We start from the raw sequence: 57,671 nt of genomic DNA, 5'->3' as shown, positions 1-57,671 counted from the left end.
AGAATTGGTGTCGCAGTGCCGAGGGGGATGCCGTTCGGCGGCACCGAAACTGCGCCAACGCTAAAACCGGGAAGGTCACCGACCGACGGGACAGCGCGGTTACTGGACAGCTCACCAAAGCCGCTGTCGCGGTTAGGTATACGGCACAGTCCGGCCGAGCAAATTAGTCGATGAGGAATGGTCACAGTGTGGCGGCGCGATATTTCCGCGGTCCCACAAAAGGCACGTGCTTTTCTCCGAACCGCGACGGCGCCGGACGGTGAGGTCTACAGACAACAAAAGAATTGTGCGGCGCAGCCGACCGAATAGCCGAGCATGGGTGAACCTTTTCCCGCTGTCCGCAGCCGGCTGATCCTCGGAGCTGCCCATGTTCGCCAATCCTTTTCGCGGACCGTCGTGCCCGGCACGGCGCACCGTACGCACTCTCTTCGGCGCGGTCGCCGTCGCCGCCGCGCTCATCCACTTTCCGGCCGCGCTGGCCGACAGCACCGGCTCGGCCGACAGCGCACTACCGGACATGCTGCGGGCCTTGGTCCCACCCGAGCCGGAACCCCTTCCCGCGCTACACGGTCCGGCGACCGCGATCGTGGTGCTCGGCTACGGCCTGCTGCCCGACGGGTCGATGCGCCCGGAGCTGATCGACCGCCTGCACGCCGGCTTCGTCCAGGCGCTGCTCGCGCCGGCGTCGCCGATCATCGTCACCGGCGGCAATCCACACAACGGCATCACCGAGGCGCGCGCGATGGCGGATTGGTTCGTCGCACACGGCATTGCCGCCGAGCGGATTCATCTGGAGCCGGAGGCGGCGTCGACCGTGCAGAACGCCGAACACTCCGCGCGGATCATGCGGACGATCGGTGCGCGGGACGCGGTGGTGGTCACCTCGGCCGACCATATCGACCGAGCCGTCGGCACCTTCACCGACGCGGGCGTAGCCGTGGTCGGCACGGTGACACCTGATCAGATACCGCCGCTGGCATGGCAATTCGGTCCCGGTTCATAAGGCAGGAGCAAATGATGCGCGACCTTTCCGTCACACCGTCCGACCAGGTCGGTGCCCTGGTGAACCACCGGTACCGGTCGGCGGCCGCCTACGCGATCGACCGGGCGACGATCCGCGAATTCGCCCGCGCGGTACAGGATTACCACCCGGCGCACTGGAGCGCGGACGCGGCCGCCGAGCTCGGTTTCGCCGGACTGCTCGCGCCGGCCACGCTGTCCTCGATGATCCTGAGCCGGGTGCAGCGGGAAATACTGGACACCTTGATCACGGGTTATCCGCCGACCCGGATTCTGCACGCGGACCAGGTTCTCGATCTCGGCAGGCCGCTGGTCGCGGGCGATCGGCTGAGCTGTGACATCTATTTCGAGTCGTTCCGGCATTTCGCCGACTACGACGTGCTGGCGATCAAGAGCGTGCTGATCGATCAGCACGGGGAGACCGTGCAGACCGGTTCGACCGCACTGCTCGCCAGGACCGGGCTCGCCGAGTCGGTGCAGGGCTACTCCCCTATCCGGCCTGGTCCGAAGCCCGGCAACCTCGTCCCGGTGGCCGCGGCCCGCGTAGCCCCGCCGTGTGCGCCACGGATACCCCGTACCGTCATCGATTTCGACACGCTCGCCGTCGGCACCGAACTTCCTTCGCACATTGTGCATCTCTCGCGCGGTGACGTGGTGAATTACGCGAAGGCGGTAGGTGACGCCGAGTCGGCCACCTACGACGAACGGACCGCGACCGGGCTGCCGTCGGTGGTCGCCCCCGGCATGCTGAAACTCGGTCTGGCAGCGGGCTTTCTGAGTTCCTGGCTCGGAGATCCGTCCGCTGTCAGCAGGTTTCGCGCGCAGTTCGCCCACTTCGCGCACTCGCTGCGGGTACCGACGCGCGCGACGAGCGCTATCGAGTTCCGCGGCCGAATCACATCCCTCGATCCGCGCCGTCGCCGGGCCACCATCGCGATCGACGCACGGTCCGACGGTCGCAAACTGTTCGGCTACGCCGCCGCGGAAGTCCGCTTCCCCCTAAATGAATGAGCCGTGGGCTACACCGCCGAGGTTGCGCGAGCGGCGCTCGCCGAGCCGAGCAATCCGGTGAGTCGCGCGAGCCGGCGATGCGACTCCAGCCGGGCCGACCGATCGTAAGTGCTTGTGTGCACCAGGATTTCGTCGGCGCCGGTACTGAGCACCAGCCGCTCCAACTGATCGGCGACCTCGTCCTCGGTGCCGTGCACCTGACCGCGCAGCGAGTCCTCGAAGATGCGCCGTTCCCGGTCCGTCATGGTCATCGCCTCGATCTCGGCGGGCGGGATCAGCGTCGGGAATTCGCCGCGGGTCCGCGAATACGCGTTCGACCACGCCTCGGGCAGCAGCAGCCGGTGCGCCTGCTCGGTGGTATCGGCGATGGCGACCGACCCCGACACCATGACGTACGGGCTCGTGCCCCAGGCGGTGGCGCGGAACTCGGCCCGGTAGCGCTCGATCGCCTCGACCATCCGGTCCTGTCCGCCCACCGCCGCGATCACCAGCGGCAGCCCGAACCGCGCGGCCCGCTCCGCCCCGGAGCCGGTGGCCAGCAGGAACGCCGGAATCCGCAAGCCCTCGGCGGGCCAGCCGTGCACGCCGTTGCGACCGTGGTCGAAGTAGTCGAGCAGCTCGGTCAGCTGGGCGTCGAAATCCTCGGCGTCGCGCTTGTCGTGGCCGAGCGCGCGGCGCACCCCGTCGGTGAAGCCGACCGAGCGGCCGAGGCCCATGTCGATCCGGCCCGGATACAGCGACTCCAGCACGCCGAACTGTTCGGCGACGATCAGCGGCTGATGGTTGGGCAACATCACCCCGCCGGTCCCGATCCGGATGCGTTCGGTCGCCGCCGCGGCCGCCGCGGCGAGCACCGTCGGCGCCGACCCGGCCACACCGGGCACGCTGTGGTGCTCGGACACCCAGAAGCGGTGATACCCCCACTCCTCGGCGAGCCTGGCGAACTCGACCGTGTCGCGCAATGCCGCAGGGTGCGGCTGACCGCGCCGAACGCGCGAGCGGTCCAGGATCGAGAACCGGACGGAGGGAAGTGCCGAGGTCATACCTTTGTCAACGCAACAACCGCCCGCTGATTCCATGCGTCCACAGCACAGCCGCACTCTCTCTCGGGGCCCGCACCGACTCTGAGCGCCCGTAAGCAGTGCGGGACCGAGAAGGCTCCCGGCAACAGCGTCAGTAGAGGGCGGGGGTCAGGAATTCCCATGCCTTCGGGAGTTGGGCTTCGAAGTCGGGCCAGGTGTGCATGCCCGCGGTGTCGTAGTGCACGGCGGCGGGGATGTTCAGCTCGGTCAGCCGTCCGGCGAACCGCTCGGTGCACGAGCGGGCGCCAGCTTCCAGCGCCGCGCCGCCGCCCGCCAGCCGCAACGCCTCGACGAGGGTGGACGACTCCGCGATGGCCACCAGATCGGCGCCGGTCGGCACGCCGGTGGCGGCCGAGAGGTAGATGGCGGTGCCGCGCAACGCTTCCGCGCCGAGCAGGCTGTCGTGTGCCGCCCACTCCGGTGATGTCGGTGGGCCCCAGAGGTTTTCGACATTGCCGCCGCGCGAGGCGACGGTGATCGTGGTGACGGCGCGCCCCAAGGGATCCGCCGTCGAATAGCACCCGCTCATGCCCGCCACGGCGTGGTAGCGCCCCGGATGCCGTTGTGCCAGCATCATGGCCGCCTGCGCGCCCATCGAGACCCCGGCGATGGCGCGGCGGCCGCTGGACCGTAGCAGCGACTCCACGATCGGCGGCAGTTCCTCGGTGAGGAAGGTTTCCCACCGGTTCAGGCCGAGGGCGGTGTCGTGCCGGACCCAGTCGCTGTACATGCTGCCGGTGCCGCCGCCGGTCAGCACCGCGTCCACCGGCTTGTCCGCGAAGAACTCCGCCGCGCCACCCTTGCTCAGCCAGCCCGAGGTGGCCTCGCCGTCGACGCCGTCGAGCAGGTACAACGTGGGGCGCGGTGCCGTGCCGGTGCCGCGCAGCACGTCGACCTCGATCACCCGCCGCATGGCCGCGGACGAAATCCGCAGCCGCTCGCGCTGCGGGCCAACGCTGTCGATCGAGAGCAGCCCGGTCCTGGTCATCGCCGGGTCGACGGCGGGCGGCGGCGCGCTCGCCACGCCCGGAGTGTCGGCCACCGCGGGCACAGCGACCGTCGCGGCGATGACTGCCATCGCCGCCGCGCTGATCGGGCCCCGGAGTCTCATGGTTTCGCGGCGGCTCGTTCTGCCTGTCTGGCCGCCACCCGGTCGCGCTGTTCTTCGAATCGTGTTGCCTTCTCGGCCAATTCGTCGAGGTAGGCGCCGAGCTCGTCGCGGGCTTGTTCACCGTCGCCGGATAGGTCGGTGCGCTCGAACACATCCCACGCCCGCAACACCGGCCGCACCACGACGTCGAGGTGCTGACGCAGGTCGTAGATGCCGTGTTTGGCGAGCACGACCGCGTTGCGGCGGAAGTTCGGCTGGGTGAGGCCGGGCATCTGGAAGCGCGTGACGACGTCGGTGATGGCACGCAGCGTCTCGTTCGGCATCAGGTCGAGAGCCGCGGCGCTGATGTTGCGATAAAAGATCATGTGCAGATTTTCGTCGGCGGCAATCCGTTGCAGCATACGCTCGGCGATGGGTTCATCGCATGCGGTTCCGGTGTTGCGATGGCTTATTCTGGTGGCCAATTCCTGCAGCGTGACATAGGCGACCGAACGCAGGAACTGCTGGCCCTTCACGGGTTTCGCGATACCCGTGGTCATATGCGCCATCCTGGCCTGCTCCAGCAGCACCGGATCGACCGCGCGGGTGACCACCAAATAGTCGCGCATGACTATGGCGTGGCGATTCTCCTCGGCGGTCCAGCGACCGACCCAGGTGCCCCAGGCGCCGTCCAGCGAGAAGGTTTCCGAGATCTCCCGGTGATAGGACGGCAGATTGTCCTCGGTGAGCAGGTTGGTCACCATGGCGGTCCTGGCCACCTCGGTCAGCCTCGATTGACCGGGCTCCCAGTCTATTCCGCCCATGGCGGCGAAATTACGGCCGTCGTCCCACGGCACGTAATCGTGTGGATTCCACGCCTTGGCTTTGCGAATGTGGTCATTGAGCAAACGTTCGGCGACGGGTTCCAGTTCACACAGAATATCGCGATCGGTCAACGCGGTGGTCACACGGACTCCTTATGCTCGGCGCGGCGGAATTCGACCCTAAAGGCGAGACATCAAGCGGAACGACCGATTTCATGATCGTTGGGCGAGGTGACGACGGGAATCGGGACCGGCTGGGCCGGGTCACAATCGGGCGATTCCTGCGGCTCGGCCACCCGGTAGAACCCGGGCGCCCGATCCGCGCCGCGGATACGGTCCAGCAGATCGTGGGTGCGCGCGGCGAGTTCGGGAATGCGCGCGGTGGCGCCGACGGCGACCACCGCGGTCAGCGGCACCTCGGCGGCGTCGCTCAGCATGGCGAGCACCTCGGCGGTCATCGCGGGCGAGCCGATGCGGGCGGGCCGGACATCGGTGGGCACGAGCACGGTGCCGCCCGCCGCGGACAGCAGCGACAAGGCCCGGGAGCCCAGCGGTTTGGCCAGCGCGGACTGCACCCGGCGCAATTTGCGCCGGGCCGCGGCGGCCCCGAGGCCGGGTCTTCGCTCCTCGGGATGGGCCGGAATACTCAGCGCCACCACCTGATACGCCGGTGCGATCGCGATCCCGGTCTGCATCGCCAGGTCGCCCATCGCATGGCCGCCGAGCAAGGCCGACACCAAAGTCTGTGCCGCGGTTTGGTGTTCCCTGGCCACCAGCCGATGTTCGTCGACATAGGCGGTCGACGCTTTGAGCGTCACCATTTCCAGCACGCGCAAGATCAGCTGGGCTCCCGCGACGACGTCGTCGCCCTCGGTGTCCGCCGCAACGAATTCCAGCCCGGCGCGAATTTCGTCGTGATACGCGGCCAGCACGGTTTCCAGTGCGACCCCTTCACGCGCCCAACGCGTTGCGGCACCCGCGATTTCGGGCGGCTCGGCCACCCGCAGCGGCGTCCGCGGCGCGAGCAGCTTCATCGCGGCGACCACACAATCTCGGGTGGTGGCCGTGACCTCGCCCGGCAGACCGGCGCCCGCGTGCCCGGCTAAGTAGTCGAGCAGTTTCGACGCCAAACTCGCGGAACTCGAACTCACCTGCATTGCCGTCATGACTCATGAAGGCTAGCGCCGGATCGTGATCAAATCGGGATACGAGCGCGAAATCGGGGATCTCATCAGTGATCTCGCCACTCATTGGGCGAATTCACAAGCCGCCGAGTGATTTTCGGCACAGCTCACCGACCACCCGGGCATGATTTCGGCGGCGACCGCGCGTTCGGCCCACCGGGGTTTTTCCACCGCAAGGCGGTTGCGCGCACCAAAGAATGTGTGACGCAGCGCCGACCGCGCATTCCGGCGCTGCGTCGGCGTCACCTTAACGTCACCCGGGGGTCTCCGAACAGACATCCGCGCGAACCTCGGGACCACTCATCGGCGGGGCCCGCGCAGACTGGTAACTTGCACAAACACCGTGCCCTCCGCAGGCAGAGCGGGGTGTCCCATACACCGCGAGCGGGCCGGCCAAACCTGTGAGCTGTCCCATCGGATGTGACGAACAACTGTGCAGTAGCTCTCACCACGGATAACATCGAGCGCTGCGCCCCCGTACGGCGACGCTGCAGAGTTTCGAAGGGCAAAACACTACCTATGACCGGTACGCGAGAGAAGCTGGAAGAGCTGCGGGGGATCCTGGAGCTCGCTGAGGAACCCGCCGGCGAAACCGGCATCGCGAAACGCAAGACCAAAGGCATCCCGAGCGCACGGGAGCGGGTGCGCGCGCTGCTCGACCCGGGCAGCTTCGTGGAGATCGGCGCGCTGATGCGCCAAACGGCGCAACCGGGCGCCATGTACGGCGACGGCGTGGTGACCGGCCGCGGCCGCATCGACGGCAGGCCCGTCGTGGTGATCGCGCACGATCAGACCGTGCACGGCGGTTCGGTCGGTGAGATGTTCGGCCGCAAGGTCGCCACCGCGATGGAGTTCGCCTACGAGAACGCCTGCCCGGTGGTGGCGATCAACGACTCCGGCGGCGCCCGTATCCAGGACGCGGTCACCTCACTGGCCTGGTACGCCCTGATGTGCCGGCGCCAGGGCGACATGTCCGGCTATGTGCCGCAGGTGGCCATCATGCTCGGCAAGTGCGCGGCCGGTTCGGTGTACGGCCCGGTCAATATGGACGTGCTGGTCGCCACCGAGAAGTCGTACATGTTCGTCACCGGCCCCGAGGTCACCAGGGAGGTGACCGGCGCCGACGTGAGCCGCGGACGAGCTGGGCGGCGCCGCGGCGCTGGCCCGCAACGGCACGGTGCACCATGTCGCGCCCGACGAGCAGGCCGCCTTCGACTGGGTGCGCAGCTACCTGAGCTTCCTGCCGTCGAGCTGCCTGGAGCTGCCGCCGGTGGTGAACCCCGGCCTGGAGCCGGAGGTGACCAGCCACGACCTGGAACTGAATTCGATCATCCCGGATTCGGACAAGGTCGGCTACGACATGCACGAGATCCTCGTGCGGATCTTCGACGACGGCGACTTCCACGAGATGGGCGCGGCCACCGCGCAGAACCTGATCACCGGTTTCGCCAGGGTCGACGGCCGCAGCGTCGGCGTCGTCGCCAATCAGCCGCAGGTGCTCGGCGGCGCGCTCGACGCGCAGTGCTCGGACAAGGCCACCCATTTCATCCGCCTGTGCGACGCCTACGGGCTGCCCCTCGTGTTCGTGGTCGACACCCCCGGCGTGCTGCCGGGCATCGAGGAGGAGCGCAGCGGGGTGATCAAGCGCGGCGGCCGCTTCTTCCGCGCGGTCATCGAGGCGACCGTGCCGATCGTGACGGTGGTGACCCGCAAGGCCTACGGCGGCGGCTACGCGGTGATGGGCTGCAAGCAGCTCGGCGCCGATATCAGCCTGGCCTGGCCGACCGCCCGGATCGCGGTGATGGGCGCCGAGAGCATGGTCGGCATCGTCGGCCGCAGGCAGCTCGAGGCCGCCCCGGTCGATCAGCGGGCGACGGTGCGCCAGCAGATGATCGACTTCTACAACGCCACCATGGCCACGCCGTGGATCGCCGCCGAACGCGGCTACATCGACGCGGTTATCGAACCGTCGCAGACGCGGCTGGAGATTCGTAAGGCCCTGCGGTTGCTGCGCGACAAGAACACCGCCAAGCCGAATCCGCGCAAGCACAGCCTCTTGCCGGTGTAGTCGAGCACGTCCGGTTGCGTTGTGTCACAACGCGACCGGACGCTGCCAGTGACGTATTCGAGTCAGCTGTGGCTACCCCAGCGCAGATCCGCTGTCGCCCACTCCATTTCCCACATCCGCAGCCGCCTGCGGTCGAGGCTGCTGCGCAGCGTGCAGTAGCAGCCGGCCGCCACGGCCATGGTGCCGAGCACCGCGCCGGTGGTGAACAGCACCGCCTTGCTGAGCGCCTGGCTCGGCGACGGCGGTTCGACGATCTTGCCCGCGCTGTTGCGCCAAATGGTCACGGCCTGACCGGGTTGCACGACGGTGGTCGATTGGTAGTCCTCGTTGTGCACCACGCCGTCGGCGTCGGTCCACCGGACCTTGGCGGGCATGATCGGCGCGTACAGCGGCGCCTTGCCGGTCTCGGTCACCGTCGCCTCGATCCGCTGCAGCTGTGCCGTTTTCGCCTGCACCACAGCGGTTTCAGTGTGATAGACCCGCGCGCCCACCGTCATCACCAGCACCGGAACGAGTATCAGGAACACCAGCGCCAGGGCTACCCCCACCATGGTCTGCACGCGGTCTTCTCTGCGCCGCATGGGATTTCGGTCCAGTCCGACGCGACGGCACGTCCTGCGATACATATTCACCGACCCTGTGGTCATGATGGTGACTCCTCGGTCCGGAATTCGGTGGTGAGTGCGACGAGTGTGTCGAAATATCCCTCGATGAGGTCGGGCAGGCCGCTCGGATCGTCGCCGGCGGCCCAGGTCTGCAAGGCCGAGATCAGCAGGCCCGCACCCGCGGCCACCGCGGTGGCCGGGCGCAGGTCCCGCTCCGGGTCGACGCCGAGCCGGGCGGCAATGATCCGCACCGATTCTCGCTGACCTTCGATGCGGATGCGCTGATATCCGGCGAAAAGTTCGGGTTCTTCCTCGAAGCGCTGGAACAGCGCCCAGCGCCTGGCCAGCAGCGCGGCGCGTTCGCCGCCGTATTCGGCGTCGAACCAGTCGTGCACCGCGTTGCGGTAGGCGACCAGCGGCGATTCGTCCGCCGGCCGGCGGCACAGCGCCTCGTTGAACAGGTGGACGTCTTGGTCGACATCGCCGAGGATCGCCTCCGCGATGGACGTGAAATGCCGACTGAAGGTGCGCCGGGTGACGCCGGCCCGCACCGCGATGTCCTCGACGGCCACCGCGCCGAGCCCCCGCTCGGTGAGCAGCTCGAAGGCCGCACGCGACAGCGCTTCCCGGCTGCGCCTGGTCCGCAGCCTGCGGCCATCGAGATCGACACCGGTGTCGCTCATAATGTCACTTTACCACCTTATTGTCCCAGTGGGACAATACTTCGCGCCCTGCGAGGACTCGGTTTCGGGGTCACTCGGACCGACCCCGGCCGAGCGCGCTACAGAGCGCGAACGTCCAGTCTTTTCGAGTATCGGGTGCCCAATTCGGCTCGGCCGAATCCACTTCGGCCGAGCGGAATCACGTGACGAAATGCCGTCAGACCCGGCGGGTACCGGCTGGCTGATCGAGGATCGGCGGCTGACGGCGGCGCAGCGCTTCCAGCAGCGAGACGGTGTACTCCGGCGGCGCGGCGTGCACCGAAAGTTGGTTGGCCACGGCGCGATACGCGTCCACGTCGGCCTGCTTGTCCAGGTACAGCGCACTGGTGAGCTGCTGGAGATAGACGATGTCGGGCAGGTCGGACTCGGCGAAGCGGAGCATGGTGAACGCGCCGTCGGCGAGCGCGGGTCCGCCGACATGGTCGGCCAGCACCTGGACGGTGATGTTGCGCTTCTCGACGACCTTCAGCAGATGATTGATCTGCGCGTTCCACACCGCGGAACCGCCGATGGGCCTGCGCAACGCCGCTTCCTCCACGATCACCCAGAGCTGCGGCGGCTGCGGCCGGTCCAGAATCTCTTGGCGGCGCATGCGCAGCGCGACCCGGCGCTCGATATCGGGCTGTAGCTCGCCCGAGTGGGCCAGCGACAGCAGCGCGCGGGCGTACTCCGGGGTCTGCAAGAGTTCGGGCACCGCGCGCGGTTCATAGGCGCGAACCAGCGTTGCCGCCTGTTCGAGACCCAGGTAGGTGTCGTACCACTTGGGTAGCCAGTCGTTGTCGCGGTGCCACCAGCCCGACTGATTGCCCTGCCGCGCCAGCTCCAGGAATTCCTCACGCTCGGTGGGGTCGGTGACCCCGTAGAGGTCGAGCAGATCGGTCAGATCCCGCACCCGGAAACCGGTGCGGCCGAGCTCCAACCTGCTGATCTTCGAGTGCGAGCCGCGAATGGCCTCGCCCGCGTCCTCGCGGGTCATCCCGCAGGCCTCACGGAGTTTGCGCAGCCTGCTGCCGAGCATCATGCGCAGCACCGTCGGCGCGCCCGTCGGAACTGCCCCACCGATCAGCGGGGATTCAGCCGACTGACGCACCTCCGAAGGACGCATAGATCGAGTCTGCCATGCGAAGCTTGTCTGTTTCTACTGACCAAAGACCCTGTGCCCGGCTCTGGGCCCTCGATACAGGGTCGGCTCGGAATGGATACAGCACCAGCTCAATGGATACAGGCACCGGCTCAGGACGCGGGATCAGCGCAGCGCGACCTCGGCCGTCGCGCGACCGAACAGCTTGCGGCCGTCGCAGGTGGCGGTGAGGGCAACGGTCGCGGTCCGCCGTTCCGGGTCGAGCGACTTGATCTTGCCCCGGAATTCGATGGCACTCGACTTGGTCGCCGCGACCGGCGCGAACCCGGCGAACCGCACGCCGTAGCTGGTGACCGCGGCGGGATCGCCGAGCCACGAGGTCAGATACCCCGCGCCGAGACCCATCGTCAGCAGCCCGTGCGACACCACGTCCGGCAGGCCCGCACTGCGCGCGACCGCGTCGCTGAAGTGGATCGGATTCGAATCACCGGACACGCCTGCGTAATTCACCAGGTCGCCGCGCGACAGCGGCATCGAGTGCACGGGCAGCTCCATGCCGACGGACAGTTCGTCGAAACTCGGCACGGTGCGCGGGGTCCGCTTGCGGTCGAGCGGGTCGGTGCGCACGGGTTCGTCGAAGCACTCGACCACACCCGCGTCCTCGCCGAGCGAGGTCCGCTGCGTGGCGGCGTCGTGCCGGTCGGCGGTCGACTGGCCGGTCATGATGACGCCGTCGACCGCGGACCGCAGCTCGGTGGCGATATCGACGCCGGTCTGCGCGACGGCGGTCGAGGTCGCGATCTGCAGCAGTTCCTTGTGCTGGTTGGTGAGCACGCTCTTGGTCACCATGAAGTCTTTGTCACCGAACTGCCGGAACGACTCGATGTAGGAGACGCAGTGCAACTGGTCGCCGGCCAGCACCGGACGGTGCACCTCGATGGACTGCTCGGTCTGCAGCACCTGGCCGATGTCGTAGGCGGTGAGCACCGACTCGAACATCTTGCGCTGCATCAACATCAGCACGATCGAGGTGAAGGTCAGCGGCGCGATCAGGGCGTCGTAGCCGAGCTCCGCGGCGGCCGCCTCGTGCCAGTGCGCCGGATGCCGCTCGTGTACGGCACGGGCGAATTCCCGGATCTTCTCGCGCCCTACCTCGTAGTGCTCGGTCATCCGGTAGTGCCGCCCCACCAAGGCCAGGGCCTGTTCGGACGCGGTGGTCGTGATGTCGTTCATCTGCCTCTTTCGAAAAGTCCCGGCGTCGAGCCCGCCCGGACCGGCCCACAATACCGAAACACGGCAGAGTCGAATCGCGCGGGCGGCAAGTCCGGACGTCGCCCAACCGACATCGTGAAAGGGTTGTGGTCGGTCATAGATCGCGACAAACGCGGCAAACGCTAACAGCAATAATTCAGTGGGCTTGACGACGCGCCGGGGTTCCGCAAATCGTCAGCACTCATTCGGTGCGGGTACTCCTTGCAGCCGATCATCGAGCCATAGCATCGCTTCCGGATAACCGAGCCCGCCGGCGATGATGTGCTCGCCGAGGACACTGCGATACACCGAAGGGACGCCGAGCCGGCATTGCTCGAGATAGAGATTGCGCGCACCTTCGGCCGGGATCCAGAATTCCTGCTCGCCGTTGTAGATATACAGCGGCGTGCCCGACTTCATCTCCGCCATCCTGGTCACTCGGTAGATCTCGGACGCGACCTCGGAGTGCAGCGGGTCGGGGATATTGGCGGCTATATCGATCGGCAGCATGAGCAGACCGATCGCGCCGAAGGTGCTGCCGCAGAGGTTCTTCACCGGCGAGGTCGCCACCCACTGCGCCAGATTGTTCATGCGTGCGAGGATCTCCGGGCGCTCCCGGCCGATGCCGAACACCGCGCCCATGAAGATCGCCGAGGCCAGGTTGCCGTTCATGCTGCGCGCCAGGATCTCGTAGTCCGCAGGCACGCCGCCCAGCACCGCGCCGACGATGACGTCCGCCAATTCCGGTGCGTACCCGTCGATCAACTTCACCGCACCGTGCGTGGCGATGGCGCCACCGGAGTAGCCCGCCATGCCGAACTTGCTCGCGCCGAACTCGGCCGGGAGCAGGCCGCGCACCGCGCGGATGCCGTCGAGCACCGCATGGCCTGCGACGAACGGCTCGGCGTAGGCCATCCGCGGGCCCTCGTGATCCGGGATGAGCACCGCGTAGCCACGCAGCGCCGCGACGTAGCTGGTCGGCGGGATGAAATCGGTGACGCTGGTGTCGGGGTTGAGGCCGTGCGCCAGCGTGTATCCGGCCGTGCAGCTGCGGCCGAGTGCGTCGATCGGCAGATTGTTGACCACCACCGGACGAGGCCCCTGCCCCGGCCAGGCCGCGCTCGGCACCACCAGGGTCGCGGTCGCGAAGGAGGGCGCGCCGTGCGCGTCGGTGGTGCGGTACTTGAGCAGTTGCGCGCGCTGGGTCGGCAGCAGCATCAGCGGGGCGGCCGTCGCGGTGATGTCCCTGACCTCGATGACCTGGCCCGGGGCCAGGTCCGCCAGGTCAGCAGGCCAGGCATCGAACATCGGATCACCGATATTCGCTGGCATCGACGCGTCGCGCAAGGCGACCACCGACGGTCCCAAGCTGCTGGCCTGCCAACCGGGCGTGGCCGACTCGGGGGCGGGTGCGATCGGCGGCGGCGGGATGACCTGATCGATCAGCTTCTGCACGCCGGGCAGCAGCGAACCACCGTCCGGCGGTGGCGGGAACAGGCCGGGGAACTCCGGCAACGCGGGCAGACCGGGTGGCGCGGGCAACGGCTCGGCGGCCGCCTGCCCCAGCGTGGTCGGGCAGACGAGCAGCAGTGCCATGGCAATGGCGGGTAAGCATCTCATGGCACACGCCTTTGGGTGCGGACGTCGGGTTCACCTGGCGCGCAGGGAGATGCGACGTGCGCCCCCGAAAGGCCCTGTTGTACCAGACAGTCAGGCTAACCCGCCGTACGCGCTGCGACGCGCCGAAACGACCGAGTTGTGGGTGACACGTAGCCGAACCGCAACAACCGAGCCGAATGCCGCTCGTGGCGAGTCGGGTTCGGCGCGGTTGCTGCGCGTGCTTTCAGCAGTTGTTCGGGGCGGGCTCCCCTCGGAAGCGGGCGTCGAGCCAGTTCAGCGCCGTCGGGATGCCGAGCACCGCCGCGGTGAGATGGTCGGGCACCGGGATCTGTTCGGACTGCACCGCCGCCCCGGCGGCACACCAGCGCTTGGCGGTGTTCACCACCGCGTCGATCGGGATGAGCCCGTCGATCGGCGAATGCCATTCGAACACCGGCGTTTTCGGCACGCCGTCGTAGAGCTCCAGACTGTTCTCCTCCACCACCGCGCGGGCGGTGCTGTCGTTGATCATCGACGTCGACTTCGCGAAGTCCAGCGCGCCCTTGCCCGCACCCGCGGAGAGAATGTCGTTCGTGCAGCTGTTGGCCATCTTCGCGCGGGCGGCGAGGCCACGCTCGTTCAGCTGCTCGCTGAGCGGGAAGCGCTCGGGATACTCGCGTTCCAGACCGAGACCCGCGGCCAGCGCGAGCCCGAACACCGGATGCGAGCCCAGACCGAGGCCCTCCAGCATCTTCACCAGGTTCATCGGCACGCCGCCCATCGCCGCGCCCGCGATATCCAGTTCGGGTGCGTACTTCGGAGCGAGCGCGGCCGCCCACGCGGTGGCCATGCCGCCGCCGGAGTAGCCGACCATCGATACCGGGCTCTGCCGCACTTTCAGTTCGGCCACCTGCTTGACCGCGCGGATGCCGTCGAGGGTGATCTGACCGCCCAGCTTCGCGGCGCCGTAGGCGAAATTCGGGCCGAGGTGATCGGGCAGCGCCACCGTCCAGCCGCGTTGCAACAGCACGTTCCAGCCCGGCGCCTCGCGCACGACGAGATTCGGGTCGTCGGTGTAGAGGACCTTGGAGACCGAGCATTCGGCGCCGAGCCCGTTGATGATGTGCTGGAACGACAGCAGCGGCCCATCCTCGACGTGCGCGCGGGGGGTGAGCACGGTGGTGGTCGCCGCGATCGGTTTGCCCTCGGAGCTGGTGGAACGGAACCGCACGACCGTCACCGTGGTGTCCGGGAAGATCAACAGTGGCGGCATCACCCTGGTCGCGAGGACATCGCCGGGATTCTTGTCGGCGATATCGGCCGGGGTCGAGTAGAAGGGGTCGGGGTCGGGTGCGGGATACAACGGGGAGCCGGTACCGGGTCCGGCCATCGTGGCGACGAGCGCCAGCCCGACGGCCATCGCGCCCAACGCGCGGAACACTCTGTTACGGGTCGCTCCCCTGCCCATAGAACGTAGGGCCTGACTCATCGATAGATGCCTCTCGAATGGGTCCAACGTTGTGACTCATCCTCGGCAATTTCGCCGACGAGCGGCAGAGCGGGGGGAGATCATGTTGAGATCTCACAAGTTTGGAGCGACCGGTCTGTGATGGTTGTCCGCATTCGCTCGTGACACGACCCCACCATCGCGCGGCGGCCCTGTGACATGTCCAGCCAACGAGACGGAACATGTTCCGGTCCATGGCCTGGCCTTACCTTCACAACTACCCGGCGCGGTTGCCGCGCCCGGTCCGGAAGGAGACGGTGGCATGGACGGCACTGTGCGCAGACTGGCTTACCGCGAGAACATCGACGAGGCGCCCACGCGGCGCGTCACCGTCTACTTCGACGGCCCGACTCCCGATGACGCGCTGGTCCTCGAATACGCGGCAAGCAGCACGGAGGCCTGGGAATTCACCTCCGCCGCAGTGCACGCCGGGCTCACGGTGACGGTGGACGGCATGGTGCGGCCCGGGTTACGCCGACTCCCCTGCCGATCGCTCTGGCACTGAACGAATTTCGCTGGGCGGGCGGCGGAAGTCACCGTGTTTCAGCACATTCCGCAGGTCGGCACCGCACGCCAGTCGGCACCGAGTGCAGATTCAAAGGTTCCGCTAGGCCGAATCCAAGACACGATGCAGGAAGGACACCGCATCGGGCAGCGCCGCCCGCGCGGCACCCAGATGATCGCCCGGATAGAGGTGGGTTTCCAGGTCGGTGCCCGACAACCGCAGCTCGGCAAGCAGTTTGGCGGTCAACGGCGGCGGCACCTCCATATCCGTCAGGCCCTGCCCGACGAACAGCGGCAGTGTGTACCCGGCGGTCGGTATCCGCATCATCGCCCGCGCGGCGGCCCACAGCGCCGGATCGTCGAGCGGCTTGGCCAGCATCGCGCCGATCGCGACGTCGGCCAGCCTGGCATTCGCCTCGGTGATGCACTCCGACTCCACCACCCGCAAGGCCTCCTGACCGGCCTCGGTCAGGTAGCTGTCGACGTCGAGTTCCGGTGCGCTCGCGCGCAATCCGGCCAGCAGCATGGCCACGTACGCGGGGGTCTTCTCCAGCGGCAGCCGCGGTATCCACGGGCCGGCCAGCGGGATGAGCAACTCGAGGTTCGACGGCGGACCGGTGGCGGCCGCGCCGCGCAGTTGCAGTTCCGGCGCGTCGGCGGGCGCGAGGTGCGCCGTGAACAACGCGGCTTGCGCGCCCTGCGATTGGCCGAACACCGCCCACTTGGTGCCCAGTTCCGGTGCGATCGCCCGCGCGGCACGGACACCGTCGATCACACTGCGGGCTTGCGAGGGTCCGTCCAGGTAGGGGTGCGTGCCGGGGGTGCCGAGGCCGACGTAGTCCGTGACCATCACCGCGTACCCCGCCCGCAGCAGCTCCGGATACAACGTATCGAGGTAGTACACGCGAGGTTCCAGCGTGAACGCGCACTGATCGGCGATACCGGTTGTGCCGTGCGCGTAGGCGACGATCGGCCAGCCGCCCGGTGGCGGCGTGCCCTCGGGTACGTAGATCACCCCGGTGCTCTGCATCGGTCCGCGTGGTCCGCGCGACCAATAGGTCAGCCGCTCCGCCGTCGCCGCGCCGTCCACCCGGAAACGCCCGGTCAGTTCCACCGAATTCGTCACCGTGCCCGGTGCTTCACCCACTGCCGCCACCGCGGGCGTCGCGAACGCGAGGCCCACCGAGATCACGACCCCGGCCGCCCCCGCCATGATCCGTGTACACATCATCGAACGACTATCCCTATCCGGGTCTCCAGGAGCAAGCCACCACAATCGGTGGCCTAACCGGGGGCAGCATGCCATCCGAGCGAGTGTCACCGGGGTGCGGCCCGGCTCCGCTGCGGTCGGCGAAGACGCCGTAGGTACCGGGCGGTCGCTAGGCTCGGAGGGCGGGGCCGGATCACCGACGGTCCGGACGCGACGCGGAAGGAGCCGGAGTGGGGCAGCCGAATCGGCCGACTCGCGCGTCGCGGCGGTCCGATCTCGCGCGTCAGGCCAGGACGTCGGTGCTGCTGTGTGCCGCACTGCTGCCGACGGCCTGCGGGTCGAATGCCCCGGCCGACCAGGCGGTTGCCACGCCTTCCGTCACGACCTCCGCCCCACTGCCGTCCCGGACGACCACGGCAGCTCCTGGCACCTCCCGGACAGCTGCCACACCCACCGTCGACCCCTACGCAGGGATGCCGCTGATCGACCACGTCGAGTGGACCGACACCGTGGACGGGTCACGGCTGCGCGTCTACCCGACAAACGCCGGACGGCAGACCACTTTTCCGGGCACCGATGAACGCGCCTGGCAGGAAGTGCTGACGGAATCGCCGGACGCGGACACGCCCGGCATGCGTGATCAATTCATCTGTCATTGGATCTGGGCACGATTGGTCGAGCCGAACAAAACGAGTTGGAATTTGGAACCCTGGCGCCCGGCGGTCGGTTATCAAGCCACCGTCGATGCGCGCTGCAACCCGGGTGGCCCCGAACGCTGAGTCCGGGACCGCCCCCGATCGGAAGGACCGACCCATGCGCATTGTCATCGCAGGCGGACACGGAAAGATCGCCCTCCTCCTCGCCGACCTGCTCACCCGCCGCGGCGACGAGGTCGTCGCGCTCATCCGCAATCCCGACCACGCCGCCGACGTGACCGCCGTCGGCGCCGAACCCGCCGTGCTCGACCTGGAGCACGCCGCAACCGCACACCTGATGGATACCGTGAAGGGTTCGGACGCAGTCGTTTTCGCCGCAGGCGCGGGACCGGGCAGCAGCGCCGAACGCAAGTACACTGTCGACAGGGACGGCTCTGTCCGGCTGGCCGACACCGCCGAACGGGCAGGCGTGCGGCGCTTCGTGCAGATCTCCACGATGGGCGCCGGTCAACCTCCCGCACCCGGGAGCGACGACATCTGGGCCGCCTACATCGATGCCAAGACACAGGCCGAAAACGACCTGCGCGAGCGCGTGCTGGACTGGACGATCCTGCGACCGGGGCGCCTGGTCGATACCGCGGGTACCGGACTGGTCACCCTGGCCGCACCCCGCGTTCCGCGCGGCGACATCCCCCGGGCCGACGTGGCCGCCGTGCTGGCCGAACTGCTGCCCGCGACACACACCGCGGGCGCGACACTCGAACTCGTCTCCGGCGACACGGCGATCAGCAGGGCGGTCGCCGAGCTCGCCGCGGGCGTCGTTTCGGAAAATGCTGCCCCCCTTGCCGATTGACCATCCCGTTCTCGTTAGGAGAGAGCAAACTTGTTCAGCCGCATCGTGTCCATGAAAATCCGGGAGGGATCGCGCGCCGACTTCCTCGATGCCATCTCCCGCAGTGCGGTGTCGGCGCTGCGCGACGAGCCGGGTTGTCTGCGCTTCGATGTCTGTGCCGACCGCGTCGATCCGCATCGATTCTTCCTCTACCAGCTATATACCGACGACGAAGCGGCCGAGGCGCACCGTTTCACCGAACATTTTCTGGCCATGCGGGCAGCGGCCGACCGGTATGTAGAACCCGGCACGCAGATTCACTACAGCACAGACGTCCTTTTTGCCAACTGATCGTCTTATTGGGACAACGTGTCAGCAAACTTGCAGACGCCAAATCCCGCACGTGCGCTTGCAAATCGATCGTGCAGATGTACTTGCATCTGAAAGGCACAGCGACCTAAACTCAGTCGCGCAACGCTTTACAGGGGACAACCAGGGGAGGCCGCATGGTCGAGCCGAAGGCCGAAGTCGCCGTGGGTCCGCTGCCGCCAAACGTCAGGGGCGTTCGAATGAACCAACCACTTTCCGCCGGCGGCCGGCTCGGAATAGCCGCCGCCGCACTGGTCGACAAGCCAGCGAACGGTACAAAAATGAGCACACCGTCGGCCCGTAGCGGCCAAAGGAACACCGCGTACTCGCGGGAAACCGCCGTCGCGTTCGTCATCGATGCCGTCGAATCCAAGGGTGCGGCCACCCGACATGACTTCGACATCGACCGGATCGTCACCACGGCGCACGACGTCGTCGACGACTGGGATTTCCATACACTGCAGCCTTCGACGTTCTGGCGGATTGCCTCCAGCTTCATCAGGCAGTAACACTTCCGGGCAGCCCGATGTCCGGCGGACACCGAATTGCCTTGTGCCGCAAGCACTGAGCCACCCTGCTCCACTGGCGATGATCCACCCTCCGGCCCAGGACTTGCGGCACAAGGCATTACGGCCCCACCCCCACCCGAGCCGCCCACTCGCGCCCCCCGGCCTCCACCTCGAGCCGCCGCGCGATCCGCCGAAGTGTGCCGCAGCCCTGGTGAAGGCCCACGAGCCCGCGCCGAGCCACCCAGCGCCCCCGCCCCGTTGCTCAGCGCCCAGGTCCCGTCGTTCGCCGGCACCGCCGAATAGCTAAGAGGCCACGCCGAAGCTGCGCACCCGCGCCCCGCTGCTCCGCGCCCCTGCCGAATCACGCGGCAGCCCTGCCGAGCCACTCAGCGCTCGCGCCTGATTGCGCGGCGCTCCCGAATCATGAGACCCAGCGCCGAGCCGCTCAGCGCTCGCGCTCCATCTCCCAGCGGCACCGCCCCGTTGCGCGCCGCTGCAGATCTGTCGCCCCACCGGCCAGCCGCATCGCACGGCATCGACGCCCAGTTGCGCAGCGCCCCTAGCGAATTGCGCGCCGGACCCGCCGAGCCAGCCAACGTCTCCGGCGAATCGCGCGGCAGCCGAGACCAGTCGCTCGGCACCTCCGCCTGGTTGCGCGGCTCCCCCGCCGAATCATGCGGCCCCAGCGCCGAGTCGTACAGCGCTCGCGCTCCGTTGCGCAGCGGCACCGCCCCGTTGCGCAACGCTTCAGATCTGTCGTCCCATCGGCTCGCCGCATCGCGCGGTACCCACACCCAGTTGCTTAGCGCCCCTAGCGAATTGCGCGACGGCCACGCCCCGAGACCGAGCGCCCCTGCCGAGTTGTCCGGTTCCCCCGGCCGGTTGCCCAGCGACCACGCCCGATTACGCAGGGCCCCCACTCCGCAACTTCGCATAACCCGCACCCTGCTGCTCAGCGCCGGCACCCGATTGCTCAGCGGCCGAGCCAGGCTCTCCCGCGTACCTTGCGCTCGCATCCGAATGCCCAGCGCGCCGGTCGAATTGCGAGGCGGCCGAGCCAAGGTTTCCAGCGGCCGCGCCAAATTGCTAGACCCGGAGGCGAAGTCCCAGCCAGTCCAGCTGGCGCAGTGGTGTCCCGTTGGCCGCGGACGGCATTCGGCAGTGGGACTTGATGGCGGGGCTACTCGATGAATGGCGCCGTGGTGTCCCGTTGGCCGCGGACGGTGTTTGCGGGCGGGACATGGCGGGTGTCCCATTCGGTGGGGGTCGCCGTGGCGTCCAGCGGGCCGCGGATGGTGGTTGCGGGGGCTGAGGATCCACGCCCAATTGGTTAGTGTCCCTATCGAATTGAGCGACGGACCAGGCCAGGCCGGTCAACGCGTCCGGCGAATCGCGCAGCCAAGTTTCAGTGCTGGGTGCCCACGCCGAGTTGCCCCGTTCCCGCGGCCGACTGCTCAGCGCAAACTGCCAGCCGTCCGGCAGCCGCGCCCAGTTGCCCGGCGGCCACCCCCGATTGCGCAGGGCCCCCGCCTTGGAACTCCGCCTAACCTGCGCTCGGTTGCTCGGCGCCCACGCCCGGTTGTTCAGCGGCCCCGGCGAGCTGCCTCGCATACCCGGCGCTCGCATCCGAATGCTCAGCGCGCCGGCGAATTGCGCGCCGGCTGAGCCGAGATGCCCAGCGGCCACGCCGAATTGCCAGCTCCTGTGGCGAAGTCCCGGCCAGCCCAGCTGGCGCAGTGGCGTCCCGTCGGGCACCGACGGCATTCGCGAGTGGGACTTGGGGGCGGGGCCGCTCGACAAATGGCGCTGTGGTGTCCCGTTGGGTGCGGATGGTGTTGGTGGGCGGGACATCGCGGTGGTCCCATTCGGTGGGGGCTGCCGTGGTGTCCCGCTGGCTGCAAATGGTGGTGGCGGCGGCTGAGGGTCGACGTCCAGTTGTTTAGTGTCCCTAGCGAATTGCGCGACGGAACCGGCCCGCCGGTCAACGCGTGCGGCGAATCGCGCAGCCAAGCCTCAGGGCCGAGCGCACCCGCCGAGTTGCCCCGTACCTTCGGTCGGCTGCCCAGGGCCAACGGACAGCCGCCCGGCAGCCGCACCCAGTTGCTCAGTGGCCCTGCCGGACTGCTCAGCGCCTGCTGCGGGTGGCGAGCTTCCGATGCCGAGTTGTCCGGTGCTGGACCACCGCGCGTTCGCGTTGAGTTGTTCGGCTTCGCTGACCGGGCACTGTGCAGTGCCGTCGGCACGGAAAGGGCTACCCCATCGAGTTGCGGTGCGCCACAGGCGCCGTCGAACCCCGGTGGCCCAGCGCGCGGCAAGGCGACTGCGGCAGAGCTCAGATCATGGGGCAGCGCTGACGGATAGCTGGCATCCGCGCGCACCCGCATGGGTCCCCTCGCAGGGGTGATCAGCGATCGTAGCCTTCGGCGTACTTCGCCAGGATTTCGATCGACTTCTCCGGCCGCTCGGCCTGCACGCTGAGTCGGTCCATGACCGAGAGATACAGTGCGAGGTCTTGTCTGCGGTCCAGGTAGAGGGCGCTGGTCAGGTGTTCGAGGTAGACGATGTCGGGGAGCTCGGATTCGGAGAAGCGCAGAATGCTGAACGAGCTACCCGCGGCGGCGTGCTCGCCTGCGGAGTACGGCAACACCTGTACCGTGACGTTTGGCAGTTGAGCTAGTTCGATCAGGTGTTCCATCTGCTCGCGATGCACGCGCGGACCGCCGACCGGTCGATGCAACGCGGCTTCATCGATGACCGCCCACACGATCGGCGGATCGGAGCGGTGCAGAATCTCTTGCCTGCGTTGCCGTACCTGAACCCGCCGATCCGTGTCGGCATCTTCGTAGCCGAGGGCGACTACCGCCCTGGTGTATTCGGGTGTTTGCAGTAGTCCGGGAACAAGATGCGCCTCATAGGTGCGGATCTTGCTCGCCGCCTGTTCGAGACCCAGGTAGGTGCCGAACCATTGGGGCAGCAGATCGCTGTAGCGATGCCACCATCCCGGCTCGTTCGCCTGCCTGGCCAGATCGAGGAACTTCTCCCGCTCTTCGGTGTCGTTGACGCCGTACAGCGACAGCAGGTCCCTGATGTCACGTTCTTTGAAACCGGTGCGGCCCAACTCGAGACGACTGATCTTCGCGTGCGAGCCACGAATGGCGTCGCCCGCTGCTTCTCGGGTGATGCCCCTGGCTTCTCGCAGTCTGCGCAACTGGCCGCCGAGTGCAATACGCAGCACTGTCGGACCACGTTCCGCGACAACGGGATGCACCAGACCATCGTCGTCGGGTTCAGCGATCATTGAGTTCGTCTCCGATACTCGGGGGGTTGCCCACAGTGTGTCACAACCACCTGTCGCGAAACACACCGCACCGATCGCTTATGTTACCGCTCAACTCGTCAGATAGTCGAACTCTCCGGCCTTCGCGCCGCGGACGAACGCGTCGATTTCCGGGCGGGTGTAGAACAGCACCCCGCCTTCGGGATCCCGGGAGTTCCGTACGGCGACCTGGCCGTTGGTCGCCTCGGCGACTTCGACGCAGTTCCCGCTCGGATTGCTGTAGGTGCTCTTTCGCCACGAGCCAGTGATCTTGTTGGTGGATGTATCCGACATGTTCCCCACTCCTCGGTTACGCCAATGTTCGGCTGATCAGTTCGTGCAGATGCACGCTCAAACGTTCTTGCATTTGCACCGACAGTTTGGACGATAGCACGAAGTTCGCCCCCGCGCGCCTACTAATTCGGACCACTCGGTCCGGGATCTGACGCACCGATGTTTCGCCTGGCGAACCCCCTGCTCAGACAGTCGATCACGACCATCCACCACAGTTGAATCTTGTACTGTCGCAGGGCAGATCGGATATTTCAGTCATTGGCGACACCCCCCGGCGGGCACCGGCAACCGGTGCCCGCACCGGCGTTCCTGAGGAGCCCAATCCATGCCGCACGCGGACAACAGCCCCGTGATCCGGACCGACATCCCGCACTCGGCCCGCATCTGGAACTACTGGATGGGCGGTAAGGACTATTACGAAATCGACCGGATCGCCGGCGACGCGGGCATCGGCGTGGACCCCGAGATCGTCACCATGGCAGTGCAATCGCGCCGGTTCCTGATCCGCGCGGTCGGCTACCTCACCCGCGAGGCCGGCCTGCGCCAGTTCCTCGACATCGGCACCGGCCTACCGACCATGCAGAACACCCATGAGGTGGCCCAGGGCATCGCCGCGGCGTCGAAAGTCGTTTACATAGACAACGATCCGATGGTGCTCGTTCAGTCAAGGGCCCTGTTGACCAACACAACTCGGGAAGGCGTAACCACCTATATAGAGGCCGACTACAACGAGCCCGAGCGCATCGTCGCCGACACGCGCAATATCTTGAACTTCGACCAGCCGATCGGCGTCATGTTCATGGGCGTGCTCGGCCACGCCGAGTCCTACGCCGACGTGTCGCGCATCGTGCGAACCGTGCTGGCCGCCGTGCCATCGGGCAGCTACCTCGTGCTGTGGGACGGCACCGACGACAGCGCCGACTTCGTGCAGCTCTGCGACAACTACATCGGCACCGGCGGCAAGCCGTACATTCCGCGCCCGAAGGAACAGCTCCGGGAGCTTTTCGACGGGCTGGAAGTCGTTGAGCCCGGCTTCGTTTCGATCACCCAGTGGCGCCCCGAGGCCTCCGAGACGGCTCTGACCAGGCCGATCTCCGCCTACTGCGCGGTAGCCCGCACACCGTAGCCTTATCGACGACGATAACGGCGGTCGATAAGGGCCGCCGTTCCCTCCGATTTCGGTCGCTGTTCATCGACGGCGTCCGTGCAAATGTACTTGCATCTGTAAGCGACGCAGGCATAGACTCGTACCCATATCGGGGAGGTACGCAGGGAGTTCGAGCCGGCGGCGCCTACACAGCAACTCCCCACATGCCACACGCGAGGGGCGGTCGAATGAGCCAGCCATTCCGGACTCCCCGCCGGGTTGCCGTCATCGGCACCGGCGTCGAGACTTTGCGGCAATGTCCCGCTCCGGTTCCGGTATCCGACTGCGCTGTCGAACCACCCGGTCTCACCTATCGGCAGGCGCGGGATATCTTGGCCGCCCATGAGGTGCACGGCCCGCAGTGCAGGCAGTGGCTGGCCGCGGCCGCTTACCTCTCCGCCGGTCTCGACGACGAGTAGTCGCTCGAATCCGTTGCTACCGATCGGTGTTCGAACATGTCGGCTAATCCATCCGGCCGAACATTCCACGGAGCATAACGGGATTCCGCGTGGATGTTTCGCCAGTAGTGGTATGTCACGAACGGGTCACCGCATAATGCCGTAGGCTCCCAAGGGATCTCGCTGATAACTTCCCACGCGCAGGACCCTTTCGTATAGTGAGCCGAACGATTCGGGCACAGTTCTATTACGCCCGACGTGGCAATGGAGCGACCCGAATGACCTTCTCCGCGCTGCATCTATCCCCCGATTCGCCAGAATCGGCGCTCGAAATCGGTGGCCAGTTGGCTTCGGTGCCACTGCAGAACACCGACCGAGTCGCCTCACGGATGGTGGGTTACTTCGCCACCTGCATGGCACCGTGCCGCACCCTGCCGGGCGAGCAATTGCGCGGTGACGTCACCAAACTCACCCGCACCTGCCTGGGCTTGGTGGCCGAAATGTTCGACCGGCGTACCGTTCCCGGCGACGAACAACTCGGCGAGGTGCGTGAGGCCGCCGCCCAGTGGGCCCGCGAAGGCGTTCCGCTCAGCACTATTCTGCGCGGCTACCACGAAGGCGTCCGCATCGCGTTCGGCCTGGTCACCGCACCGGCCAGGGCCGATGACGTCAACGAGCTGCTCGTCGCCACCGACCTCATGCTGGAACTACTGGCCGCCGTCACCGCCGCCGTGGCCGACGCCTACGTCGACGAACAGCATCTCGTCGCCAAGGAACACCAGACCGCCGCGCAAACTCTGGCCTCGGCACTCCTGAGCGGGCGCGGCAGTTCAGCCCTCGCCAGGCAGGCGGGCATCCCGATCGCCGACGCGTATCAGGTAGTGGCCCTGTCTCTTTCGGAACATCCGGACGAACGCGATCCGCGGGTCGACGCGAACGTCGCGGCCCGGCGCAAACTACGCAGGCTGCAATCGTCCTTGGCCACCGTGTTCGCCTCCCGCGCGCTGGCATTGCTCAGCACCAAGGGCGGCACCATGCTCATCCCGGTGGACGACGGCGAAACCCCGCTCACCGCCGAGACTCTCGCGCAGCTGGCCGAGGCCGCCGAGGTGCCGCTCACGGCGACCGTCGTCGCCTGCGACACCGACGAGATCCCCGAATCCGCCGACCAGGCACACGAACTACTCAATCTGGTTCGGGTCGGTGGCAAGCCCCCTGGCCTGTATCACATGGCCGATCTGGCGGTGGAGTACCAACTCACCCGCGGCGGCCCGGCGACCCGGCGGATCGCCACCATCCTCGACCCGCTGGAAGCGCACGCCGAACTGTTCGAAACCATGCGCGCCTATCTCGGCAACGATATGAACCGGCAGCTCACCGCACGTCAGCTCTACGTGCATCCCAACACCGTCGACTATCGACTACGCCGCATCGCGCAGCTCACCACCATCGATCTGGCCACCTCCGCCGGGATTTCGCAGGCCGCCATCGCACTGCTCGCCCGCGATCTGGACCGCAGTGTCACCCGCCGCCTGTGACCGCCCCGTGACCCTGTAACTGATTCGTGCTGGTCACCAGCCCCCGAACTTGGGATCCTGAAACTGCCGCAGACATCTGGATGGGTGACAGCATGCTAATAGCCGAGATCTTGCGCAGAAAAGGTAGCGACGTAGCAATGGTCGCACCCGACACGACAATTCGAAGCCTGCTGGCCACGCTGGCCGAGCACAATATCGGTGCGGTTGTCGTGTCACGTGACGGCGAAGGGATTGTCGGGATCATCTCCGAACGCGACGTGGTGCGTAACCTGCATGCGCGCGGCGCGGAGCTGCTCGATACCCCGGTGTCGGAGATCATGACCACCGACGTGCGCAGCTGCGCGCCCGACGACCGTGTCGACGGACTACGAAACACCATGACGGAGCATCGAATTCGGCATCTGCCGGTGATCGACCAGGGCCGACTGATCGGCATCGTCAGCATCGGCGATGTGGTGAAGAGCGCGATCTCCGAACTGACCACCGAGCGTCAGCACCTGGTCGAGTACCTTCAGGGCAAGTACTGAGCCGACCGGCTCACACGCCGCCGAGGTCGGCGGACAGCCAGTGCTCGGGCCGCAGGTACACCACGACCTGATCGCCGAAGCCCTCCGCCTGCTTCAGGTAGTGGTTGACGGCGTCGCCGGTCAGGTAGCGCCGCACCATTTCCACGTGCAGCTCCTCGGTGAGCGGGATGATCTTGGCGACCGGACCCTCCACCGCAACATATCGAGTAGTCGGTTCCGTCCGCTGCACCAGCAGCGTGAACCGGCCGGCCTCCTGGATCAACCGTAACTTCCGCGAATCGGCCCCGGTCATCACCCACGGCTCGCCGCCGGGCTCGTATTGATACCAGATGGGCACCGACAGCGGACCCCGGTCGGGACCACCTGCCACCGACAAAGCCGCGACATGCGGCTGCGCGAGGAACTCTTGACGCTCTTTCAAGGTCAAAGACATGGCTCCACCCTAGTAGGTGAAACCCGTTGCCCACGAGAATCCTTCGAAGACCTGCCAGAAGTGCGTATCGTTGGTGGCGTCCAACGCACCTTGTGAAACGGTTTTGCGGAGGGAGCGTCACGTTGCGATCCCATGCCTCGAGGCCGCATTTCGCGCGGGCCTCGGCCGGACGACTATCGCCGGCGGCGGCGCACGCCCCCGCCGACATCCGCAAGCTCTTCCCCGCACTCGCCGACTCCACCGAGATCTATCTGGACAGCGCCGCGACCACGCAGAAGCCGCTGCCGGTCATCGAGACCATTCACCGCTATCACAGCTCACGCACCGCCAACGCCGGACGCGGCACGTACCCGTGGGCGACCAGCCTCACCACCCGCCTGAGCAGAATCCGGGACCGCACCGCCGCCTTCATCGGTGCCGAACACCCGGACGAGGTGGTCTTCACCGGCGGCGCCACCGCGGCAATCAACGCCGTCACCCTCTCCTGGGGGCTGGCCGTACTGGAGGACGGCGACGAAATCCTGTACAGCCCAGCCGATCACGCGTCCAACGTGCACCCCTGGCATCACCTGCGCGGGCTGCTCGCGCGCTTCGGGCGCCGGATCGAGCTGATCCCCTACCGGGTGACCGCCGGTGGCGAGGCGGACACCGCCGACATCCTCGCCAAGGTCACCCCGCGCACCCGATTGATCACCGCCAGCCACCTGCACCACGTGTACGGCGGACTGACGACTTTGGCGCCCTTGCGCGGCAAGCTGGACCCCGCGATCCTGCTGTGCGTCGACTGCAGCCAGAGCGGTGGGCACGTTCCGGTGGATGTGACCGAACTCGGCGCGGATTTCGCAATCTTCGCCGCGCACAAGATGTTCGGCGCACCGGGAACCGGAATCCTCTACTGCCACAGGCGAGTCCACGATAAACTGGTGCCCTTCCTGCCCGGCGGCAATTCGGGGGTGCTGGTGAGCGAGGCCGGGCTTGTCCCAGCGGCGATGCCCGCGCTCCTCGAGGGCGGTACCCACAACATCCCCGGCATTCTCGCGTTCGGCAGCGCGCTCGAGGTGCTGGAATCGTTCGATATCGGCGCCATCGCGGCACACAATCGCGAGCTGACCGTGCGGCTCATCGACACCCTCCGGCCGATCGACGGCCTCGAATTCCTGCCTGGGCCCGCATTTACGCCGTCACCGGTCGGCTACGGCATCGTCTCGTTCACCCTCGACGGGATCACCGCGACCGACCTCGGCTTCGTGCTGAGCGAACTGGGTTTCCTGGTACGCACCGGCCTGCACTGCACGGCCGCCGACGGCGCACAGGCCGACGACTCGGTGCGGGTGAGCACCCATATCTACAACACCGCCGACGAGATCGACCGATTCACCAAGTGCGTCATGACGATTGCCGAGGAGGTCAGATGACAATGGACACCCCGCGCTACGACCGGCGAGCCGCGTCCCGGGTGCTCGCCGAGCTGGCCCAGCCGGGGCTGTTCGCGACACCGGTAGCCGTCCCCGAGCAGCGCAGGTTCGAATTCACCTGCACCGCACTGCATACCGAGCCGAACAGTCACCTGACCTACTCGCAGCGGTTGTACCTGGAGCGGTTCATGCGACCGTGCCGGCCGTATCAGGTCACCAGCGCCACCCATCGGATCACCTGGACCGACAGCGACGGCATCCCGAACACCGGCCACTACCGCGCCGACGGCCTCGGCCCGCTGGTGCCGATCGCCATGCGCGAGACCGTGCTGGCGCTGTGGCACGCGCTCGACGCCAATACCGCCTTCGCCGAACGCATTTCCGCGCTCGGTCCGCGCGCGCACGCGGTGCTCGACGGCACCACCACCGATCACGAGCCGATGGATATCTTCCGGGTCGGCATCGAGGCCGCCGGGCGGGCATTGGCCCAGCATGCCCTGCTGGCCAGGCAGACGCCCTATCGCAGCGCGATCGAACTCGCCTCGGGTATGCGCGAATCCGGACTGTTCTCGGCCGTCGCCACCCGCTGGTATTGGGAGTTGCAGGCGTCGACCTACCGGCGCGGGATGATCCCGGTGACCCTCATCGCGCAGCCGGACGGCACGGTGCGCTACTCCGCCGAGACCGTCGCGACGCTGCGGGCGATGAAGGACGCGACGATCGCCGACGCGCACACCGTGATGCGCCGGGCCACCCATGTAGAAGGCCTCAGCATCCCGGCGGCGCTCGCCAAATATCACGACGACCTCGACCTCATCTCGCGCCAGTACGCGCTGCTGCCCGCGGGTACCCGGCCCGCCTGCCTGGCCGCCATGCCGCATCACCTCGGCGGCGGGCACTACACCGTCCTGCCGGTGGTGGTCGACCAGTTCGTCACGGTGTTCACCGAGGCCGTCGCCCGCTGCGAGCTCGTCGAGGTGAGCGCCGCGCTGGACGAGGACACCGCCGATCGCGCCGCCACCGCCGAGGATCAGGTGTTCTATGTGCCGGACATGACGTGCAAGCACTGTGTCCGGACCATCGGCGGGGTGCTGGAGTCGATGGACATCCGGGTGGTCGAGATCGATCTGATCAGCAAGCGGGTGGTTGCCGAATTCCGTAGTCCGCGCAACCGGGCCAGGGCCTTCGAGGCCATTCGGGACGGTGGCTACAACCCGGTCGCGGAGAAGCCGGAGCGCGCGGCGGAGGACGCTAGGACCGCCGAGCCGTCGGAATCCGCGGTATGACAGCACCGTTACCGGCGCTACCCGCGAAGCTTCATCCGCTGGTGCGTGCCTTCCTCGATACCCCGGACGCGGTGGCGGAGACCCTGATCCGGTTCGGTGCACCGGTGCACCTGGTGTTCCCCCAGGTGTACGCGGAGAACGTGCGGCAATTCCGCGAGGTGCTCGACCGCAGACTGCCGCGGCATCGAATCTGCTACGCGCACAAGGCCAATCAGTCGCGCGCTTTCGTCCGTGCGGCCGAGTACGCCAGGATCTGCATCGATGTCGCCTCTCCGCAGGAGCTGGCGAGCGCGATCGGCGGCGGCTTCGGGCCGATGCGGATCGAGGTGACCGGGCCGAAAGGGGAAGTGTTCCTGCGTGATCTGATCGACTGCGGCGTCACGATCAACGTGGACAACCTCTGGGAGCTGCGGCGGATCGCGGAGCTGGCGGGTGACCGCGCCGAAGTGCCGGTGCTGCTGCGGGTTTCCGGATTCGACGAGGGCCAGATCAGTCGTTTCGGGGTGCCGCTCGCGCATATGCAGCGTGCGTTCGACGTGCTGTCGGCACACCGCAGCCGAATCAACTTGCTCGGCTTCGCCTTTCATCTGGACTCCGGCGATCTCGGCGAACGGGTCCGCGCGATCGACGCGTGCCTGGCGCTGATCGAACGAGCCTACGGTTACGGGCTGAGACCTACCGTGCTGAATATCGGCGGCGGCTTCCGGCAGGTCTTCACCGAGGACGCCGATCGGTTCGACGGCTATGTGCGCGCGCTGCGCGAATCGCTGCTCGGCCGCGGCGAGCCGATGAGCTGGGGCAGCAACACTTTCGGCTACCACGTCGCCAACGGCGCGGTGCACGGCACTCCGGTGTTCCACAAGTACGCCAACACGATTCCGGCCACCAGGATGCTCGACGATCTGCTCACCGCCCCGCTGGAGCGCCACGGCGGGCGCACCGTCGCCGAGGTCGCCTCGGACAATCTGCTCGAGGTGTGGCTGGAGCCGGGCAAAGCGCTGCTCGACCACGCGGGCGCGACGGTGGCCAGGGTCGACTTCGTCAAGGAGCTCGCCGACGGCAGCGTGCTGGTCAACGTCGATCTCAGCCGCGACTCGGTGACGCCGGCCGACCAAGAGGTGATGGTGGATCCCATCGTCCTGCCGAGCACCACGCACCGGCCGTCCCCGCCGATGCCGCCGGACGGTGCGGTGGTGCCGACCCGTGGCGCGGGCGACACCGCGCCGAGCCTGCATCCGGTGACCGAAACCGGGCCCGTCGGTGTGTATTTCGCGGGCCGCCTCTGTCTGGAGCGGGACCTGATCACCAATCACAAGGTATGGCTGTCGCAACGGCCGCGCGCCGGCGATCTGGTGGTGTTCCCCAATACCGCGGCCTACCACATGGACCTGTCCGCGGCGATGGCGTCGATGCGGCCGCCGCCGATCAAGCTGGCGGTGGCGCACCGGGCGGGCAGCTTCCAGGTGTATCGCGATGCCGACTACGAACCGCACCTGCCGGTCGCGCTGCCACCGCAGCGGCGCACCCCGGCGCGCGGTCCGTTGCGTCCGCCGGTGCCGCGCCGACCCACCGGGGCACCCTGATGCGCTACGACCACATCACCGAACTCATCGGCAACACTCCCCTGCTGCGGCTCGATCCCGCCGTGCACGGTCTGCGCAACGTCGAGTTGTACGCGAAGCTGGAGTCGCACAACCCCTTCGGCTCGGTCAAGGACCGGGTGGCCTGGGGCATGATCCGCGACGAGCTCGACGCCATCCGGGCCGGTGGGCAGAGCTTCATCGAGGCGTCCAGCGGCAATACCGCGAAGGCGCTGCGGGTGCTGGGCGCGATGCACGGCATCGGCCTGCGCGCGGTGACCAACCGGATCAAGGTCACCGAGGTCCGAGAACTGCTGCAGCTGTTGGGCACTGAGATCGTCGAACTGCCCGGCCTGTCCGAGTGCCCCGACCCGACCACACCGAACGATGTGTACTCGGTGATCGAGGCGACGATGGCCCAGCAGCCCGACGCCTACTACCACGCCTCGCAATACACCAACGAGAAGAACATCGAGGCGCATCACCACGGCACCGGCCGGGAGATCCACGAAGACCTGGCAGCCGACGGCATCAACCGGGTCGACTACCTGATCGGCGGGCTCGGCACGACCGGGTCGACCAGGGGCACCGCTACCTACCTGCGCAAGCACAACCCCGAATTGCGCACCGTAGCAGTGGTTTCCGACCGCGCTGACTTCATTCCCGGGATCCGCTCGGAGAGCGAGATGTGGGATGTCGGCCTCTTCCAGCCCGACTTCTACGATGACATCGTGACCGTAGAGTCCGGTGTAGCCGTGGACGCCACCCTCAGGCTGGCTACCGGTTACGGCATCCTGGCCGGGCCGACCAGCGGCGCGAGCTACGCGGCGGCGCTGGAAGCCCTTGCGGTACCGGATGTTTCGGCACAGCGACCGGACGGGCCGATCGTCGCGGTGTTCATCGTCTGTGACCGGCTGGAACCGTACCTGTCCTATATCAAGAAGCGCAGGCCGGAACTGTTCGACCGCGCCGTGCGCCGACCGGCCCCGAGCGCCGCCGAGCAGGCGGCCACGCCGACCCTGACACCCGGCGAGCTGGCCGAGCTGGAACGCACCGGCAAGCCGACCATCGTGGACACCCGCGGCGCGATGGCCTACCGGATCGGGCATGTGCCCGGCGCGCTCAATATTCGCGACGACCAGCTGGACGAGATGTTCGCCCAGGGCATCCCGTTCCCCCGGTCCCGACCGGTGGTGTTCGTCTGCCCGGTCGGCGAGCTGTCACTACGGTTCGCCACCCGAGCCACCCAGGCGGGTTACGACGCGAGCAGCCTGGCGGGCGGCATCGTCGCCTGGCGCGACGCCGGTCTGCCACTGGAACGTGGCGGGTGACGCGCGCGAGTCATCCGGCCATTACGGGCGTGTCTCTTTCGCGACGCGCGGAGACTACTCGAGAGCGCGGACGCCCGCGCCGTCTCCATTTCACGCCCGAGAGAGAAGATTCCTCATGTACCGGTCGAAGAAATCCGTCGCCGCCGCACTGACCTCCTTCGGTGCCATGACCGCCGCCCTGGTGCTCACCGCACCCGCCGCGCCTGCCGCCGTCACCGCCGTCGGCGTGGCACCCGGCCTGAGTTTCGGCAGTTCCACCGCGTTCGGCACCACCTGCAGTTACATCGCCACGGCCACCGCGACCCCCGGTGACGTCATCGGCTTCTTCGACGCCACCGGCACCTTCGACCCCGGCGGCTGGATCACCGTGCCCGCGTCCGGCACGGTGACCGCGAAGTGGACGCCGCTGCTCCCCGGCAATCACACCGTCTACGCGGTGCACAATTCGGGAGCGTTCGTCTCGACCGCAGCCACTGTCGGCAACGGGGTCAACCTCGGTCCCGTCTGCGTCGTCCTGCCCTGATCGACGCGCCGCAGGCAGGCCCGGCGACCCGCGTACCGAATCCGTTTCGGCAGGACCCGAAGTCGGGCGGTGCGGGTCGGCGGGCTCGCCGCGGACTAGTCTGGTGCGGTGCAATCAGCCCAGGAATCAGACGACGACGCGGGCCCGCGGATCTGGGGCGGCACGACCCTCACCGAGCGCAGGGAGGCCCGCCGCAGCGCGCTACTCGAGGCCGCACTCGATCTGATCGGCGAGGCGGGCGCCAGCGGGGTGACCATGCGCGCGGTCTGTCGCCGAGCCAACCTCACCGACCGATACTTCTACGAGAGCTTCACCAGCCGGGACGAGCTGCTCGACGTGCTCTACCGGCAGGTGGCCGAGGAGTTCCTGGAGCCGATGACCGCGTTCGCCGCGGCCGACGAGCCCTCGCGCGACCGTGAGCTCGCCCGGATCCTGGTCGACAAGGTGCTCGCCGACCCGCGCAAGTCCCGGCTGTTCCTGGTGGAGCCGTACTCCAGCACCGGCCTCGGCCAGACCACCATCTCGGTGATGCCGGTGTTCACCCGGCTCATGCAGGACCACCTCTTCTCCCACATCGACGACCCGGTCAAACGCAGGCTCGCCGCGGTGACCATGGCCAGCGGCAACGCGGGCATGTTCTCCGCGTGGCTCAACGGGTCGCTGCGCGCCACCCGCGACGAGATCATCGACCACTGCGTCGCGATGATCACCGCGTACCGCTCGCTCTACCGGTCCTGATTCGCCCTCGCCGCAACACGATTCGACCCCGGGTGCGACCGCGCTCACATCTGGGTTGCCAATGTTTCCATTCGGGTGTTTACTGACCAGCGCAAGGTGCCGATCGTTCGCTGAGGCTCCTTCACGGAAACAGGCCAGCGACCCCGAACGTCGAGAGACGCCCCGGGTCAGGACAGATCTCCCCGGCTTAAGGGGTGATCCCGATTGGCTCCCGGACCCACCGGGTTTACGCCGTGAAGTGCCAAAGGTCTTACGAGGACGGGTACTGACCGGCGTTTTTATCGGTCATTCGTGCTGCGCTCTGCAACGATCAAATACGTGAAGCCCGGCATATCGTCGTGCGCTGATGGACGAAGGAGGTGAGCCGGATGCCCGGCGGTAATAGTCCGTATCCCCCGTTAGCCAAATATTCACCCGGTGACACCTCATCAGCCGATTTCGTTTCGGGAAATACCCCGTAACCTGCTGGTCTCGACGGTGCGCTGACGATTGTTCAGGGAGTGCGGTCATGACAACAGTGGAAATGATCCTCCGGCTGCTCGCCGGCGTCGGCCTCGGCGCCGCCATCGGCTTCGAGCGGCAGTACCGGGCCCGGATGGCGGGCCTGCGCACCAACGCGCTCGTCGCCGCGGGCGCCACACTGTTCGTGCTGTTGTCGGCGCACGGCTTCTCCGGCGGCACCGCCGACCCGACCCGGGTGGCTGCCCAGATCGTGTCGGGCATCGGTTTCCTCGGCGCGGGCGTGATCATCCGCGACGGGCTCAATGTGCGCGGCCTCAATACCGCGGCCACGCTCTGGTGTGCGGCGGCGGTCGGCGCCCTCGCCGGGGCGGGCATGTTCAGTACCGCGGCCGCGGGAACGGTCGCGGTGATCGTGGTCAATGTCGCGCTGCGGGCGGCGGGGCGCGCGGTCGACAAGCAGCCGGAGGCCGGACACGAACAGCCTGCGTCCTACGAGTTCGTCGCGGTCACCAACGACGACAACGAAGCCCATGTGCGTGCCCTGCTGGTGCAGGCCTTGACCCGCACCGACTTCCAGTTGATCTCGATCTCCAGCGCGAACACCGGCACGCCGGGCCGGGTCGAGGTGCGGGCCGAACTGTTCGGTGACCAGCGCGACGACCGGCAGATGGAGACGGCGGTGAGCAGGCTCAGCCTGGAACCGTCGGTGACCAGCGTCGGGTGGCACATCGCGACCTCGGATGTGAAGGGGCCGCAGGCATGAGCGAGCGCAGCGAGCGAATCATGGACGCAGCGCCTAGTGGCATGCCGGAGCCGAGCGCTAGCGAGGTGCAGGCATGACGCTGCTTCGTTCCTACCCGGCGGGCACCGCGCTGGACCGGCCGCGCAACCGGTTCGCCGATGTCGTGGTGTTCGTCGGAGCCGCGGTGCTGATCTGGTTGGTCGTGCGGGTGTCGGCGAGCGCGAACGTGCCGTTCGACCAGGCCGCCGCGCCCGCCACCGTCTCCACCGATCCCGGACAGCTGCCCTACTACGCGGCGCGCTCGCTGCTGCGGATGTTCGCCGCGCTCGGGCTGTCGATCCTGTTCACCTTCGTCTACGCGACCGCCGCGGCACGGCTGCGGCGGGCCCGCACGGTCCTGCTTCCGCTGCTCGACATCCTGCAGTCGGTGCCGATCCTGGGGTTCCTGTCGATCACCGTCGCCGGGTTCATCGCGCTGTTCCCCGGCTCCGAGCTCGGTCTCGAAAGCGCCGCCATCTTCGCGATCTTCACCTCGCAGGCCTGGAACATGGCGTTCGCGTTCTACCACAGTCTGGCCGCGCAGCCGCGCGAGCTCGACGAGGCCGCGCGCAACCTGAGACTGTCCCGCTGGCAACGGTTCTGGCGGGTCGACGTGCCGAGCGGCATGATCCCGCTGGTCTGGAACGGGATGATGAGCTTCGGCGGCGGCTGGTTCTTCCTGGTCGCGTCCGAGGCGATCAGCGTGAACAACCATGAATACGCGCTGCCCGGTATCGGGTCCTATGTTGCGACGGCCACCGGCGACGGCGATCTGAGCAAGGTGTTCATCGCGATCGGGGTGATGATCGTGATGGTAGTCGGGGTGAACTTCCTGTTCTGGCGTCCGCTCACGGCATGGGCCGAGCGGTTCCGGGTGGAGGACACCGGCGCCGCCGAGGCGCCGCGCAGTGTCGTGCTGAATCTGTTGCGGCGCTCGCACATTCCGCTGTTGCTCGGCAAGGTACTCGGTCCGCTCGTAGCGCCGTTGGATCGGCTGATGAGCGTGTTCGGGCTCGCCGAGTACCCGCTGCACGCCTCGCCGGTGCGGCGCAAGGCCGGTGATCTGGCGTTCGCCGTGGTGGTCGGCGCGGCAGTCGCCTACGGCGGGTATCGCGTGATCGGTTACATCGAATCCACCGCAGGCTTCGGCGAAGTCGGGCACGCGTTCGGGCTCGGCTTCCTCACCTTGCTCCGGGTCGTGGTACTGCTGGTGTTCGCCACCGTGATCTGGGTGCCCATCGGCGTGTGGATCGGGTTGAACCCCAGGGTGTCCCGGCTCGCGCAGCCGGTGGTGCAGGTGCTGGCCAGCTTCCCGGCCAACTTCCTGTTCCCCTTCATCACCGCGGTGCTCGTGTGGAGCGGGGCCAGCCTGAACTGGGCGGGCACCATCCTGATGGCGCTCGGCGCGCAGTGGTACATCCTGTTCAACGTCATCGCGGGCGCGAGCGCGGTGCCGACCGATCTGCGCGAAGCCGCGGCCAACCTGCAACTACCGCGAACAGTGTGGTGGCGCAGGCTGATTCTGCCCGCCATCTTCCCCAGCTATGTGACCGGCGGGATCACCGCGGCCGGTGGCGCGTGGAACGCGTCCATCGTCTCGGAGGTCGTCGACTATGGGTCCACCACGCTGGTCGCGGCCGGGCTCGGCTCCTACATCCACGAGGCAACGAAAGTCGGTGACGCACCACGGATCCTGATCGGCGTGCTGGTCATGAGCATCTATGTGGTCGGCATCAACCGGCTGTTCTGGCGGCGGCTATACGCACTGGCCGAACGGCGGTACTCGCTGTGACCACCGGCTACCGCTCCACTAGTTCGACGGGAGATCGATCATGACCGTGACCACCACCGAGGCCGACCGCGCTGTGCTGCTGGACATCTCGGGCGTCGGCAAGCGATTCATCGGCGCCGCAGGCGACGAGTTGCGGGTGCTCGACGGCATCGATCTGCAACTGCGCAGCGGCGAGATCGTCGCCCTGCTCGGCCGGTCCGGCTCCGGCAAGTCCACGCTGCTGCGCATCATCGCCGGGCTCATCGCGCCGTCCGACGGCGAGGTGACCTACCGCGGCACACCGCTCAACGGCAGCAATCCCGGTGCCGCGCTGGTGTTCCAGTCGTTCGCACTGATGCCGTGGCTCACCGTGCAGGACAATGTCGAGCTCGGCCTGGCCGCGCGCAACGTGCCGCCCGCCGAGCGGCAGCAGCGCGCGCTCGCCGCCATCGACATGATCGGCCTGGACGGCTTCGAATCCGCCTATCCCAAGGAACTTTCCGGCGGGATGCGCCAGCGCGTCGGCTTCGCCCGTGCGCTCGTGCTCGAACCGGATCTGCTGCTGATGGACGAGCCGTTCTCGGCGCTCGACGTGCTCACCGCGGAGAACCTGCGCACCGAGTTGGTGAACCTCTGGGCCACCGAGGGTTTCCCGACCAAGGCGATCTGCGTCGTCACCCACAACATCGAGGAGGCCGTGCAGCTGGCCGACCGCGTGCTCGTCCTCGGGTCCAATCCAGGTCGCATCATCGCCGAAATTCAAGTGTCGCAACCGCGCCCGCGTGATCGGCGCGCACCGTGGTTCGAGGCCATGGTCGATCAGATCTACGGCCTGCTCACCGGGCGTGACACCGAACCCGTTGTCGCCGAACCGGATAAGGCCACGCCGACCGCGCAGCCGCTGCCCGACGCGTCCGTCGGTGGGCTGGCCGGTCTGGTCGAGCTCGTCTACGCCAACGGTGGCCGCGCCGACCTGCCCGACATCGCCGACGAACTCAACTTCGAGATCGACGACCTGCTGCCGCTGGTCGACGCCGCCGAGATGCTCGGCCTGATCACCGTCGAGGACGGCGACGTGCTGCTCACCGACATCGGCTCCCGCTTCACCACCGCCGACATCCAGGAGAGCAAGCGCATCTTCGCCGAACAGGCCCGGCACCGCGCGCCTTTGGTCCGCACCATCTGCAAAGGTCTGGCCGGTAGCGCGGACGGTAACCTCCGCGCCGGGTTCTTCCTCGACCTGCTCCGCCGCGGGTTCGGTCCGGAAGACGCGCGCAGGCAACTCGACATCGCCATCGACTGGGGGCGGTACGCCGAGTTGTACGACTACGACACCGATTCCGACAAGATCACCGCGGATCCGGCGGCGCAGGTATTCGCGGGCGTGCGCGGGAAGTGGACTTCGTAGCGGTCCGACCAGGGGTCGATTACCTCCCAGGTAATCGACCCCGCATGGTCTTTCGGGGACCCTCGTGTGCATGGCAACGAACACCACGCCGACCTGCTCACCGCTGGCCGGTCCACTACGCGGCCTGGCCGTCGGTCGAATCGTCTTGGGCGCCGCGGCCATCGCCCTGCCACGAAAACTGAGCGCCGCCTTCGGCATCCGCTCGACGCCTGAGCTCACCTACATGACCCGCATCTTCGGTGCACGGGCCATCGCGCTCGGCGTCGGCTACCTCACGGCCCCCGCCGAGGAACGGCCGCGCTGGCAACGCATCGCCCTGATGGTCGACATCATCGACACCACGCACGGGGCCGCCCATGTTGCTCGCGGCGACGTCCCCCGCCCAACCGCCGTCGCCATGACCGCCCTCACCGGCAGCTACATGGCGGTCGGCGCGACCCGATTCGCGCGGGATCTACTGTGACTACGCCGCTCACATCGCACGGCCCGCGCCGCCGGAAACTACTACGTGGCGGTCGGCGCGAACCCGGCTCGCGCGCGAGCTGCGGTAACTACGCCGCTCGCATCGATGGCATGTCCCCGCGAAGACGGCTGCGTTGTGTTGGCGGGCGCACCGACACGGGCACGACAACCCCGAGCTTGTGAGCTGACGCTGCCCATCGACACCTAGTTCCACTGACGCCCACTACTCGCGAAGTCGGGAGTGCCCACTAGTCCCGAATTCGGGAGCGCCGGACATTCACGGAGTCTGCAGCGCCGGCTATTCACGGAGTCGGGAGCGCCAGTGCGCCAGGTGATTTCGGGTCACCTCGGTGTCCCGATGATCAGCGCCCAACACCCGCTCCCGGTCGGTGAGCAGGCGCGCGAAGTCGGCTACCGCGCCCGCGATATCGCCGGCGTGCGCGCGATAGGCGGCGAGGTTGTTGCGGGTGAGCAGCGTGTCCGGATGGTCAGGGCCGAGTACCCGGAGGCGGTCGGCGAGCAGTTGCTCGGCGTCGTGCACAGCGCGCTGCACGTCGCCCGACCGCTCCCGATACGACACAAGATTGGTGCGCGTGACCAGCACGTCGGGGTGGTCCGGGCCCAGGACGCGCAGCTGATCGGCGAGGACCCGCTCGGCCTCCGCGATCGCACCGGCCGAGTCGCCACCGCGTGCCCGGAGCGACGCGAGATTGCCTCTGCTGTAGAGGGTTTCGCGATGACCCCGGCCCTGCACCCGCATCCGGTCGGCCACCACGTCTTCCAGCTCGGCCGTCGCACGCGCCAGGTCGCCGGCCTGTGCGCGATAGGCCGCGAGGTTCGTGCGCGTCCGCAGCACGCTCGGGTCGTCGGGTCCGTGCAGGCGAAGTTGTTCGGCCAGCACGGTTTCGGCCGCCGCGATCGCCCCGGCGATGTCGCCATCGCGCGCTCGCACAGTAGCGAGTTTCGCGCGGGTGAGCCGCACCCGGCTGTCGTCGGGCCCCAGCACCTCGCGCTGATCCGTGAGTAGCTCCGACAGCTCCGTTATGGCGCCCGCCGAGTCCCCGTTCTGGCTGAGATATCCCGCGAGGTTGCTACGGGTTGCCATGGTGTCGGGGTGATCGGAGCCCAGGATGCGACGCTGATCGTCCAGCAATTGCCGCGCCTCGGCGATGGCGCCGGACAGGTCGCCCCGCAGCGCCTTAAGTGAAATGAGTCTGTTCCGCGTAGCCAAGGTCGCCGCGTGGTCTGCGCCGAGCACTCGGCGCCGGTCGGCGAGGACCCGGGTCAACTCTGCCGCGGCGTCCGCCGCATCACCGGACTCACCACGGCACACGGCCAGGTGATGGCGTGTCGTGAAAGTGTTCGGATGGTCCGGGCCGAGGATCGTGAGCTGGTCATCGAGCAGGCGCGTGTACTCGGCGATCGCACCGGGCAGATCGCCGCTCTCCGCCCGCCGCAGCGCCAGATACTCCCGCGCCTGCAACGCATCAGGATGCACCGCACCGACCACTGCCTCGATCGACGGCAACCACGCGGCCCACAGATCGCGGTTGTCGGCGGCGCGCGGCGTCTCGAGGGTGGTGAGGTAGGCCAGCGCTCGGCCGCTGTCTCCGCATTCGAGATAGTGGCGGGCCGTCGATCCACGGGCGTACTCGACAGCTCGGGCGCTGGCGCACCGCATCGTGGCCGCGATGATCGCGCGGTGCGCGTCTTTCATCGCCACGTCGAACCACTCGAACTGAGCTGTCAGCGCAGGCAGCAGTGCGTTGTGGGCGATGCCGAGGGACTCCTGCGTGGTGCCCGGGTTGCTGCGCGTGAGCAACGCGCCCAGGCTGACCGTGATATCGCGGATACGGACCGACGTGATGTCTTCACGGAACGACGACATCGCGCTCTCGAGCAGCTCGATGGGTAACACCGGGCCTGCCCCGGCCGCCACGAGGATGGCGAGCATCGGACCGATCGAGCCGGCCGCAGCGGATCCGGCCGTGTACATCGCGGTGCGAACTCGCTGGGCCACAACGGCTTCCAGTTCGGTGCCGACCGACACCGAGCGCCCGCTCAACGACGGCAGGACTTCGCTTTGCAACCGAGCCAGCAGCCAGCCCCCGGCTTCCGGCGCCCTGACGGCCTCGTCTTCGTCCTCGGCAATGTCCGGCTGCGGTGTACCCCAAACCGGGCCGTCGTCCGAACTGCTTGTCTCTTCGAGCCAGGGCGGCAGCCCTTGGGGTGTGGGCACTGTGCCGCTCGGCGACTTCGCAGGCGCACCGAGTCCAGTGGGCGCGTCGGTCGAACTGGTCGGGGCAACCGGAACGAGCTCACGCCACCCGGCCTGCACGAGGGCGGCAATGTCGGCGGCGGTCGGCTCGGGCAGCGCGACGCGATGCATGTGGGCGAGGGCCGGGTGCCGGTCGGTGCCGGATCCCTTCCGGATCGCGGCGATGACGCGGACATGCCGCAGATCATCGCAACCGGTGAGCTCGGCGACCGCCGCTACCAACAGTTTTCGGCTGCCCGCTTCCGGCTGATCGAGGCCGTCCAGCACGAGCGTGATCCGGCTACCCGGCCTCGATACCGCGGCCAGCGGCCGCCGGACACAGATGTCGAAAACATCCGATTCAGCAGCTTCGGCATGTTCCTGAGCGGCGCGCAGTGCTTCGACGTACCCCGGAACTCGCTCCGCCAGCTGAGCAGACAACTCCTCGGCCACCGATTCGAGCGAGCTGCTCGCCGTGAGAAAGACTGCCGCAGTGACATATTCGGGCGCGATGGCCAGACCATCGACCACGCTGGGCCGGATCAGCAGCGCCATCAGGGTCGACTTGCCTGCGCCCGGCGGACCGACCACCGCGCGCAACCGCTGGCCACCCGCGTCGATCACGTCGGCGAGGCACTCACGCATTGTGTCGGTGAACAGCAATCGGCGGGTCAACTGGTCGACGACACCGGCCGCGGGCCGACCGGTGAGCGCGTCTCTGCGCCGAGCCGCGTTGGGTACCAACCACAATCCGGCATCACCACCGGGACTCGTGGACACCGTGCCCGCGGTGAACGACAAGTGCAACGGCTGTTGCAGGGCACAACCGCGCGCGACCGGATCGACCAGGTCGTACGGCAGCAGATTCTCGCCACGCAGCGGCAGTCCGGCACCGAAGGTGGAAAGCATTGTGCGAGTGAAACATCCCGCATAAGCAGGCCCGTCCCCCGCCGCCACCAGCAACTCCATCCGCCCCGCCGACCGCGCCAGCGGCCCGGTCCACAACCGTGCGGCACCCCGCACCCCCTGCTCGGTCTCACACGCGTCGACCAACACGATCAACCCGTCCAGCGCAGAAGTATTGAGCCGCTCCCTGATCCCCTGCGTCAAATGAAACGCGTTGTCCGACCGCGGCACTACCGGCGAATCGCGCGCCATCAGATAGAAGTCCCCCGAATTGGTAGCCGTCCCATGCCCGATGAACGCGACCAACAGCGTCGCCCGCTGCTCCGAAGCCCGGTCGAACGCCGCATCGATCGCCGTAACCAGTTCCCCCGCAGTCGGATCGAGCACCGGCCCGTCGACCTCCGTCGCACTCCCCCACCCGCCCGACTCCCGCAGCCGCGCATACAGATCAGCAGCCAGCCGATCCGTGAACCCCAGCTCCCCCAACGCCGCACACTCCGACCCCACCACCAGCGCAAGCCGTCCTCCCATGCCAGGGAACATACCGTGCGCGCTATGCGGAAACCTGCACTGGCTCTCGGGACCCGCACCCACTCGGGGGTGCCCCCAGCGGTGCGGATCCCGAGAGTCGGTGCGGATCAGCGGGAATCACCGCCCGAGCTGCTCGCGCCAGTAGGCGAGGGTGGTTTGGGTGCGGATGGTGGCGGCGTGGGTGGGGCCCAGGGCGCGGAGTTCGGCGACAAGGAGGACTTCGAGTTCGGCGACGGCGCCGGCGATGTCACCGTTCTGGGCTTGGCGGGCGGCCAGTTCATTGCGGGTGGCGAAGGTGTCGGGGTGGTCGGGGCCGAGCACACGCAGCCGGTCGGCGAGCAGGCGGGCGAAATCGGCGATCGCGCCGGGGAGGTCACCGGCGTCGGCACGGTAACTCGCCAAGGAGCTTCGGGTGGTGAGGGTGTCGGGGTGGTCGGGGCCCAGCACGCGGAGACGGTCGGCGAGCAGGTGTTTGAACTCGGCGCCCGCGCCGGCCAGGTCGCCGCTGCGAGCGCGGAAGGCGGCCAGGCTGTTTCGCGCGGCCAGGGTGGCGGGGCGGTCGGGGCCGAAGACACGCTGGCAGTCGTCGAGTATCTGCTCGAAATCGGCTCGGGCACCGGGGAAGTCGCCGGTCTCGGCGCGCCAGTAGGCCAGGCTGTTGCGGGTCTTCAGGGTTTGCGGGTGCTCGGGACCCAATACCCGGGAGCGGTCGGCGCGTAGTTCTTCGAAATCGGCGATGGCGCCGACGAGGTCGCCCAGGTCGGCGCGGTTGGACGCCAGGTCGTTTCGCGTGCGCAGAGTGTCGGGATGATCGGGGCCGAGCAGGCGGCGCTGGTCGCTGAACAGCCGCTTGTACTCGGCGCGGGCGCCCATGTAATCGCCGCAGCGGGCCCGGTAGGTGGCCAGGTTCGCGCGCGTGCCAAGGGCTTTGGGGTGATCCGGGCCGAGAATGCGCAGGCGGTCGGCCAGCAGCAGCTCGAAGGCGGTAATGGCGCCGACCAGATCGCCGCTCTCGGCGCGGTGGTAGGCCTCGCGACTGCGGGTGGTCAGGGTATCTGGATGGTCGGGGCCGAGCGTCTCGATGAAGGCGGGCACCCAGGCCGCCCAGAGATCGCGGTTGTCCGCGGATCGCGCGGTCTCCAGCAGTTCCAGGAAGTGCAGGGCGCTGGCGGAATCCCGATAGGCGAGGCAGTGCCGCACGGCCGAGCCGCGCGCGTAGTCGGCGGCGCGGTCGCTGGTGCTCTCCTTGATCGCGGCCACGATGGCCCGATGCGCGTCCTCGAGTTCCGCGCCGAGCAGCCTGCACTCGTTGCGCAGTCCGGGCAGCAGGGCGCTGTGCGTCACGCCGAGCGACTCGCGCGGGGTACCCGGCCGGCTGCGCGTCACCAGCGCGCCCAAAGCTACCGTCATATCCCGGATCCGGGCGATGTGGAAGTCCACGCCGAGCGCCGTCATCGCGGCATCGAGCAGCTCGATCGGCAGTACCGGCCCGACCCCGGCAGCGACCAGCACACTGATGAAAGTGCCTGCCGCACCGGTGGTTTCGGCGGACATGCCGCGCAGCGCCCCTTCGACGCGCAAGGCGACAATGCGGTCGAACCCGATACCGGCGGCGACCGCACCGTCGGTAATGCTCGACGCCACCTCCGCCAACATCCGAGCCAGCAGCCAGCCGCCGGAAACCACATGCGCCCCGTCCCCGACGGCCATCGGCGTCTCGACCAGCAACGACTGAATCCAGTTCACCCAGTCCGCCGGGTCTGCGGGTGCCCCGCTGCCGCGCGCGGACCCGACCACGGTGGCGATGTCGTCGGCGGCGGGTTCGCCCACCTCGATCCGGTGCATGTGCGCCAGCTTCGGCGAGTGCTCGACCCCCGTCCCGTCCCGGATGCCGACGATGACCCGCACGTGCCGCAGATCGTCGCGCCTGGTCAGATCGGCGATGGCGGAGGCGAGCAACCGCCGGGTGCCTTCCTGCGGTTGGTTCAACCCGTCCAGCACCAGCGTGACCCGCCTGCCCGCGGTCGACAGTCGCGCCAGCGGGTGCCGCACCGTCAGGTCGAAGATGTCGAACTCGTCCCTGGCCCGGTGCGCGCGCACCGTCTGCGCCGCCTCCGCGAATCCGGGCAGTCGCGCGGTCAGCTGCGCCGCCAGCTCGGCCGCGACCGCCTCGATCGAGCTCGCGGCGGTGAGAAAGACTGCGGCGGTGACGTATTCGGGCGTCACCGCGAGCCCTTCGACCAGGCTCGGTCGAATCAGCATGGCCAGCAAGGTGGACTTACCCGCACCGGCTGGGCCGATCACCACGCGTAGGCGATGACTGCCCGCGTCCACGATCGCGTCGAGATGCTCACGAACATCCGGCGTCACCAGCAGTCCGCGGGTGAGCTGATCGACGAATCCCGCTGCCGAGCGCCCACTTACGGCATCCCGATGTCGCGCGGTATTGGGCACCAGCCAGAGCCCCGGATCCGCGGTCTGCGCCACCGACACCGAACCCGAGGTGAACGAAAGATACTGCGGCTGTTGATGAACGCAGGTCCCGGCGATCGGATCGACCAGATCGGCGGGCAGCAGATTCTCGCCACGCAGCGGCAGCCCGATGTCGAACGTGGACAGCATCGTTCGGGTGAAACAGCCGGAAAAGGCGGGCCCCTCGCCGGCCGCGACCAGCATCTCCATCCGCCCTGCCGACTGGGCCAGCAGATCGGTCCACCGGCGCGCCGCACCGATCACGCCCTGCCCGGTCTCGCAGGCATCGACCAGCACCACCAGGCCGTCCAGCGCCGACTGGTTCAGCCGTTCCCTGATCTCCTGGGTGAGGTGAAAGGCGTTGCGCGAGTTGGGTACTGCGGGCGAGTCATGCGCGAGCAGATAGAAATCCTCGGCGCTGGTCGCCACGCCGTGGCCGATGAACGCGAGCAACAAGGTCGCCTGCCGTTCCCCGGCCTCCGCGAACGCCGCATCCATCACCGTCGCCAGTTGCCCCGCAGTCGGATCCAGCACCGGCCCGTCCAGCTCCGTGGCCGAGCGCCAACCACCGACCTCGGTCAAGCTCGCGTACAACCCGTTGGCGAGTTCGCCGGTGAACCCCAGTTCCCCCAGCGCCGCACACTCGGACCCGACAACCAACGCGAGCCGTCCTCCCATGCAAGCAACATACCCGTGGGCTATCGACGGCGATCACACACCCGCAACCTGGGCATTCCGGCGTGACAACGATCGCGTCACGGTCGCCGTCTCCGTTCGGATACCGAAACGTGCTGTGCGGGACGTAGTGTGGCGGTCTGGTTGCCAGCGGGAGGAGATCGGTGCGATGAGCGACCCGGTGGTCGGTTTGACGGGTACGCTCACATCGCCGATCCGGGGTGCGGGCTTGCTCGGAGAGGTACTGATAGCAATTCGAGGGGGGACAGAGCTGTACATCGCACGCGCCGCCGAGCCGATTCCGGCGGGCGCGACCGTGCTGGTCATCGAGGTGAATCCGGGACGCATCCTCGATGTGGTGCCGTGGATTCCGCTGACGCCGGAACCGACCCGACCATTCTGAAGCAGTTCTGAAACAGTAAGGGAGACAACCGTGCTGGGTTACCACGTACCCAACCCGGACGAGGCGATGCTGATCAGCGGCGCCAAGAGCAAGGACAACGCGCCGTTCAAGGTGGTGATCGGCCGCGGCAGCTGGGTGATTCCACTGTTCCGCAAGGTCAGCTACCTTTCGCTGGCCATGTTCGAGGCCGAGATCAAGGAGCGCTGCGTCACCAAGCAGGCGATCCAGCTCGAGGTCCGTGCGGTGATCGCGTTCAAGGTCGCCAACGACACCACCTCGATCGTCAATGCGGCGCAACGCTTCCTGTCCGAACAGGAGAAGGAGATGTCGGTGCTCACCGGCCGCATCTTCTCCGGCCACCTGCGCTCGATCGTCGGCTCGATGACGGTCGAGGAGATCATCCGGGAACGCCAGAAGCTGGCCGATGAAGTGCTCGTGGCCTCCAAGGTGGAGATGGGCAATATCGGGCTCTGGGTGGACTCCTTCCAGATCCAGTCCATCGACGATGGCAACCTCGGCTACATCCAGGCGCTGGCCGCGCCGCACAACGCCTCCGTCCAGCGCGACGCGCAGATCGCGCAATCGCAGGCGGCGCAGCTCTCCGCGCAGGCCGAGCAGGAGTCGCTGCGCAGGCAGGCGGAGTACCAGCGCGAGACCGCGATCCTGCGCGCGCAGTACCAGCGCGACATCGACAAGGCGAATGCCGAAGCGGCACAGTCGGGTCCGCTCGCCGAGGCGATGGCGATGCAGGAAGTGCTTACCGCACAAGCCATCCAGGCGCGCAAGGAAGCCGAGCTCCGCGAGCAGCAGTTGCAGACGGAAGTGGTGAAACCCGCTCAGGCCGAGGCGGAACGGGTGCGCATCCTGGCCGAGGCGGAGGCCGACCGCACCAGGATCCAGGCCGCCGCGGCCGCGTCGAACAACCGGATCGCGTTGGACCAGTTGTTGATCGAACAACTTCCGGAAATCGTCAAGCAGGCGTCGAACGGATTGGCGAACGCGAATCTGACCGTGCTCAACGGGCCGGACGGAGTGAGCGAACTCGTCAACGGAATGGTCGGCCAGGGCCTCACCGTTTTCAATTCATTACAAAAGGCGCTTTCAACCAACGACAGCGAAAACGCGGGCTAAGGTGGCCGGGTAGCGACGGCGCGGCGAGGAGCGGGTGTTGGTGTCCATCGGGAAATTGGTGTCGTTCGACAGCTCTCGGGGATTCGGTTTCATTCGACCGGAAGATGGCGGGCCGGACGTATTCGTGCACGTCAACGACATCGGTCTGGACGAAGACGAGTTGCGCCAGGGTCGGGTGTTCGAATTCGACATGACAGAGGGTGATCGTGGGCCGAAGGCCGTCAATCTGACTGTGGTGGCCGGTCAGCCGGGCCCGCCGCCCGCGCCGCACAAATCCAAACATCGGTCGAACTCGGGCCAGCTGAACGCGAGCGAACACAAACGACTGATCACCGAGCTGCTGCTCGACGCGAGCCCCGCGCTCACCGCGGGTGAGATTCTCACCATCCGCGATCGGCTCACCGTCTTCGCCGAGCAGCATGGATGGTTGGACAGCTGAGAGGTGTACCGCCGCATCCGCGCGTTCGATGATCTTGTCGGATGCGGCGCATACGATCATCGGCGAGGCCACTGCCCGCACCGATGAATTTCGCACGATCGCGGCGTCGGTACGGGTGAGCAACGAACCCGAGGAGGATCGCGTGGACCTGCCGGTCATGCCGCCCGTCAAGCCGATGCTGGCCAAAACCACGTCCGGCGTGCCACGCGAAGCGGGGTTGAGTTACGAGCCCAAATGGGACGGATTCCGCTGCATCGTGTTCCGCGACGGAGACGAGGTGGAGCTCGGCTCACGCAACGATCGCCCGCTCACCAGGTATTTCCCCGAGGTCGCCGAGCTGCTGAAGCAGGCGCTGCCGGATCGGTGCGTCGTCGACGGCGAGATCGTGGTGGTCACCGAGCAGGGCCTCGACTTCGACACCCTGCAGAATCGGCTGCACCCGGCCGCCTCACGGGTCAACAAACTGGCCGTGGAGACCCCGGCCAGCTTCGTCGCCTTCGACCTGCTCGCCCTCGGCGACAAGGACCTGACCGAGGAACCGTTCGCCGAACGCAGGCGGCTGCTGGAAACGATCTTGGACACCGCGCTCGCACGCGTGCACCTCACACCGATCACCCAGGATCCCGACGTCGCCGAGGACTGGTTCACCCGTTTCGAGGGCGCCGGCTTCGACGGGGTGATGGTCAAGGGCAATGACCTCACCTACCTGCAGGACAAGCGGGTGATGCTCAAGGTCAAACATGAACGCACCGCCGACTGTGTGGTCGCCGGATTCCGCTGGCACAAGGACGGCGAGGGCGTCGGTTCGCTGCTGCTCGGCCTGTTCGACGACGAGGGCAATCTCAACCACGTCGGCGTCGCGAGCAGCTTCACGGCCGCGCGGCGCAAGGAACTGGTCGAGGAACTGGCACCGCTGCGCGAGAACGCCCTGGAAAACCATCCGTGGCGGGAATGGGCCGATGCCGCGGCGCAGGCCAGGGCCGACGGCAAGATGCCGGGCGGGGTGAGCCGCTGGACCGGCGGCAAGGACCTGTCCTGGGAGGCGCTGCGCACCGAACTGGTCGCCGAGGTCCGCTACGAACACGTGCAGTCCGGGCGGCTGCGCCACGGCGGCAGGCTGGTCCGCTTCCGGGCCGACCGCACGCCGAAATCGTGCACCTACGCCCAGCTCGATGAGGCACCGCCCGCCGAATTGAGTGCGATCTTCACCGAGGTCCCGGCAAAGGGCGACGGCGCAGCGCCCGCGAAAGCCGATAGCGAGGCGAAGTCATGACCGAGTCGGTCGATATCGAGCTGGACGGCCAGACAGTCACCATCAGCAATCCCGACAAGGTGTATTTCACCAAGCGGGGCGAGACGAAACTCGATCTCGTGCATTACTACCAGGCGGTGGCCGAACCGTTCCTGAATGTGGTCGGCGGGCGTCCGTTGCTGCTGGAGCGTTATCCCGACGGCGCGTCCGGTAAGTCGTGGTTTCAGAAGCGGGTGCCGAAAACCGCGCCGAAGTGGCTGCACACCGTCGAGGTGTCCACGCCGAACGGCACCACCGCCGACGCGCTCGTCGCGCACGATCTCGCGCACATTCTGTGGGCGGTTAACCAGGGCTGCCTCGGTTTTCACGTGTGGCCCAACCGGGCGGACAACCTGAAGATCGCCGACGAACTTCGCATCGACCTCGATCCCTCCCCCGGCATCACCTTCGACGATCTCAAGCACGCCGCCGTGCTCACCCGAGAGTTGTTCGCGGAGTTGGGCATCGAGTCACGGATCAAGACGTCGGGCTCGCGCGGCCTGCACATTTATGTTGCGCTGGAACCGAATTGGGATGGATACCAGGTGCGGGCCGCCTCCGTCGCGCTGGCCAGGGAGCTGGAGCGCCGCCATCCCGAGGAGATCACCGCGCAGTGGTGGAAAGAGGAGCGCGGCAACCGCGTGTTCGTCGACTTCAATCAGAACGCCCCGCACAAGACGGTGTTCGGGGCGTGGTGTGTGCGCCCGAAGGTCGGCGGGCAGGTCTCCACCCCGATCGACTGGTCCGAATTGGACACCGTCGTTCCGGACGAGCTGACCATCGCCACCGTGCCCGCGCGGCTGGCCGACAAGGGCGATCCGTGGGCCGACCGCACACCGCAATCGATTGCCCCACTACTGGAAATGTCGGAACGCGATCTGGCCTCGGGTCTCATGGACGCGCCATGGCCACCGCAGTATCCGAAGATGCCGAACGAACCGCCCCGCGTTCAGCCGAGTCGTGCCAAGAAAGAGGCGTAGAGCGCTACTCGGTCCAGAGCACCCAGGTGCCGCTGCGGCCCGAGAGCTCACAGACCAGCGCGCGCCCATCCGCGGTGCGGCCCGTCTTCGCGGTGCTGCCATCGCATTTGCCCCCGGCCTGCTGGATCGCCGTCGACACCACGAACGGGCCCGACCACCGATAGCTGCCCGAACTGAGTAGACAGATGAGCGTGCCGCCCTCGGCGCCGCTGCCGATCTGGCCGACCTGACTCTCCGTGCACGACGCACCCTTTTTCAGGTTGCTCGGCTCGGTCGTGCTCGTACCCGTGGTGGTCGCTGCCGTGCTCGGCGCGACGGAGGTGGTCGGCGGGGGTAGTCGATCGGCGGTCGACGGCGCCGACAGGCTCGCCGTAGTCGGCAGCCGGTCCGCGCGAGTCAGCGAGTCCGGCAGCATGTTTCCCGACAGCACCACCAGCCCCGCGACGGCGGTCACTTCCGCGACACCGATCAGCAGCGCGAACATCGCCATCACCCGGCCGCGCGGATGCGAGAACGCGATGAACCCGAAAACGATGGCGACCGGAAACAATCCGATCAGCGCGGCCACCAGCGCGACGATCGCATAGGGATTCACAATGGGCGGAATCTCCACCCGCAACCGGCCGGTCCGGCGCCGCGGCGCCTCCTGCCAACGCTCCTCGGGCTCCGGCTCGACCCACTGCTCTTCCTCGGCCGCCGGCCACCTGTCATCCTGCGCTGCCGCAGGCCAACGTTCACTTTCACGGCGATCCGCCCGTGCCATGCCAGGTCCCTCTCCACACAACCACCGTGCAGGAACCTCGGACTGCCCGGACCCGCCCCGATATCCCGACCCACAATAGGGGCACGGCGGCGCGACATCATCTGAAACGTCCAATTGCTGGCTGTTTTGCCATTCGAGGTTCATGCTGATCGGAAAGTGTCACTGATCTTGCGCTGACTCCCCAGGAGGAACCATGTTCGGTAGCACCACCCCCGACGACCGCGAAAACCGGCCGTGGCACGCCCAGGCCGGCGATCTACTCGGCGACAATTACAACGTTCCCGGTCTCATTCTCTGCGCGCTCGGCATGGTCGCGCTGGCCTGCACCCTCACCGCCGCAGGTTACGGCTTCAGCGATTGGACGCAGATCGGCGCGATCGCGACGGCCGCGCTGTGGATCCTCGGTGTCGGCGCGCTGCTGGTCGAGCATCGGCGCGAGGAGGTGCTCGAACGCAAGTACGGCAGGCTCGGCCACGCGCCGGGGCATCGACGGCCGGTGCGCTACAGCATGGAACCAGTCGCTCCCGGCGAGGCGGCCCCGGAGCCACTCAGCTAGACCCTGTGTCGAAGTCCGGCCGGATGTATCCGGTCCTGACGGATACGGACCGCCGCGCGCTCAGTGCCGGCGGTCCACCTTCGGCAGCGACTCGGTGACCAGAGTCATCAGCATGTCGGCGAGCAGCTCGTGCACCTGCGGGCGGGTGAGGGTGCCGCGGGTGATCCATTCGCGCCCCGCGACTTTCACCAGCCCGCCATACGCGCGGACCATCGCGCGCAATGCCGCACTGCGTGCCGAATCGGCCAGCCCGACCATGAGCAGCAGTCGCTCGGCGGCCGCGTCGTCGGCCTGATCGAGGATCTGCTGCACTTCGGGATCGTCGCCGACGCCCTCGTGGCTGGTCACCTTCACCCACGTGCTGCCGTGCTCGGCGATGGTATCCAGCAGCCAGTGCACACTTGCCTCGACGCGCTCACGCTCGGTGCCGGTGGGCACGATCATGTCGTCCAACTTGGGCAGCGTGACCATGCGGCGCACCACCGCGAGATAGAGGTCGCGCTTGTTGCCGAAGTAATGGTTGATCAACCCGCGGGCCACCCCGGCGCGCTGGGCCAGCTCGGCCGTGGACACGGCCGCGTAGGGCCGCTCGCCGAACATGTCGATCGCGCAGGCCAGGATCTGGGCCCGCCGCTCGTCGGGTTCGAGCCGACGCCGGCGCGGCAGCGCGGCAGCGTCGGTATCGCCCCGGCGAGCGGTGGGATCGCTCGTCGTATCAGAGAGACCGGGCAATGAGATCCTTCATCACCTCGTTGCTACCCGCGAGGATGCGCAGGACGCGGGCGCCGGTGTAGAGCTGCGAAATCGGATACTCCGTCATGTAGCCGTAGCCGCCGAACAGTTGCAGGCAGCGGTCCACCACGATACCCAGCTGGTCGGTGAGCCAGTACTTCGACATCGCCGCGGTCGGAATGTCGAGTTCGCCGCGCAGATGCTTGACGATGCAGTCGTCGAGGAAAGTGCGGCTGACCTTCGCGATGGTGGCGCACTCGGCGAGCTCGAACTTGGTGTTCTGCATCGCGAACAGCGGCTTGCCGAAGGCCTCGCGGCCCTTGGTGTACTCGATGGTCAGCTGCACGGCCTGCTCCATCATCACGACCGCGATGATGCCGGTGACCAGGCGTTCCTGGGCCAGCATCTGCATCATCTGATAGAAACCGAGGCCCTCGGACTCGCCGAGCAGGTTCGAAGCCGGCACGCGCAGTCCGTCGAAGAACAGCTCGGCCGTGTCCTGGGCCTTGCCGCCGATCTTGTTCAGGATGCGGCCGCGTTTGAAGCCGGGGGTGTCGTCGGAGACGTCGGCGAAGATCAGCGAGACGCCGGAGGCGCCCTTGGTCGGGTCGGTCTTGGCGGCGATGATGATGCCGTCGCAGAGCCAGCCGTTGGTGATGAAGATCTTCGAGCCGGTGATGACGTACTCGTCGCCCTCGCGGATCGCGCGGGTCTTGATGTTCTGCAGGTCGGAGCCGGTACCCGGTTCCGTCATCCCGATCGAGAGCACCATTTCACCGCTGGCCGCCTTGGGCAGCACCCGCTGCTTCAGTTCCGCGGAACCGAATTCCTTCAGGTACGGCGCGATGATCGAGGTGTGCACCGGCATGCCCATCGAGCCGTCACCCGCCCGGGATTGTTCCTCGATGATCGCGGCCTCGTGCGCGAAGGTGCCGCCGCCACCGCCGAATTCGGTGGGAATAGCGGTGCACAGCAGGCCGAGCTCGCCGGCCCGGTTGTACAGCGCGCGGTCGGGGTGGCCCTGCGCGACGAACTTCTCCTCGTGCGGGACGACCTCCTTCTCGAAGAACGCCTTCGCCAGGTCGCGTACCGCCTCGACCTCGTCGTCACTCCATGCGGCGCGTGCCATCATCGGATCCTTTGCTCGCTGCTCTCCGGCCTCGGTGCCGGTCCCTCGCCATCAGATTCTCGCACTATTGGCGGTGTGTCAACAAAGCGGGCACGCGTCGAGCCGACCGGTGCGATGGGTTACCGGGAAACGGTCAGCTTGCGGGCTGTTGCGCCTGATTCACGGCGGCGAGCGAGGTGAAGATCGGCGTCTCCGGATCGGCGGAAATGCCCTGCCTGCGCAGGAAGCCGTCGATCAGGCCCCAGACGAATTCGGTGGCCTGATCGATGAATTCGGCGGTCCGGTCCGGGTGCGGCACGACCGAGTCGGCCAGCCACAGGTCGGTGATCGCGACGACCACGCCGACCACCGCGCGGGACAGATAGTCGACGCCCGCTGTGTCGATCGGGATGGACTCAGCGATGTCGCGGGCTTGCCTGGCGAAACGGTCCGAGGCCGCGCGGCCGAGATCGAATTGCAGCACGGTGCCGTCGGCCTGCTGGGTCACCTGCGCTTGGCCCAGGAAGCGAAAAACGTTGGGATGCTGGAGAATGCTGTCGGCGTATCCGGTGAGCACCCGCCGCAACGCGGTTCGCGGCGGTTGCAGCATGAGCGTCAGATCGTTGCCCGCGGCGGCCGCGGCGGCCTTGGCCATCCGGTTGCCGATCTCAGTGTAGAGATCGGCCTTGTCGGCGAACTGCCGATACAGGCGGGGCTTGGTGATGCCCGCTTCCCTGGCGATGTCGTCCATGCTCGGCCGCGGTCCGTCCCGGTCGATCACCCGGATCGCGGCGTCGACGATCTCCGCGCGGGAGGTCGTCGACGAACGAACGCTGGGACGGGGCACGACCGCAGCATACACGTACCGCCGGTACGGTAATCAGCGTGAGCTACGCCATAGTCTGTGGCTAGATCTCCCGTTGCCGGGGTTTTCTTCGTACTGTCAGTATCGGAAAACGTACTAGCGGTACGGGGTGCCGGTATCGAGCCACCCCACCGACGAACTGCGTGCACGGCCGGCCGCTCGCACCGAACGAGGCAACGACATGACCAACCTGCTCGACACCGACACCCCCCGCCCGGACCGGCAGTGGACGGTGACCGCTGACGGCACCGAACTCGCGGTCTTCGAATGGGGCGACCCCGCCGCCTTGCCCTTGGTCCTGGTGCACGGCCTCACCGACACCCACCGCGTGTGGGCCACGGTGGCCGCCCTGCTCACCGACGGCTTCCGGGTGATCACCTACGACGTGCGCGGCCACGGCCGCTCGACCAGCCCCGCGCTGCTCGAAGACTTCCGGCTCGACCGGCTCGCGGCCGACTTCTACGCGGTGATCGACGCGGCGAGCCCGAAGCGACCGGTGCACACCTGCGGGCACGGCTGGGGTGCGGTGCAACTGTGGGAGGCCGTGTGCGATTCGCGGGCGAACACCCGAATCGCCTCGTTCACCGCCATTTCCGGCCCCAACCTCGACCACCTCGGCCTGTGGCTGCGGGCCGTTGTACCGCAAGCCAAGCTGAGGGCCGGCGACCTCGGCTGGTGGTTGCGCAATGCCCGCGGAACGCTCAGCCCGGTGCCGGTGGCGCGCAGGCTCTACCCGCCGCGCGTCCGCACGCTGCTGCTGGAACGGCTTGGTGGGCTCTCCCCCGTGCCCGCCCGGATCGCGCGCACCTGGCGCACGGATCTGCTGGCGGGCGGGCGGATCGCGCAGGCCAACCTGCTGCATCATCTGCGCCGCCCGCGGGTGCGACGCACCGCGGTGCCGGTGCAGTTGCTCGTCGACAGCACCGACCCGTTCGTGCCCGCCGCCCTCTACGACACCTCGACCCGCTGGGTCGACCGGCTGTGGCGCTGTGCGGTCCCGGCCGATCACTGGCTGCCGGTCACCGAGCCGCTGCTGGTCGCCGAGGCGATCGCCAACTTCGTGGACGACATGCGCGCCGATCGGGCGGCGATCACCCCGCGCAGCAGCTGACCCGCCCCTTTCGACAACTCGACACCGATACGGAGATCTCATGCCGGACGCAGCCCTGAGCCGAACCCTCGGCGCACCACTGCCCGATGAATTCGACCGGCTCACCGACTCCGACCTCAATGAACTCGACCGCCTGCTGCGCAACGCGGTGGCCGCCCGCGGCGAACGCCTCGGCGCGGCGGTCGAATCCTCGCTCCAGCTCATTCCCCGGCTGATGCGGCCGACCGTGAAAAGAGCGCTCGGTTTATGAGTACCCCACTGATGGCCCGGGCCGAGACCACGAAACTCGCCCGCCTGCTCGATATTTCCGATCCGGCGCAGCTCGACTTCCTCAATGAGCTTTCGCCAGAAGCCATTCGGGCGTTCCGCGAGCGAGCCACCGATCTGCTCTTCGACGGTGACGCCGCACGCATGAAACGCGTTGCCGCCGCGACGAAGTTGGTGCCGACCGCGATCAGCGCCAAGGCCGCCGAGCGCGCGTTCGGTCCGGTGCTGTGCGCGGCCGTCGCGGGCTCGGTCGAACCGTCGCGCGCGGTCGATATCGCCAAGGCGCTGCCCGCGCGGTTCCTCGCCGAGACCGCGATCCAGCTCGATCCGCGGCGCACCGCCGACATCATCGCCGCGGTGCCGCCCCGGCTGGTGGTCGAGGTGGCGCGGGAGTTGGTGCGCCGCGCCGATCACGTCACCATGAGTCGTTTCGTCGGCGTGGTGCCGGAGGAATCGATGCGCGCCGCGGTGCCCGCGATGGGCGACGCCGATCTGCTGCGCATCGGCTTTCTGATGGAGGACAAGTCGGCCGTCGACCGGCTGATGGGCCTGGTCACCGACCGGCTGGCCGGCGTCATCCGGGCCGCGCACGAACAGGATCTGTGGGCCGAGGGCCTCGACCTGCTCGACAGCGTCGGCCCGGAGAATCGGGCCACGCTCGGCGATATCGCGGCCGGGCTCGGCGGCGACGTGCTCGACGGCCTGATCGAGACGGTGCGGGCGCTGGACGCCTGGGAATCGCTGTTGCCGATCACCAGCGCGATGAACGCCGACAGCCTGCGCGTCTTCGCGGAGCGGCCCGCGGTACAGGAGGAATCGGTGCTCGCCTCGATCATGAATGCCGCACTGAACAAAGGGTTCTGGCTCGACCTGCTGCCGCTCGCGGTGCACCTGCGACCGGCACAACTCGCGGTGCTGGCCGCGCGCCTGGCCGACAAATCCGACGAGGAACTCGGCAACCTTGTCACCCAGGCGGATTCGGCGAAGTTGTGGGACGCCATGCTGCCGATCGCGCTCGCCATGACCGATGCCGACCGTCGCCGGATGGCCGGACTGCCGATCATGCGTGGCCCGGAGGTGCTGCGCGCGGTGATCGCCACCACCGCCGAGCACGAACTCTGGTCCCAGGCACTGCCTTTGGTGGACGCGCTGCCCGACTCCGCGACCCCGATCCTCGCCTCGTGCCTAGGCATCCTCGGCAGGGAACAGCTGCTCGCCGCCGTGCGCACCGCCATGCGCAGCGACAACATCGACACCCTGGTCGACATCGCGCTCGCCCAGGACGCCGACGGCCGCGCGCGAGTGCTCGACCTGATCGGCGGGATGGACGATCTCGACGAATTCCTGGCCGCGCTGACACCGGACACGCCAGATGTGGTGTGGGCCGGTCTGATCGAGGTCCGTGCGGAGATCCCCGCCGAATTGCGCACCCGGCTCGCCGCCCGCGCGGACAGCTGCGGCCGCGGCGGCGAGGCGGCCGATCTGCGCGCCGAACAGGCCTGACCGAACGACCGGCGGGGCCGACGGCGAAGTGATACTTTCGCCCCCATGACGGGACCGGCGGCTCAGGGTCCTCGCCTCAGCAACGCCGGCTGGCTGCATCAGCCGTTGGCGCCGATCGGACCGATGCGGCCGTACCCGGACGGCCGGGTGCCGCCGCAACCGCTCGGGCGCTGGAAACAGCCCGGCGGCAACCGACTACGTACGCTCGGTGCCGTGGTGGGGGTCTCGACGCTGGTGATCGTCGGCGTGCTCGGCGTCGCCGACAGCGATCGCCACGCCGACCCGGTGCCCGATCTGCGGGGCTATCACTACGTCGACAATCTGTGCGCGATCACCGACACGGCGCCGTACACGAACTCCGGCTTCGTCTTGGCGCCGTCGAGTTCGACGGGGCCGAAGTATCCACTCCATCAGACCCTGCTGCACAGCGCCGTCGACTCGATGACCTGCACGATTCGCCTCGCTCCGCCGGGGTCCCGGGAGCGGTCCAAGGACACCACGCTCAAGGCCAGCGCTGCCGTGCACAAGCAGACCGATCCCGGTCCAGAATTCACCGCCCGCTTCGAGACCTGGAACAAGTCCGAACTCACCGAGGACGATGACGTCACGCAGATCGACGGCCTCGGTGACGAGGCCTACGTCGTGCGCAAGGAGTCCGAACACGCCCCGAACACGGGCGTCACGGTGGCCGTCCGCGACGGCTGGACCACCTACGAGATCAGCTGGCTGCACCCGCCCTCGCTCAACCCGAACACCGATCTCACGGTGGCCGCCGTCATCGAGTTGTTGAAGGGGACCGCCGCCTCGACCATGGCGCTGCTGCGCGCGTAGGTGACCGCGCGGTAACCGGGTCTCAGGGTTTGCGACAATGGTCGGGTCGATTTCCCAGCTCACCGAAGGATGCCTGTACCACCGATGGCCGAAAGCATGATCGATCCGGACGAACTCGCGACCTGTCTGCGGGTACTGGACCAGGCCGGACAGCTGGAAAAGGAGCATCCGGACTCGGTGGCGGTGCAGCGCGCGGTCGGCCACATGTTCAAGAAGCTCAAGCAGCGGCGCCGGATCGAGGCCAGGACCGCGGTGGCGCAGGCCGACCGCGAGGTGATCGCCGCGACGGCCACCGGCTCGCCGCGGCGGATCGACG

The 57,671-nt window shown here is 67.6% G+C and carries 51 protein-coding genes, 2 pseudogenes and 1 riboswitch; of the genes and pseudogenes, 33 read left to right on the top strand and 20 right to left on the bottom strand.

The window, feature by feature from the left end:
• Window positions 1-367 precede the first annotated feature (367 nt).
• Together NN4_RS30110 and NN4_RS30105 are read left to right on the top strand one after the other, a co-directional pair.
• Entirely contained in the window at window positions 368-1,003 is a 636-nt protein-coding gene (locus tag NN4_RS30110) for a YdcF family protein (protein ID WP_147138607.1), read from the top strand.
• A 14-nt stretch (window positions 1,004-1,017) separates the two neighbouring features.
• Window positions 1,018-2,031, top strand: coding sequence for a fused (3R)-hydroxyacyl-ACP dehydratase subunits HadA/HadB (locus NN4_RS30105; protein ID WP_186818703.1), 1,014 nt, complete (start codon window positions 1,018-1,020; stop codon window positions 2,029-2,031).
• An 8-nt stretch (window positions 2,032-2,039) separates the two neighbouring features.
• Here the strand turns inward: NN4_RS30105 and NN4_RS30100 are convergent, their stop codons facing one another.
• The 4 genes from NN4_RS30100 to NN4_RS30085 form a co-directional block, all read right to left on the bottom strand.
• Window positions 2,040-3,074: an LLM class flavin-dependent oxidoreductase gene (locus tag NN4_RS30100; protein WP_147138602.1), complete on the bottom strand. Its 1,035-nt coding sequence runs from the start codon at window positions 3,072-3,074 to the stop codon at window positions 2,040-2,042.
• A 130-nt stretch (window positions 3,075-3,204) separates the two neighbouring features.
• Complete coding sequence (locus tag NN4_RS30095; protein ID WP_147138600.1) at window positions 3,205-4,224, bottom strand: alpha/beta hydrolase; 1,020 nt, start codon at window positions 4,222-4,224, stop codon at window positions 3,205-3,207.
• Complete coding sequence (locus tag NN4_RS30090; protein ID WP_147138599.1) at window positions 4,221-5,171, bottom strand: acyl-ACP desaturase; 951 nt, start codon at window positions 5,169-5,171, stop codon at window positions 4,221-4,223. The genes NN4_RS30095 and NN4_RS30090 overlap by 4 nt, the downstream gene beginning before the upstream one ends.
• 50 nt (window positions 5,172-5,221) lie before the next feature.
• A complete protein-coding gene (locus tag NN4_RS30085; RefSeq protein ID WP_246181164.1) occupies window positions 5,222-6,193 on the bottom strand; it encodes an RsbRD N-terminal domain-containing protein in 972 nt (323 codons plus the stop codon).
• 537 nt (window positions 6,194-6,730) lie between these two features.
• Here NN4_RS30085 and NN4_RS30080 point away from each other — a divergent pair.
• Window positions 6,731-8,279, top strand: a pseudogene (locus NN4_RS30080) (acyl-CoA carboxylase subunit beta).
• A 62-nt stretch (window positions 8,280-8,341) separates the two neighbouring features.
• Here the strand turns inward: NN4_RS30080 and NN4_RS30075 are convergent.
• From NN4_RS30075 to NN4_RS30050, 6 genes are all read right to left on the bottom strand, one after another.
• Entirely contained in the window at window positions 8,342-8,926 is a 585-nt protein-coding gene (locus NN4_RS30075) for an Rv1733c family protein (RefSeq protein ID WP_147138596.1), read from the bottom strand.
• The gene (locus NN4_RS30070) at window positions 8,923-9,567 is read right to left on the bottom strand and encodes a TetR/AcrR family transcriptional regulator (RefSeq protein ID WP_147138594.1); all 645 of its coding nucleotides are present in this window, start codon (window positions 9,565-9,567) and stop codon (window positions 8,923-8,925) included. Before NN4_RS30070 ends, NN4_RS30075 begins: the two co-directional genes overlap by 4 nt.
• Window positions 9,568-9,763: 196 nt before the next feature.
• Window positions 9,764-10,711: a Sco1979 family transcriptional regulator gene (locus tag NN4_RS30065; RefSeq protein WP_147138593.1), complete on the bottom strand. Its 948-nt coding sequence runs from the start codon at window positions 10,709-10,711 to the stop codon at window positions 9,764-9,766.
• Window positions 10,712-10,852: 141 nt separating this feature from the next.
• On the bottom strand, window positions 10,853-11,920 hold the full coding sequence (locus NN4_RS30060) for a fused (3R)-hydroxyacyl-ACP dehydratase subunits HadA/HadB (RefSeq protein WP_147138591.1): 1,068 nt from the start codon (window positions 11,918-11,920) through the stop codon (window positions 10,853-10,855).
• Between the two features lie 213 nt (window positions 11,921-12,133).
• A complete protein-coding gene (locus tag NN4_RS30055; protein ID WP_246181163.1) occupies window positions 12,134-13,558 on the bottom strand; it encodes a lipase family protein in 1,425 nt (474 codons plus the stop codon).
• A gap of 223 nt (window positions 13,559-13,781) precedes the next feature.
• On the bottom strand, window positions 13,782-15,026 hold the full coding sequence (locus NN4_RS30050) for a lipase family protein (RefSeq protein WP_186818702.1): 1,245 nt from the start codon (window positions 15,024-15,026) through the stop codon (window positions 13,782-13,784).
• A 280-nt stretch (window positions 15,027-15,306) separates the two neighbouring features.
• Here NN4_RS30050 and NN4_RS30045 point away from each other — a divergent pair, with 280 nt between their 5' ends.
• The gene (locus tag NN4_RS30045; RefSeq protein WP_107656518.1) at window positions 15,307-15,549 is read left to right on the top strand and encodes a hypothetical protein; all 243 of its coding nucleotides are present in this window, start codon (window positions 15,307-15,309) and stop codon (window positions 15,547-15,549) included.
• Between the two features lie 102 nt (window positions 15,550-15,651).
• Here the strand turns inward: NN4_RS30045 and NN4_RS30040 are convergent, their stop codons facing one another.
• The gene (locus NN4_RS30040) at window positions 15,652-16,779 is read right to left on the bottom strand and encodes an alpha/beta hydrolase (protein ID WP_246181162.1); all 1,128 of its coding nucleotides are present in this window, start codon (window positions 16,777-16,779) and stop codon (window positions 15,652-15,654) included.
• 209 nt (window positions 16,780-16,988) lie between these two features.
• Here NN4_RS30040 and NN4_RS46340 point away from each other — a divergent pair, with 209 nt between their 5' ends.
• From NN4_RS46340 to NN4_RS30020, 4 genes are all read left to right on the top strand, one after another.
• Window positions 16,989-17,537, top strand: a complete 549-nt coding sequence (locus tag NN4_RS46340) for a DUF2599 domain-containing protein (RefSeq protein ID WP_246181161.1) — start codon at window positions 16,989-16,991, stop codon at window positions 17,535-17,537.
• Window positions 17,538-17,571: 34 nt separating this feature from the next.
• Window positions 17,572-18,267, top strand: a complete 696-nt coding sequence (locus NN4_RS30030; protein ID WP_147138589.1) for an SDR family oxidoreductase — start codon at window positions 17,572-17,574, stop codon at window positions 18,265-18,267.
• 30 nt (window positions 18,268-18,297) lie between these two features.
• A complete protein-coding gene (locus tag NN4_RS30025) occupies window positions 18,298-18,597 on the top strand; it encodes a putative quinol monooxygenase (protein WP_107656517.1) in 300 nt (99 codons plus the stop codon).
• A 155-nt stretch (window positions 18,598-18,752) separates the two neighbouring features.
• Window positions 18,753-19,124: a hypothetical protein gene (locus tag NN4_RS30020; protein ID WP_147138588.1), complete on the top strand. Its 372-nt coding sequence runs from the start codon at window positions 18,753-18,755 to the stop codon at window positions 19,122-19,124.
• 2,404 nt (window positions 19,125-21,528) lie between these two features.
• Here the strand turns inward: NN4_RS30020 and NN4_RS30015 are convergent.
• A complete protein-coding gene (locus NN4_RS30015; RefSeq protein WP_147138586.1) occupies window positions 21,529-22,422 on the bottom strand; it encodes a Sco1979 family transcriptional regulator in 894 nt (297 codons plus the stop codon).
• A 90-nt stretch (window positions 22,423-22,512) separates the two neighbouring features.
• Complete coding sequence (locus tag NN4_RS30010) at window positions 22,513-22,734, bottom strand: DUF397 domain-containing protein (RefSeq protein WP_107656514.1); 222 nt, start codon at window positions 22,732-22,734, stop codon at window positions 22,513-22,515.
• Window positions 22,735-23,059: 325 nt separating this feature from the next.
• Here NN4_RS30010 and NN4_RS30005 point away from each other — a divergent pair, with 325 nt between their 5' ends.
• From NN4_RS30005 to NN4_RS29990, 4 genes are all read left to right on the top strand, one after another.
• Complete coding sequence (locus NN4_RS30005; RefSeq protein ID WP_147138584.1) at window positions 23,060-23,860, top strand: SAM-dependent methyltransferase; 801 nt, start codon at window positions 23,060-23,062, stop codon at window positions 23,858-23,860.
• A gap of 209 nt (window positions 23,861-24,069) precedes the next feature.
• Complete coding sequence (locus NN4_RS30000) at window positions 24,070-24,300, top strand: hypothetical protein (protein WP_147138582.1); 231 nt, start codon at window positions 24,070-24,072, stop codon at window positions 24,298-24,300.
• Window positions 24,301-24,557: 257 nt separating this feature from the next.
• Window positions 24,558-25,817 (top strand): PucR family transcriptional regulator, encoded by a 1,260-nt coding sequence (locus NN4_RS29995; RefSeq protein ID WP_147138580.1) that lies wholly within the window; start codon window positions 24,558-24,560, stop codon window positions 25,815-25,817.
• A gap of 92 nt (window positions 25,818-25,909) precedes the next feature.
• Window positions 25,910-26,344 (top strand): CBS domain-containing protein, encoded by a 435-nt coding sequence (locus tag NN4_RS29990; protein WP_147138578.1) that lies wholly within the window; start codon window positions 25,910-25,912, stop codon window positions 26,342-26,344.
• A 10-nt stretch (window positions 26,345-26,354) separates the two neighbouring features.
• Here the strand turns inward: NN4_RS29990 and NN4_RS29985 are convergent, their stop codons facing one another.
• A complete protein-coding gene (locus NN4_RS29985; protein ID WP_147138576.1) occupies window positions 26,355-26,777 on the bottom strand; it encodes a pyridoxamine 5'-phosphate oxidase family protein in 423 nt (140 codons plus the stop codon).
• A gap of 122 nt (window positions 26,778-26,899) precedes the next feature.
• Between NN4_RS29985 and NN4_RS29980 the strand changes: the two genes are divergently transcribed.
• The 10 genes from NN4_RS29980 to NN4_RS29935 all read left to right on the top strand — a co-directional run bounded on the left by NN4_RS29980 (window position 26,900) and on the right by NN4_RS29935 (window position 38,535).
• Window positions 26,900-28,192 (top strand): aminotransferase class V-fold PLP-dependent enzyme, encoded by a 1,293-nt coding sequence (locus NN4_RS29980; protein ID WP_246181160.1) that lies wholly within the window; start codon window positions 26,900-26,902, stop codon window positions 28,190-28,192.
• Complete coding sequence (locus NN4_RS29975; protein ID WP_147138574.1) at window positions 28,189-29,478, top strand: heavy-metal-associated domain-containing protein; 1,290 nt, start codon at window positions 28,189-28,191, stop codon at window positions 29,476-29,478. The genes NN4_RS29980 and NN4_RS29975 overlap by 4 nt, the downstream gene beginning before the upstream one ends.
• Window positions 29,475-31,061, top strand: a complete 1,587-nt coding sequence (locus tag NN4_RS29970; protein ID WP_147138573.1) for a type III PLP-dependent enzyme domain-containing protein — start codon at window positions 29,475-29,477, stop codon at window positions 31,059-31,061. Before NN4_RS29975 ends, NN4_RS29970 begins: the two co-directional genes overlap by 4 nt.
• A complete protein-coding gene (locus tag NN4_RS29965; protein ID WP_147138571.1) occupies window positions 31,061-32,389 on the top strand; it encodes a pyridoxal-phosphate dependent enzyme in 1,329 nt (442 codons plus the stop codon). Before NN4_RS29970 ends, NN4_RS29965 begins: the two co-directional genes overlap by 1 nt.
• A 115-nt stretch (window positions 32,390-32,504) precedes the next feature.
• On the top strand, window positions 32,505-32,912 hold the full coding sequence (locus tag NN4_RS29960) for a hypothetical protein (protein ID WP_107656507.1): 408 nt from the start codon (window positions 32,505-32,507) through the stop codon (window positions 32,910-32,912).
• Between the two features lie 108 nt (window positions 32,913-33,020).
• Complete coding sequence (locus NN4_RS29955) at window positions 33,021-33,650, top strand: TetR/AcrR family transcriptional regulator (protein ID WP_107656506.1); 630 nt, start codon at window positions 33,021-33,023, stop codon at window positions 33,648-33,650.
• Between the two features lie 95 nt (window positions 33,651-33,745).
• Window positions 33,746-33,916: riboswitch (M-box (ykoK) riboswitch) on the top strand.
• 242 nt (window positions 33,917-34,158) lie between these two features.
• Window positions 34,159-34,875 (top strand): MgtC/SapB family protein, encoded by a 717-nt coding sequence (locus tag NN4_RS29950; RefSeq protein ID WP_107656505.1) that lies wholly within the window; start codon window positions 34,159-34,161, stop codon window positions 34,873-34,875.
• 73 nt (window positions 34,876-34,948) lie between these two features.
• Window positions 34,949-36,685: an ABC transporter permease gene (locus NN4_RS29945; RefSeq protein WP_147138569.1), complete on the top strand. Its 1,737-nt coding sequence runs from the start codon at window positions 34,949-34,951 to the stop codon at window positions 36,683-36,685.
• 40 nt (window positions 36,686-36,725) lie between these two features.
• Window positions 36,726-38,072: an ABC transporter ATP-binding protein gene (locus tag NN4_RS29940; protein WP_147138567.1), complete on the top strand. Its 1,347-nt coding sequence runs from the start codon at window positions 36,726-36,728 to the stop codon at window positions 38,070-38,072.
• A 70-nt stretch (window positions 38,073-38,142) separates the two neighbouring features.
• Entirely contained in the window at window positions 38,143-38,535 is a 393-nt protein-coding gene (locus NN4_RS29935) for a hypothetical protein (protein WP_147138565.1), read from the top strand.
• Between the two features lie 297 nt (window positions 38,536-38,832).
• On the opposite strand, the gene NN4_RS29930 is transcribed toward NN4_RS29935, so the two are convergent.
• Complete coding sequence (locus tag NN4_RS29930) at window positions 38,833-42,228, bottom strand: tetratricopeptide repeat protein (RefSeq protein WP_186818701.1); 3,396 nt, start codon at window positions 42,226-42,228, stop codon at window positions 38,833-38,835.
• Between the two features lie 117 nt (window positions 42,229-42,345).
• Entirely contained in the window at window positions 42,346-45,378 is a 3,033-nt protein-coding gene (locus NN4_RS29925) for a tetratricopeptide repeat protein (RefSeq protein ID WP_147138561.1), read from the bottom strand.
• A gap of 166 nt (window positions 45,379-45,544) precedes the next feature.
• Between NN4_RS29925 and NN4_RS29920 the strand changes: the two genes are divergently transcribed.
• The 5 genes from NN4_RS29920 (at window position 45,545) to ligD (ending at window position 49,619) form a co-directional block, all read left to right on the top strand.
• Window positions 45,545-45,778, top strand: coding sequence for an NfeD C-terminal domain-containing protein (locus tag NN4_RS29920; protein ID WP_135237227.1), 234 nt, complete (start codon window positions 45,545-45,547; stop codon window positions 45,776-45,778).
• Between the two features lie 30 nt (window positions 45,779-45,808).
• Window positions 45,809-46,909 (top strand): SPFH domain-containing protein, encoded by a 1,101-nt coding sequence (locus NN4_RS29915; RefSeq protein ID WP_135237226.1) that lies wholly within the window; start codon window positions 45,809-45,811, stop codon window positions 46,907-46,909.
• 40 nt (window positions 46,910-46,949) lie between these two features.
• Window positions 46,950-47,348 carry a cold-shock protein gene (locus NN4_RS29910; protein WP_371865768.1) on the top strand — a complete coding sequence of 133 codons (399 nt, stop codon included), beginning with the start codon at window positions 46,950-46,952 and terminating at the stop codon, window positions 47,346-47,348.
• A gap of 142 nt (window positions 47,349-47,490) precedes the next feature.
• Window positions 47,491-48,621, top strand: coding sequence for an ATP-dependent DNA ligase (locus NN4_RS29905; RefSeq protein WP_186818704.1), 1,131 nt, complete (start codon window positions 47,491-47,493; stop codon window positions 48,619-48,621).
• Window positions 48,618-49,619: a non-homologous end-joining DNA ligase gene (ligD, locus tag NN4_RS29900; protein WP_147138560.1), complete on the top strand. Its 1,002-nt coding sequence runs from the start codon at window positions 48,618-48,620 to the stop codon at window positions 49,617-49,619. Before NN4_RS29905 ends, ligD begins: the two co-directional genes overlap by 4 nt.
• 4 nt (window positions 49,620-49,623) lie before the next feature.
• On the opposite strand, the gene NN4_RS29895 is transcribed toward ligD, so the two are convergent.
• A complete protein-coding gene (locus NN4_RS29895; RefSeq protein ID WP_147138558.1) occupies window positions 49,624-50,382 on the bottom strand; it encodes a DUF4190 domain-containing protein in 759 nt (252 codons plus the stop codon).
• Window positions 50,383-50,575: 193 nt separating this feature from the next.
• Here NN4_RS29895 and NN4_RS29890 point away from each other — a divergent pair, with 193 nt between their 5' ends.
• On the top strand, window positions 50,576-50,938 hold the full coding sequence (locus NN4_RS29890) for a hypothetical protein (RefSeq protein WP_147138557.1): 363 nt from the start codon (window positions 50,576-50,578) through the stop codon (window positions 50,936-50,938).
• 60 nt (window positions 50,939-50,998) lie between these two features.
• Here NN4_RS29890 and NN4_RS29885 read toward each other — a convergent pair whose 3' ends face one another.
• From NN4_RS29885 to NN4_RS29875, 3 genes are all read right to left on the bottom strand, one after another.
• Entirely contained in the window at window positions 50,999-51,670 is a 672-nt protein-coding gene (locus NN4_RS29885) for a TetR/AcrR family transcriptional regulator (protein WP_135237221.1), read from the bottom strand.
• Window positions 51,654-52,799 carry an acyl-CoA dehydrogenase family protein gene (locus NN4_RS29880; RefSeq protein WP_147138555.1) on the bottom strand — a complete coding sequence of 382 codons (1,146 nt, stop codon included), beginning with the start codon at window positions 52,797-52,799 and terminating at the stop codon, window positions 51,654-51,656. Before NN4_RS29880 ends, NN4_RS29885 begins: the two co-directional genes overlap by 17 nt.
• 133 nt (window positions 52,800-52,932) lie before the next feature.
• Window positions 52,933-53,625 carry a TetR/AcrR family transcriptional regulator gene (locus NN4_RS29875; protein WP_246181159.1) on the bottom strand — a complete coding sequence of 231 codons (693 nt, stop codon included), beginning with the start codon at window positions 53,623-53,625 and terminating at the stop codon, window positions 52,933-52,935.
• Between the two features lie 199 nt (window positions 53,626-53,824).
• Between NN4_RS29875 and NN4_RS29870 the strand changes: the two genes are divergently transcribed.
• From NN4_RS29870 to NN4_RS29850, 5 genes and pseudogenes are all read left to right on the top strand, one after another.
• Window positions 53,825-54,754, top strand: coding sequence for an alpha/beta fold hydrolase (locus tag NN4_RS29870; RefSeq protein WP_147138553.1), 930 nt, complete (start codon window positions 53,825-53,827; stop codon window positions 54,752-54,754).
• A 40-nt stretch (window positions 54,755-54,794) separates the two neighbouring features.
• Window positions 54,795-55,004 carry a hypothetical protein gene (locus NN4_RS29865; RefSeq protein ID WP_147138551.1) on the top strand — a complete coding sequence of 70 codons (210 nt, stop codon included), beginning with the start codon at window positions 54,795-54,797 and terminating at the stop codon, window positions 55,002-55,004.
• Complete coding sequence (locus tag NN4_RS29860; protein ID WP_147138549.1) at window positions 55,001-56,524, top strand: hypothetical protein; 1,524 nt, start codon at window positions 55,001-55,003, stop codon at window positions 56,522-56,524. The genes NN4_RS29865 and NN4_RS29860 overlap by 4 nt, the downstream gene beginning before the upstream one ends.
• Before the next feature lie 45 nt (window positions 56,525-56,569).
• Window positions 56,570-57,355, top strand: coding sequence for a hypothetical protein (locus NN4_RS29855; RefSeq protein ID WP_147138547.1), 786 nt, complete (start codon window positions 56,570-56,572; stop codon window positions 57,353-57,355).
• A gap of 84 nt (window positions 57,356-57,439) precedes the next feature.
• Window positions 57,440-57,671 (top strand): annotated as a pseudogene (locus tag NN4_RS29850) (short-chain dehydrogenase); the annotation flags it as partial.

Origin of the sequence: Nocardia ninae NBRC 108245 (assembly GCF_007990755.1) — a bacterium.
Lineage (GTDB): Bacteria > Actinomycetota > Actinomycetes > Mycobacteriales > Mycobacteriaceae > Nocardia > Nocardia ninae.
The sequence above is the reverse complement of the archived record's forward strand: the minus strand, read 5'-3'. Positions and strand labels throughout refer to the sequence as shown.

Coding starts and splice junctions, on each gene's coding strand:
- NN4_RS30050 (WP_186818702.1), bottom strand. CDS start 15,026: ATGAGTCAGGCCCTACGTTCTATGGGCAGGGGAGCGACCCGTAACAGA.
- NN4_RS30045 (WP_107656518.1), top strand. CDS start 15,307: ATGGACGGCACTGTGCGCAGACTGGCTTACCGCGAGAACATCGACGAG.
- NN4_RS29890 (WP_147138557.1), top strand. CDS start 50,576: ATGTTCGGTAGCACCACCCCCGACGACCGCGAAAACCGGCCGTGGCAC.
- NN4_RS29855 (WP_147138547.1), top strand. CDS start 56,570: ATGACGGGACCGGCGGCTCAGGGTCCTCGCCTCAGCAACGCCGGCTGG.
- NN4_RS30010 (WP_107656514.1), bottom strand. CDS start 22,734: ATGTCGGATACATCCACCAACAAGATCACTGGCTCGTGGCGAAAGAGC.
- NN4_RS30105 (WP_186818703.1), top strand. CDS start 1,018: ATGCGCGACCTTTCCGTCACACCGTCCGACCAGGTCGGTGCCCTGGTG.
- NN4_RS29950 (WP_107656505.1), top strand. CDS start 34,159: ATGACAACAGTGGAAATGATCCTCCGGCTGCTCGCCGGCGTCGGCCTC.
- NN4_RS30100 (WP_147138602.1), bottom strand. CDS start 3,074: ATGACCTCGGCACTTCCCTCCGTCCGGTTCTCGATCCTGGACCGCTCG.
- ligD (WP_147138560.1), top strand. CDS start 48,618: ATGACCGAGTCGGTCGATATCGAGCTGGACGGCCAGACAGTCACCATC.
- NN4_RS29960 (WP_107656507.1), top strand. CDS start 32,505: ATGTACCGGTCGAAGAAATCCGTCGCCGCCGCACTGACCTCCTTCGGT.
- NN4_RS30095 (WP_147138600.1), bottom strand. CDS start 4,224: ATGAGACTCCGGGGCCCGATCAGCGCGGCGGCGATGGCAGTCATCGCC.
- NN4_RS29945 (WP_147138569.1), top strand. CDS start 34,949: ATGACGCTGCTTCGTTCCTACCCGGCGGGCACCGCGCTGGACCGGCCG.
- NN4_RS30085 (WP_246181164.1), bottom strand. CDS start 6,193: ATGACGGCAATGCAGGTGAGTTCGAGTTCCGCGAGTTTGGCGTCGAAA.
- NN4_RS30015 (WP_147138586.1), bottom strand. CDS start 22,422: ATGATCGCTGAACCCGACGACGATGGTCTGGTGCATCCCGTTGTCGCG.
- NN4_RS30000 (WP_147138582.1), top strand. CDS start 24,070: ATGAGCCAGCCATTCCGGACTCCCCGCCGGGTTGCCGTCATCGGCACC.
- NN4_RS29965 (WP_147138571.1), top strand. CDS start 31,061: ATGCGCTACGACCACATCACCGAACTCATCGGCAACACTCCCCTGCTG.
- NN4_RS29860 (WP_147138549.1), top strand. CDS start 55,001: ATGAGTACCCCACTGATGGCCCGGGCCGAGACCACGAAACTCGCCCGC.
- NN4_RS30060 (WP_147138591.1), bottom strand. CDS start 11,920: ATGAACGACATCACGACCACCGCGTCCGAACAGGCCCTGGCCTTGGTG.
- NN4_RS30070 (WP_147138594.1), bottom strand. CDS start 9,567: ATGAGCGACACCGGTGTCGATCTCGATGGCCGCAGGCTGCGGACCAGG.
- NN4_RS29930 (WP_186818701.1), bottom strand. CDS start 42,228: ATGGGAGGACGGCTTGCGCTGGTGGTGGGGTCGGAGTGTGCGGCGTTG.
- NN4_RS29880 (WP_147138555.1), bottom strand. CDS start 52,799: ATGGCACGCGCCGCATGGAGTGACGACGAGGTCGAGGCGGTACGCGAC.
- NN4_RS30075 (WP_147138596.1), bottom strand. CDS start 8,926: ATGACCACAGGGTCGGTGAATATGTATCGCAGGACGTGCCGTCGCGTC.
- NN4_RS29940 (WP_147138567.1), top strand. CDS start 36,726: ATGACCGTGACCACCACCGAGGCCGACCGCGCTGTGCTGCTGGACATC.
- NN4_RS29870 (WP_147138553.1), top strand. CDS start 53,825: ATGACCAACCTGCTCGACACCGACACCCCCCGCCCGGACCGGCAGTGG.
- NN4_RS30055 (WP_246181163.1), bottom strand. CDS start 13,558: ATGAGATGCTTACCCGCCATTGCCATGGCACTGCTGCTCGTCTGCCCG.
- NN4_RS29925 (WP_147138561.1), bottom strand. CDS start 45,378: ATGGGAGGACGGCTCGCGTTGGTTGTCGGGTCCGAGTGTGCGGCGCTG.
- NN4_RS29895 (WP_147138558.1), bottom strand. CDS start 50,382: ATGGCACGGGCGGATCGCCGTGAAAGTGAACGTTGGCCTGCGGCAGCG.
- NN4_RS30005 (WP_147138584.1), top strand. CDS start 23,060: ATGCCGCACGCGGACAACAGCCCCGTGATCCGGACCGACATCCCGCAC.
- NN4_RS30020 (WP_147138588.1), top strand. CDS start 18,753: ATGGTCGAGCCGAAGGCCGAAGTCGCCGTGGGTCCGCTGCCGCCAAAC.
- NN4_RS29935 (WP_147138565.1), top strand. CDS start 38,143: ATGGCAACGAACACCACGCCGACCTGCTCACCGCTGGCCGGTCCACTA.
- NN4_RS30030 (WP_147138589.1), top strand. CDS start 17,572: ATGCGCATTGTCATCGCAGGCGGACACGGAAAGATCGCCCTCCTCCTC.
- NN4_RS29995 (WP_147138580.1), top strand. CDS start 24,558: ATGACCTTCTCCGCGCTGCATCTATCCCCCGATTCGCCAGAATCGGCG.
- NN4_RS29990 (WP_147138578.1), top strand. CDS start 25,910: ATGCTAATAGCCGAGATCTTGCGCAGAAAAGGTAGCGACGTAGCAATG.
- NN4_RS29865 (WP_147138551.1), top strand. CDS start 54,795: ATGCCGGACGCAGCCCTGAGCCGAACCCTCGGCGCACCACTGCCCGAT.
- NN4_RS30065 (WP_147138593.1), bottom strand. CDS start 10,711: ATGCGTCCTTCGGAGGTGCGTCAGTCGGCTGAATCCCCGCTGATCGGT.
- NN4_RS29975 (WP_147138574.1), top strand. CDS start 28,189: ATGACAATGGACACCCCGCGCTACGACCGGCGAGCCGCGTCCCGGGTG.
- NN4_RS29920 (WP_135237227.1), top strand. CDS start 45,545: ATGAGCGACCCGGTGGTCGGTTTGACGGGTACGCTCACATCGCCGATC.
- NN4_RS29970 (WP_147138573.1), top strand. CDS start 29,475: ATGACAGCACCGTTACCGGCGCTACCCGCGAAGCTTCATCCGCTGGTG.
- NN4_RS30040 (WP_246181162.1), bottom strand. CDS start 16,779: ATGATGTGTACACGGATCATGGCGGGGGCGGCCGGGGTCGTGATCTCG.
- NN4_RS29985 (WP_147138576.1), bottom strand. CDS start 26,777: ATGTCTTTGACCTTGAAAGAGCGTCAAGAGTTCCTCGCGCAGCCGCAT.
- NN4_RS30110 (WP_147138607.1), top strand. CDS start 368: ATGTTCGCCAATCCTTTTCGCGGACCGTCGTGCCCGGCACGGCGCACC.